Below are 57,671 nucleotides of genomic sequence, written 5' to 3'. Positions count from 1 at the left end.
AGTGGCCCACCCTGCTGGGCGCCGGGCGGATGGGCAACTTCGAGGGCTGGACCGGCAAGACCGACTGGCACGCCTTCCACACCATCATCTGGACCGACGCACTGCCCGCCAAGTACCTCCAGGCGTACCCGATCCGGACCTGGGGCGCGCACGAGATCACCTTCGAAGGGCCCACCGCCACCTCCGTCAGCGACGCGGACGGCACCCGGAAGATCACCACCGACGGCCGGCTGGTCTACGACGCCGGCACCTACCTGCTGCCCTGGGAACCCCGCCGCGCCACCGACCCGGACCGGCTCTACCACTACAACCCCCGTGGCGGCACCACCAGTTGGTCACTGCCGCGCGGCTGGTCCGGCGCCGGCACCGTCCACGCCTACCGGCTCACCGACCAGGGCCGCACCGACCGGACCCGCGTCCCCGTCCGCGGCGGCCGGATCACCCTCACCGCGCAGGCCGGTGTGGCGTACGTCGTCCACCGGCGCCCGGCCCCCGCCCAGGGCGACCCCGGCTGGGGCGAGGGCACCGGCCTGACCGACCCCGGCTTCCACTCCGGCACCCTGGACGGCTGGCAGACCCACGGCCCGGCCGCGGTCCGCCGCAGCGCGCTGGGCGACTACGAACTGGTCATCGGCGCGGGCGGCGCCGCCACCGTCGGCCAGCGGCTCGCCCGGCTGGCCCCCGGCAGCTACGCCGCGTCGGTACAGGTCGAGGTCGGCGCGACGGCGGGCGAACGGCGCCGGGCGGGGCTGACGGTGCGCACCGCCGACGGCATCACCGCCGTCAACTGGACCGAGACCTCGACGGCCGGCAACTACATCGCCGCCGACCGCAAGTCCGGCACCCGCTTCCAGCGGCTGTTCACCCGCTTCACCGTCCCCGAGGGCGGCGGCCCGGTCACCCTCACCCTGACCGCGGCGGCCGGCCGGGCCCAGGTCAGGTTCGACAACGTACGCGTCGTCCGCACCGCGCCGGTGGCCCGGACGGACGCGCTCGCGTACGAGGACTTCGAGGACGTCCCGCAGGGCTGGGGCGTCTTCGTCAAGGGCGACGCCGGGGGAGTCACCGACCCGCGCACCCATATCGCCCAGCGCCACGCGCCCTACACCCAGCGCGGCTGGAACGGCAAGGCCATCGACGACGTCATCGACGGCGGCCAGTCGCTCAAGTCGCGCGGCGAGCGGAGCGGACTGGTCTACCGCACGGTGCCGCACACCGTCCGCTTCACCGCGGGCCGCCGCTACCGGGTCACCTTCCGCTACGAGAACGAGAAGGCCGGCCAGTACGCCTGGGTCACCGCCGTCGACGAGCCCGCCGCCCGCGAACTGACCCGCAGCCCGCTGCCGGCCGCCACCCAGCCGGCCACCCACACCTACGAGTTCACCGCGCCGGCCCGCGGCGAGGCATGGGTGGGACTGCGCAAGGCGGGGGACGACGACACCGCGGAGTTCGCCCTGGACGCCTTCGAGGTCCGGGAACTGTAGCCGCGCACCCGGCGGGGGCCGTGCCGGGCCCCCGCCGGGCCGCGTCAGCGCGGCGCGCAGGGATACAGACCGGGTGCCCCGGCCCCTTCTCCTTCCCCCAGGAGGGGCGGGGCACCCTCCAGCTCCAGCAGCAGCAGTTCGTTGTCCCCGGCGCGCAGTACGGGCCCCGGCACGAACAGGGTCCGCTGCGGGCCGACGGCCCAGTAGCGGCCCAGACAGAAGCCGTTGACCCAGGCGAAACCGCGGGTCCAGCCCGGCAGCGCGAGATCCGCGTCCCCGGGGCGGCCGGTCACCGTCAGCGTGCCCCGGTAGAGACCGGCGGCCGGCTCCGCACCGGCCTCGCCGACCGCCCGGAACGGCACCTTCGCCAGCGCCCCGGCCTCCTCCAGGGCGTCCAGCCGCAGTCCGCGCGCCCGTACGCCGTGCAGATACTGCCGCTCGTGCAGCAGTCCGCCGGTGATCCCCTTCGGCTCGGCCAGCCGCGGCCCGTAGTTGACCCGCCCCAGGGACTCCACCCACAGCTCCACCGACGCGGGCCCCGCCACCTCCCCGAGCACCGCGTCCTCCGTGTCCAGCACCGGCCCGCGCACCCCGTCGACGGACACCACCGCCCGGTCCCGCAGCCCGGTCACCCGCAGCGGATACGGGCGGCGCGGCCCCGGCACCGCCACCCGGTAGCGGACCACCCCCCGGTCCACGCCCAGCTCCTCGAACGTCACCGGACCGCCCGCCTCGACCTCGGCGCCGCCCAGCGCCGTCAGGACGTCCTCGGCCGGCGCCCACGCGTCCACCACCGCCCGCACCGGGGACGGGAGCACCGGCTCCGGCTCCGGCAGCTCCGGCAACGGACCGTCCGCCCACTCGGCCAGCACCTCACGGAAGCGCCAGAACTTCTCCGTCGGACGGCCCCGTTCATCGACCGGCGCCCCGTAGTCGTACGAGGTGACCGTCGGCTGCAACGCCCCGTCGTGCAGCTCACCGGCGCGGTTGGCGCCCGCCCAGCCGCCGAAACTGGTGCCGCCGTGCGCCATGTAGATGTTCACCGAGCCGCCGCACTCCAGGATCTCGCGCAGCTCCGCCGCGGCCTCCTCGGGCGGGCGCGGCACCCCCGCCCGCCCCCAGTGCGCGAACCAGCCGCACCAGAACTCCATACACATCAGCGGCCCGTCCGCCCGGTGGCGGCGCAGCTCCGCGAACGCCTCCCGCGCACCGGACCCGAAGTTGGCGGTGGCCAGCACCCCCGGCAGGGAACCACCGGTCAGCATGTGGTCCTCGGGCCCGTCCGAGGTGAACAGCGGCACCCGCACCCCCCGCGCGCGCAGCAGCTCCGCGATCCGCGCCAGATACACCGCGTCGCTGCCGTACGAGCCGTACTCGTTCTCCGCCTGCACCATGATCACCGGCCCGCCGGTGTCGCACTGCCGCGCCACGACCTGCGGCAGCAGCCGCGCGAACCAGGCGTCCACCGCCCGCAGGTATTCCGCGTCCCGGGTCCGCACCCGCCGCCCCAGCGGCCCCGTCAGCCACTCCGGCAGCCCGCCGTTCTCCCACTCCGCGCAGATGTACGGCCCCGGCCGCACGATCGCCCACAGCCCCGCCGCCCGCACCGCGTCCAGGAACCGGCCCAGCGCCTCGGGATCCCGGAACTCCCCGGGCCGCGGCTCGTGCAGATTCCACGGCACGTACGTCTCCACGCAGTTCAGGCCCATCGCCCGGAGCATCGCCAGCCGGTGGCCCCACTGCGCCTCGTGCACCCGGAAGTAGTGCAGCGCCCCGGACAGCAGCCGCACCGGCCGCCCGTCCAGCATGAAGTCCCGCTCGCCCACCACGAACTGAGCCACTTTCCCGTCCTGTCTGTCAAAGGTGCGCCCGCCGGACCACCGCCGGCCGGGCCGCGACGCGGAGTACCGCGCCCGTCGATCATGCTCACCGGTCACCTTCGCCCTCTGGCGGTGCGGCGGTCCATGGACAAAGATCGGCGTTGTTTGGACGGAGCGGCGCACTTCGCGGCCCTGGACACCGGCGGGCCGCGGGCACGGCGGGAGCGCACGGCGACGGGAGGCCGGTCATGTACCACACCTGGATGCGCTACTTCACGCCGAGCCCGGTCCACCACCGGCTCGGCCTGGTGTGCCTGGGCGTCGGCCTCCAGCACGGCACACTGCCGACGGTCGGCCCACGCACCCTCGGCCACCACGTCGCCATCGTCGTCAGCGCCGGCCGCGGCTGGTTCATTGGCCCCGACGGACGCCGCCGGACCGTCACCGCCCCCGCCCTGCTGTGGCTCACCCCCGGTGTGCCGCACCACTACGGAGCCGACCCGGAGACCGGCTGGGACGAGAGCTTCGTCGACTTCACCGGAGCCGCCGCCGACACCTACACGGAACTGGGCTACATCACACCCGACGACCCGGTCGTACCGCTCGCCGACACCGGCCCGGCCCGCGCCGCCGTCGGCCGGATCGCCCGCGCCGCACGCCGCGGCAACCCGCTGCTGGAGGTCGAGACCTCGGCCGCCGTGCACGAACTCCTCGTCGTCCTGCGGCGCGCACGGGCCGACGCGGACGCCGACGGCGACCCCGTCCTCCAGGCCCTGGCCCGCGACGCGTTCCTGCCGCTGTCGGTCGCCGAACACGCCGCCCGGCACGGTATGACCCCCGCCGGACTGCGCACCGCCGTACGGCGCGGCGCCGGCTGCAGCCCCAAGGACTACCTCCTGGGCATCCGCCTCGGCCGCGCCAAGGAACTCCTCGCGGGCACCGAACTCCCGGTCGCCGCGGTCGCCCGCCGGGTCGGCTACGACGACCCGGCGTACTTCAGCAGACTCTTCACCCGCCGCGTCGGCACCGCCCCGGTACGCTTCCGCGACCGGCAGGGCCGCAGCGTCCCGGGCGGCTGGTCCACCCAGATCCCCGACCCCGACAACCCCCCGCTGGTCGGCGGCCGCAACGGCTGACCGGCGGCGCACCACCCGCCCGCCCCACACGTACAAACACGTGTGCGCACGCACTGGGCCGTACGGCAGCATGACCCCATGCCAGCACTCCAGCGCGACGAGGCGCAGAACCGAGCCCGACTCATCGACGTCCACCGCTACGAGGTCGACCTGGACTTCACCCGCGGACCGGACCACTTCGGCTCCCGCACGGTCATCCACTTCACCGCACGGATCGCCGGCGACACCTTCGCCGAGATCAAACCCGCCGAGCTGCACCGCGTCACCCTCGACGGCGCACCCCTCGACCCGGCCGCCCTCGCCGACAACCGCCTCCCGCTGACCGGCCTGGCCCCCGGCGCCCACGAACTGCGCCTCGACGCCACCATGCGCTACTCCCGCACCGGCGAAGGCATGCACCGCTTCACCGACCCCGCCGACGGCGAGACCTACGTCTACACCCAGCTCTTCATGGAAGACGTCCAGCGTGTCTTCGGCGCCTTCGACCAGCCCGACCTCAAGGCCACCTTCACCCTCACCGTCACCGCCCCCGACGACTGGACCGTCCTCGGCAACGGCATCGCCACCGCGGGCGCACCCGGCCGCTGGACCCTCGCCACCACGCCCCTCATCAGCACCTACCTCGTCGCCGTCGCCGCCGGCCCCTGGCACTCCGTGCGCACCGAACACGCCGGACTGCCCTTCGGCATCCACTGCCGCCGCTCCCTCGCCCCCCACCTCGACACCGACGCCGACGAGATCCACGACATCACCCGCCGCTGCTTCGACCGCTACCACCAGATGTTCGACGAGCCGTACCCCTTCGACTCCTACGACCAGGCGTTCGTCCCCGAATTCAACGCCGGCGCCATGGAGAACCCCGGACTCGTCACCTTCCGCGACGAATTCATCTACCGCTCCGCCGTCACCGACACCGAACGCCAGACCCGCGGCATGGTCATCGCCCACGAAATGGCCCATATGTGGTTCGGCGACCTCGTCACCCTCCGCTGGTGGGACGACATCTGGCTCAACGAGTCCTTCGCCGAGTACATGGGCTTCCAGGTCCTGGCCGAAGCCACCCGCTTCACCGAAACCTGGACCGACTTCGCCATCGCCCGCAAGGGCTGGGGCTACGACGCCGACCAGCGCCCCTCCACCCACCCCGTCGCCCCCGCCCCCGAAGACGTCCCCGACACCGCCTCCGCCCTCCTCAACTTCGACGGCATCTCCTACGCCAAGGGCGCCTCCGCCCTGCGCCAGCTCGTCGCCTGGATGGGCGAGCAGGACTTCCTCGCCGGTATCAACGACCACTTCGCCCGGCACCGCTTCGGCAACGCCACGCTCGCCGACTTCATCGACTCCCTCGCCCGCCACACCGACCGCGACGTCCACGCCTGGGCCGCGAACTGGCTGCGCACCACCGGAGTCGACACCCTCACCCCCACCGTCGAGACCGGGCCCGACGGATGGCGGCTGGACGTCGCGCACACCGGCGGCCGGCCGCACCGCATCGCCGTCGGCCTCTACGACCAGGACCCCGCCGACACCCGGCGCCTGACCCTGCGCGACCGCTTCGACCTGGACCTCCCCGGAGACACCGGCGACACCCACGGCATCTTCCTCACACCCGCCCCCGACCTCGTCCTCCTCAACGACGGCGACCTCACCTACACCAAGATCCGCTTCGACCCCGCGTCCTGGCAGACCCTCACCACCACCCTCGCCACCCTCCCCGACTCCCTCTCCCGCGCCGTCGCCTGGAACGCCGCCCGCGACCTGGTCCGCGACGGCGAACTGCCGCCCGCCGCCTACCTGGACCTCGCCCGCACCCACCTCCCCCGCGAATCCGACCTCGCCATCGTCCAGGGCGTCCTCACCTTCGCCCGCACCCAGATCGCCGACCGCTACCTCCCCCACACCGAACGCCACACCGCCCTCACCACCCTCCACGCCATCAGCCGCGACATCCTGCGCCACACCGAAGGCCCCGCCCACGGCACCCACGCCGGCCTGCGGCTGACCGCCGTACGCGCCTTCATCGACAGCGCCACCCGCCACGAACCCCTCCAGGAATGGCTCGACGACGGCAGCGTCCCCGGCGGCCCCGCCCTCGACCCCGAACTGCGCTGGCGCATCCTCGGCCGGCTCGCCGTCCTCGGCGCCACCCCCCTCGACGGCCTCCGCGCCACCATCGACGCCGAACTCGTCCGCGACCCCAGCGCCATTGGCCGCCAGGGCGCCGCCCGCTGCCACGCCGCCCTCCCCGACCCGGCCGCCAAACAAGCCGCCTGGGACGCCCTGTTCACCACCGACGACGGCGAAGCCCTCTCCAACTACCTCTTCACCGCCACCGCCACCGGCTTCTGGAACCCCGAACAGCACGACCTGCTCCGCCCCTACGCCGCCCGCTACTTCACCGAAGTACCCGCCCTCGCCGCCCACCGCGGCCCCGCCCTCGCCGAAGCCGCCGGCCGCTACGCCTTCCCCGCCACCCTCGTCGAGGACACCACCCTCACCCTCGGCGAGACCTGCCTGGCCGACGGCGACCCGACCCCCGCGCTGCGCCGCAAACTCACCGACCAGCTCGACGACCTGCGGCGCGCCCTCGGCATCCGCGCCGCGCACGGCACACCGCCGGCGGTCTGACGGCGCGGCGCCGGTCCACGGACCAGGCCGTACGACACGGGTGCCGCAGGCCGCCGGGGGAGCGGCCGGCGGCACCCGAACACGTGCGGCAGCCACGTCCCACGAACGGGTGGAACCACCGGGACCGGTGGCCGGGCACCATACGGGGAAAGTAACTTAGGGCGGCCTAAGGTCCGGAGCCGGACCGCCACTTGAACTCCCCGCTCAGAAGGGCACGTTCATGCCCGTGCCGCCCGCCGGCACCGCCCTCGCCGGCGGCACCAACGGACCCCGCGCACTGCGCCCGCTCCTCGACACGGTCCTCGACGCCCTCACCACCGGCGCCGAGGACCGCGCGGGCCCCCTGCCGCCCGGCGGCCCCGAAGCCGTCGCCCGCTCCGTACGCGACGCCTGCGCCCCCCTGCTCCCCGAACACGGCAGCGGCCCGCACACCGCCCTGCGCACCCTCGTCCACACCCTCGCCGCCGGCGCCGCCGACCCCGCCGACCCGCACTGCGCCGCCCATCTGCACTGCCCGCCGCTCGCCCTGGCCACCGCCGCCGACCTCGCCGCGAGCGCCCTCAACCCCTCCATGGACTCCTGGGACCAGGCCCCCGCCGCCTCCGCCCTCGAAGCCCTCACCTGCCGCGAACTGGCCGCCCTCGTCCACCCGACGGCCCCCGCCCCCGACGCGCTGGTCACCACCGGCGGCACCGAATCCAACCAGCTCGCCCTCCTGCTCGCCCGCGAAGCCACCCACAGCGACCAGGGCCGGAGCCGGACCGCGGCACACCACGGCAACGCCACCGCCCCCCTCCAGATCGTCTGCGGGGCCAATGCCCACCACAGCATCCACCGCGCCGCCTGGCTCCTCGGCCTCCCCGGACCGATCACCCTCCCCACCCCCGACGGCGTCCTCGACCCCCACGCCCTCGACGCCGCCCTGCACACCCTGCACAGCCCCCTGCTGATCACCGCCACCGCCGGGACCACCGACTCCGGCGCCATCGACCCGCTCCCCGCCATCGCCGACCTCGCCGACCGGCACGGCGCCCGCCTCCACATCGACGCCTCCTACGGCGGCCCGCTCCTCTTCAGCGACACCCACCGCACCGCCCTGGACGGCCTCGCCCGCGCCCACACCGTCACCCTCGACCTGCACAAACTCGGCTGGCAACCGGTCGCGGCCGGCCTCCTCACCGTCCCCGACCCCGCCACCCTCGCCCCGCTCGCGCACCGCGCCGACTACCTCAACGCCGACGACGACACCGAAGCCGGCCTGCCCGACCTCCTCGGCCGCTCACTGCGCACCACCCGCCGCCCCGACATCCTCAAGATCGCCGTCACCCTCAAGGCCCTCGGCCGCCGCGGCCTCGGCGACCTCGTCGACCGCACCCTCGACGCCGCCCGCACCCTCGCCGACCTCATCGAGGACCACCCCCACTACGAACTCCACTCCCGCCCCACCCTCAGCACCGTCCTCTTCCGCCCCATCGGCGCCGACGACACCACCCTCGCCGGCATCCGCCGCACCCTCCTCACCGACGGACACGCCGTCCTCGGCCGCACCGTCACCCCCACCGGCCTCTGGCTCAAAGCCACCCTCCTCAACCCCCACACCCAGTCCGGTGACCTCACAACGCTGCTGAAACTCGTGGAAGGCCACACGCCCCGATGAGCACCACCCCCCACTTCGGCACCACCCACGCGCTCGCCACCACCGACACCAAGCCCTCCGAAACCCCGGACCCCGCCCGGATCCTCGACCTCGCCGGCATCGGCATCGGCCCCTTCAACCTCTCCCTCGCCGCCCTCGCCCAGCCCCTCACCCACCTGCGCACCGCCTTCTACGACCAGCGCCCCGCCTTCCACTGGCACCCCGGCCTCCTCATCGACGGCGCCACCCTCCAAGTCCCCTTCCTCGCCGACCTGGTGACCCTCGCCGACCCCACCAGCCCCTGGTCCTTCCTCAGCTACCTCAGAACCCGCGAACGCCTCTACCCCTTCTACTTCGCCGAGCGCTTCCACATCCACCGCGCCGAATACGACGCCTACTGCCGCTGGGTCAGCGAATCCCTCACCGGACTCCACTTCAGCCACCAGATCGAAGCCCTGCGCTGGAACACCGAACACCACCTCTTCGAAGTCGACTTCACCCAGCTCGGCACCGAAGGCGGAGCCGAAGCCCTCGGCCGCGTCCACGCCCGCAACCTCGTCCTCGGCATCGGCACCGCCCCCTACATCCCCGAAGCCCTGCGCCCCCTCGTCGAGGCCCCCACCGTCCCCGTCATCCACTCCGCCGACTACCTCGACCACCGCGAACAGCTCCTCACCGCCGAGCACATCACCGTCATCGGCGCGGGCCAGTCGGGCGCCGAGATCTTCCTCGACCTGCTGCGCGCCCGCCCCTTCGGCCGCGAACAACTCCACTGGCTCGCCCGCACCCCGGCCTTCGCGCCCATGGAGTACAGCAAACTCGGCCTCGAACACTTCACCCCCGACTACACCCGCTACTTCCACGCCCTCCCCGAAACCGTCCGCGACGACCTCGTCCCCGGACAGTGGCAGCTCTACAAAGGCATCGACCACGACACCCTCGCCGCCATCCACGACGAGCTCTACCGCCGCACCCTGCACGGCGGCTGGCCCGACGCCACCCTCACCCCGGGCGTCTCCGTACGCACCGCCGGACGCATCGGCCCCGGAAAGATCGAACTCCACCTCGACCACACCCAGCAGGCCACCCGCTCCCGCCTCACCACCGCCGCCGTCATCCTCGCCACCGGCTACCGCGAACGCCGCGTCGACACCCTCCTCGCCGCCCTGGAGCCCTACCTCTGCCGCGACACCGCCGGCCGCCCGCGCATCGACGAACAGCACCGCCTCGTCCTCGACCCCGCCGTCACCGGCTCCCTCTACGTCCAGAACGCCGAACGCCACAGCCACGGCGTCGGCACCCCCGACCTCAGCCTCGCCGCCTGGCGCAGCGCCACCATCCTCAACTCCCTCAGCAGCACCCCTCCCTACCCCCTCCCCACCCGCACCGCCTTCACCACCTTCGGCCTCCACCAACCCGCAACCCGCCCCACCACCCCCATCCCCAGGCCGACCACCACCCTCGTCCCCCGCCCCTGACCCAACCCCGCACGGGGGAAACGGACGTACGGGAAACCGGCCCTGGGGGAGAGGGGCGACCCCAAGCCGCCCGAAGCGCCGCTCGCACCGGCTCAGGGCCAACCCGCAGCGCCCCGGAGCACGTCGTCCCCGCCCCTCCCCGGAATGGGGGTGGCGGGACGACGCGGCCGGCAGACCGGGTGTCACTCGCCGGAGTCGACGGACCGCTCCCGCAGCCGCACCTCGGCGGTGTTCTGCTCGTAGGACCGCTCGGAAACCTGGACCATGACCGCCTCCTCGTGGAACCGCTGCAGCGTGGTCGCACCGCAGCTGATCATGGTGGCGGTCAGCTTCGACCTGGTCAGCTCCACGTTGTCGTACAGGCCGCCCGCATAGGGCACGAAGCCGTCCACGCCCTCCTCGAAAGCGATCCCGTCGCTCTGCCCGTAGCGGGCCGCGTTCCGGGCCCGCCTCGATCCCTCACCCCAGTACTCCTTGTAGTACTGGCCGTCCACACGGACCTTGCGCGAGGGCGACTCGTCGAAGCGGGCGAAGTACCGGCGACCACGAAGGCGCCCCCACCCGCATCCGACGCCACGGCCTCACCGCCGACAGCGGCCCGCCGCGCCCCGGCAGCCACCGGGCCCCGGCCGGCACCCCCCCACAGCGGGTGACCGGACCACCACCCACCCCACCCGGCACACGGCAAATCCGCTCATCGGAGCGCCTTCACGCGCATTCCACAACTTGTCAAGAGCCCTTCACCGAGCGGTCGTTGGGCAGTCACTTCCCCACACCTCTCTACCAGTCGGTAAGTCATAGAGTCGGAGACATGCGCCGAGCAAAGATCGTCTGCACCCTGGGACCCGCCACCGACACGTACGAGCAGATCAAGGCACTCGTCGACGCCGGAATGGACGTGGCCCGCTTCAACCTCAGCCACGGCACCTACGCCGATCACGAGGCGCGATTCGACCGGGTCCGCAAGGCAGCCGAGGAGACCGGCCGCAGCGTCGGCATCCTCGCCGACCTACAAGGCCCGAAGATCCGCCTCGGCCGATTCCGCGAAGGACCCGTACTTCTCGAACGCGACGACGAGTTCACCATCACCGTCGAACCGTCCGTCGAAGGCGACCGCCAGCTCTGCGGCACCACCTACGACGGCCTCGCCGCCGACGTCACCCCCGGCGAACGCATCCTCGTCGACGACGGCAAGGTCACCCTCGAAGTCACCGGTGTCGACGGACCCCGCGTCCACACCAAGGTCATCGAGGGCGGCATGGTCTCCGACCACAAGGGCCTCAACCTCCCCGGCGTCGCCGTATCCGTCCCCGCCCTCTCCGACAAGGACCAGGACGACCTCCGCTGGGCCCTGCGCACCGGCGCCGACGTCATCGCCCTCTCCTTCGTCCGCAGCGGCCGCGACATCGAAGACGTCCACCGCATCATGCGCGAGGAAGACCGCTTCCTCCCCGTCATCGCCAAGGTCGAAAAGCCACAGGCCGTCGAGAACATCGACGACATCGTCGCCGCCTTCGACGGCATCATGGTCGCCCGAGGCGACCTCGGCGTCGAAATGCCGCTGGAGACCGTGCCGATCGTCCAGAAGCGCGCCATCAAACTGGCCAAACGCAACGCCAAGCCGGTCATCGTCGCGACCCAGATGCTCGACTCGATGATCGACAACTCCCGCCCCACCCGCGCCGAAGCCTCCGACGTCGCCAACGCCGTCATCGACGGCACCGACGCCGTGATGCTCTCCGGCGAGACCAGCGTCGGGAAATACCCCACCGAGACGGTCCGCACCATGAGCCGCATCGTCGAGGCCGCCGAGGAGGACATCCTCGCCAAGGGCCTGCCGCCGCTCACCGAACGCAGCAAGCCCCGCACCCAGGGCGGCGCGGTCGCCCGCGCGGCCGCCGAGATGGGCGACTTCCTCGGCGCCAAGTTCCTCGTCGCCTTCACCCAGTCCGGCGACACCGTCCGCCGCCTCTCCCGCTACCGCTCGCCCATCCCGCTCCTCGCCTTCACCCCCGACACGGCCACCCGCGCCCAGCTCAACCTCACCTGGGGCGTCGAGACCTTCCTCGGCCCGACCGTCGACTCCACCGACGAGATGGTCGCCCAGGTCGACGAGGAACTCCTGCGGATCGGCCGCTGCCGCCCCGGCGACGTCGTCATCATCACCGCCGGCTCCCCGCCCGGCGTCCCGGGCTCCACCAACCTCGTCCGCGTCCACCGCATCGGCGCCGACGACACCGCCGAGTAGCCACCCGCACCCGCGCGTGGGGCCGCGGTTCCGACCGCCGGCCCCGTCAGTGCTTCGGCCCGATGTGACGGTCCATGAGGGCCACGGACGCGCGCCGGGCGACGGAGACGGACTGCGCCCGGCGGGACTGGCGCGAGGGCCGCCACTCCACACCGACCTTGTCGAGGGTGTCGGTACAGAGCCGCAGGATGTCGGTGGACGTGTTGGTGAAGAAATACCGCGGGTACTCGTAGCGCCTGCGCTCCCCGCCGGCCGTGCGCGTCGTCCAGTTGGTGATCCGGCAGCCGTCGGAGTGGATGAGCCCGCGGAGGAACTCCCAGGGATACGCGTCCACGATCTGCCGCTGCCAGGCTTCGAGGACGATCGGCCGCTCGTGTTTCCTGCCGGGGCCGTGCTGGGGGAACAGGCAGGGCCAGTGGCGGCTGTAGCTGGTGACCATGACGCAGCCCTGACACGCGATCACGCAGACGCTGTTCATCGGGCGGACGTCCCGCATCGCGTCGCGGCAGGCGGTGATCAGGCCGGGCCAGGCATCCGCGCAGGCGATGCGCAGGGCGTACCCGCCTCGCTGCGGCTGTGCGCTGATGCAGCCGTCGCCGAGGTAGAGGCCGAGTAAATAGGCGTAAGCGACGGTGTTCTCGGGTGGCCGTGGCACGCGTTCGCACCGCGGGCATTCCGTCGCACGCGACACCGGCTCGATGCGGGTCTGCCAGGAGCGGATCGCGTACCGGGATATCCCGGTTTGCTTGCTCACCGAGTTGAGGCTGCGGCCTTGGGAGAGGAGAGCGAGGGTGCGCTCTCGGGTTTCCATGTCATACACGGACGCGAGCTTGAACGATGCCGCGCGGTCACGGAGCGAATCGAAGAGATGTTCACTGAAGTGAGTGAAAACAACCCAACGGTTGTGAGCCTTGGAAACGAAGGTAAAGTGCCCCGGGTGGGACTCGAACCCACACTGAATGCCTTTTGAGGGCATCGTCTCTGCCGATTGGACTACCGGAGCCCCTGCAATCCGAAGGATAGCTTAGCCCCTCCGTGCCTCAAACATACAGGAGCTAGGTAGGCTCATGGGGCACCACCTGCCTTTACCGAGGAGTCCCGTGAGCGCCGCCGAGCCCGAGCAGCACGTCGCCGATGACGATCAGTCGCACGTCCCGCCGCTGACCACGCGCGTTGTGATCGCCGAGGACGAGGCCCTCATCCGTCTCGATCTCAAAGAGATGCTGGAGGAGGAGGGCTACACCGTCGTCGGCGAGGCCGGGGACGGTCAGACGGCCGTCGAGCTGGCCCGGGAGCACCGCCCCGACCTGGTGATCCTGGACGTGAAGATGCCGGTCCTGGACGGTATCTCGGCCGCCGAGAAGATCGCCGAGGAGAGCATCGCGCCGGTCCTGATGCTGACCGCGTTCTCGCAGCGTGAGCTGGTGGAGCGGGCGCGTGACGCGGGTGCGATGGCGTATCTCGTGAAGCCGTTCTCCAAGAGCGACGTGGTCCCGGCGATCGAGATGGCCGTGAGCCGTTTCACCGAGCTGAAGACGCTGGAGAAGGAGGTCGCGGACCTCACCCAGCGGCTGGAGACGCGCAAGCTCGTGGACCGGGCGAAGAGCGTTCTGCAGACCCAGTACGGGCTGACCGAGCCGGCCGCGTTCCGCTGGATCCAGAAGACGTCGATGGACCGCAGGCTCTCGATGCAGCAGGTCGCCGAGGCGGTCATCGAGGACGCCGCGGAGAAGAAGCAGAAGGACAGGGAACAGAAGGAACAGCGGGAGCAGAAGGACGCGTAGCGACGCGCGCCGAGCGTGTGCGGCCCCGTACCGGTGATCGACCGGTGCGGGGCCGTCGTCGTCGTGGTGCGGGCGGCCGGAGCCGGCGGGTCAGTCCTCGCCGAGGTACGCCTTGCGGACGGATTCGTCGTGGAGGAGTTGCGGGCCGGTGCCGGAGAGGACGATGCGGCCGGTTTCCATGACGTGGCCGTGGTCGGCGAGGGAGAGCGCGGCGCGGGCGTTCTGTTCGACGAGCAGGATGGTGGTGCCCTGGGTGCGGAGTTCGCGGATGGTGTCCATGATCTTTCGCATCATGATCGGGGACAGGCCCATGGAGGGTTCGTCGAGCATCAGGAGTTTGGGGCGGGACATCAGCGCGCGGCCCATGGCGAGCATTTGCTGTTCGCCGCCGGAGAGGGTGCCGGAGGCTTGTTTTCTGCGTTCGCCGAGGACGGGGAAGAGTGCGTAGACGCGTTGTATGTCGTGTGCGACGGCGTTGGTGTCCTTGCGGAGGAACGCGCCGAGCTGGAGGTTCTCGGCGATGGTGAGGCGGGGGAAGAGGCGGCGGCCTTCGGGGGAGTGGGCCAGTCCGCGGGCGACGATTTCGTGGGCGGGCAGGGCGCCGAGCGGTTCGCCGTCGAAGGTGATCCGGCCGGCGAGGGGGGCGCGGAGGCCGGAGAGGGTGCGCAGGGTGGTGGTCTTGCCGGCGCCGTTGGTGCCGATGAGGGTGACGACCTGGCCGGCTTCGACGGAGAAGCTGATGCCTTTGACGGCTTCGATCTTGCCGTAGGCGATCCGGAGGTCCTCGACCTGGAGCAGGGCGGTCATCGGCGGTCTCCTGGTGGCGGCGGGGTCGCGGGGTCGGCCGGGTGGGCCGGGGGTGTGGTGTCTTCTTCGGTGGGGGTGCCGAGGTAGGCGGCGATCACGCGTTCGTCGGCCTGGACGGTTTCCGCGGTGCCTTCGATGAGTTTGTGGCCCTGGACGAGGACGGCGACGCGGTCGCAGAGGTTGAAGATGAAGCGCATGTCGTGCTCGATGACGAGGACGGCGGTGCCTTGGTCGCGGATGGCGAGGACGAGGTCCTGGGTGGCGCGGGTTTCGTGGGGGTTCATGCCGGCGGTGGGTTCGTCCAGGAGGAGCAGACCGGGTTCGCTGGCGAGGGCGCGGGCGATTTCGAGCTTGCGTTGTTCGCCGTAGGGGAGGTTGCGGGCGAGGTGGTCGCGTCGGGCGGTGAGGCCGGTGAATTCGAGGAGTTCCATGGCGCGTTCTTCCGAGGTGCGTTCGGCTTTTTTGAAGCCGGGGCCTCGTAGGAGGGCGGACCAGAGTCCTTCTTTGGTGCGGGTGTGGCGGCCGACGAGGGTGTTTTCCAGGACGGTCATGTTGGCGAAGAGGCGGATGTTCTGGAAGGTGCGGGCGATGCCGGCCTGGGTGACGAGGTGGGGTTTGGGGGAGAGGCGGGTGCCGTTGAAGCGGACGGTGCCTTCGGTGGGGACGTAGAGGCCGGTGAGGCAGTTGAAGAAGGTGGTTTTTCCGGCGCCGTTGGGGCCGATGAGGCCGACGATCTCTCCGGTGTTGACGGTGAGGTCGACGCCGCGTACGGCGGTGAGTCCGCCGAAGCGCATGGTGACGCCGGAGGCTTCCAGGATGGTCCCGGCACGGGGTGGGGTGGTGGGTGTGGTCATGGTGTCCTCAGCCCTTCGCCGGAGTGGAGCCGGGTGTCGCGCCGGGGCCGGGGAGGGGCGGGCCGGGCCGGTTGTCCTCGTGGAATTCGAGCTGCTTTCTGCGGTCGGGGATGAGCCCTTCGGGCCGTAGGCGCATCAGCAGGACGAGGGCGATGCCGAAGAGGAGCAGCTGGTAGTCCTGGAGGAAGTCGAGTTTGGCGGGGATGAGGAAGAGCAGGGCGGCGCCGACGAGGGGGCCGCTGAGGGTGCCCATCCCGCCGAGGATGACGGCGGCGAGGAGGAAGGCGGAGTTGGGCGGCTGGGGCCCGGCGAACTGGAACTGTTCGGGGGTGGCGGTGGTGACGACATGGGCGTGGACGGTGCCGGCGAGTCCGGCGAGGGCGGCGCCGAGGGCGAAGGCCAGGAGGCGCAGGCGGAAGCTGTTGATGCCCATGGCGATGGCGGCGGTTTCGTCTTCGCGGATGGCGATCCAGGCGCGGCCGATGCGGGAGTCGGCGGCGCGGCGGAAGACCAGGACGACGAAGGCGGTCACGAAGATCATGAGCAGGTAGTAGTTGCCGTAGGTGGCGAGGGGGATGCCGAGGATGTGGTGGGGTTCGCCGAAGTTGAAGCCGAATATTTCGAGGTTGGGGATGTTGGGGATGCCCATGGCGCCGTTGGTGATGTCGGGGCCGGTGGTGCCGTTGAGGTTGAGCATGGCGATGCGGAAGATCTCGCCGAAGCCGAGGGTGACGATGGCGAGATAGTCGCCGCGCAGTCGGAGGGTGGGCGCGCCGATGAGGACGCCGAAGACGAGTGAGGCGGCGGCTCCGGTGAGGAGGGCCGCCCAGAAGGGGAAGTGGAGGCCGAGGGTGGATTCGGGGGAGCCGGAGACGAGGGCGGCCGCGTAGGCGCCGACGCCGAGGAAGGCGACGTAGCCGAGGTCGAGGAGTCCGGCGAGGCCGACGACGACGTTGAGGCCCAGGGCGACGGTGGCGAAGATCAGGATGTTGGCGCCGATGATCGTGTACTGGTCGGTGTCCTGGGTGAAGGGGAAGCCGGCGGCGGCGGCGAAGGCCGCGCCGAGTGCCACGCCCCGGTGTCGGTGGGTGAGTTCGGTGAGCCGTGCGAGGAGTCCGGCCCGGTGGAGGGCGGGGACGGCGAGCACCATGAACAGGAGGTAGCCGACGAAGGGCGGGCCGTCGTCGGTGTCGATGCCGTAGGTGAAGGCGGCGAGTCCGGCGGCGAACGCGGCGGCGATGAGCAGGATCTCGGCCCAGGGCGGGAGGGACAGGGTGCGGCGTCGTACGGGGGTGGCGGCGAGGGCGCCGGTGAAGCGCTGCCAGGTGGTGGTGGGAGGTGGGGTGGTGGTGCGGTCGGCGGGCAGGCCGAGGGCACCGATGAGGGTGGTGAGGGAGGTGATGCCGGCGAGGAAGCCGCCGGGTTCGAGGTTGACGAGGCCGCCGAGGTCGACGGCGATGGCGATGAGGGTGAACCAGGTGGTGGCGAACGTGGCGAGGGCGGCGAGGAGTACGGAGGCGTTGCGGCCGCCGGGGGTGAGCCGGCGCAGACCGGGGACGCCGAGTCCGGCGGTGGCGAGGAGGAGGGTGAGGAGGCCGCCGGCGAGGGTGACGGTTTGCAGGCCGGCGGGGGATCCGTAGTAGGTGAGGTCGCCGGGGAAGGCGCTGCTCCAGGTCCAGGCGAGGGCGGTGGTGGCGGCGGTGGTGAGGGCGGCCGTGGCGGTGGTGATGCGGGCGGCGCGTTCGGGGAGGGGGAGGACGCCGGGGTGGGTGTGTGGTGTCGTGGCAGCGGATTTGGTGGTGTCAGTGGTGCCAGGGGTGTCGGTGTTCATCGGTATCACGCCCGATCCGCGACGCGTTCGCCCAGGAGGCCCTGAGGTCTCAGGAGGAGTACGAGGATGAGGAGGACGAAGGCCCAGACGTCCTTCCAGGCTCCGCCGCCGAATTGCTGCATGCCGGGGATTTCTTCGACGTAGGCGGTGGCGAGCGCTTCGGCGACGCCGAGGACGAGGCCGCCGAGCATGGCGCCGTAGACGTTGCCGATGCCGCCGAGGACGGCGGCGGTGAAGGCTTTGAGGCCCATGATGAAGCCCATGCGGAACTGCACCTCGCCGGTGCGCAGGCCGTAGGCGACGGCGGCGACGCCGGCGAAGGCGGCGCCGATGGCGAAGGCGAGGACGATGATGCGGTCGGTGTTGATGCCCATGAGCCTGGCGGTGTCGGGGTCCTGGGCGGTGGCCTGCATGGCGCGGCCGCTGCGGGTTCTGCCGACGAACAGGCCGAGGGCGATCATGCAGACGGGGGCGGCGACGATGACGAAGAGGTCGCCGCGCTGGACGGTGGCGCCCAGGATGTCGAGGGCGCCGCCCTTGAACTGGGGGAAGACGCGGGCCTGTTTGCCGTCGGGGTACCAGCGCCAGACGGCCTGCTGGAGGGCGAGGGAGAGCCCGATGGCGGTGATGAGCGGGGCCAGTCGGGGCGCGCCGCGCAGCGGCCGGTAGGCGAACCGTTCCGCCGCGACGCCGACGAGGACGGATACGGCGATGCCGCCGAGGAGCATGGCGGGCAGCGCGAGGGCGAGCGGGGTGGCGGCGGGGAGTGCGAGGTGGACGCTGAGCGCGCCGAAGCCGCCGACCATGAAGATCTCGCCGTGGGCGAAGTTGATGAGCTGGACGATGCCGTAGACCATCGTGTAGCCGATCGCGATGAGTCCGTACATCGCGCCGAGGATGAGTCCGTTGGCCAGCTGTTGCGGCAGTTCGCTCACCGCTGGGCCTCCGAGGGGTGGGAAGTGACGGGGAGTTCCGGGTGCCGGTGTGCCGCGGGCCGCGCCAGGGGCGTGGGGCGTCCTGGTGCGGCCCGGGGTCACCGGCCGGTGTGGTGCGGGCCGGTCAGCTCTTGTCGAACTTCTTGAATTCCGCGCTGAAGCGGGAGACCCAGGTGCCCTTGTCGACCTGGTAGGCGGTGATCATGGTGTTGGTGGTGTCGCCGTAGGCGTCGTAGGAGATGGGGCCGGTGACGCCGTCGAAGGAGACCTTGTTCATCGCGGTGACGACTTTTTTGCGGGCGTCGGCGGGGAGTGTGCCGCCGTTGTCGGCGACGACTTTCTTGACGGCCTGGACGAGGGACCAGGCGGCGTCGTAGGCGGAGCCGCCGTATGTCTCGTATGCCTCCTTGAAGTGGGCGGCCTTGTAGTCGGCGATGAACTTCTTGGCGGAGGGGAGCTGTTCGACGGGTTTGCCGATGGAGGAGGCGTAGTCGCCCTGCGCCTTCTTGTTGAGCTTGATGTAGTCGGCGCTGTACATGCCGTCGCCGCCCATGAGGGGGACGCTGAGGCCGCCGTCCTTGAGCTGCTGGCTGAGGGGGCCGGAGGCGGGGTATTCGCCGCCGTAGAAGACCAGATCGGGCCGGGCGGCGACGGCCTTGGAGACGACGGCCTTGAAGTCGCGGTCGTCGGGGCTGATGTGTTCGCTGCCGGCGATGGTGCCGCCGAGCTTGCGGAACTGGTCCTTGAAGGATGAGGCCAGGCCGACGCCGTAGGTCTTCTGGTCGTCGATGACGTAGGCCGTCTTGGCCTTGAGTTTCTCCCAGGCGAACTGGCCGTCGAAGGCGCCCTGGATCTCGTCGGTGGTGGCGGTGCGGAAATAGGTGGTGAACTGGCGGACGCGTCTGTTCTGTTTCCAGTCCTTGCCCTGGGTCAGGTCGGGCGTGGTGTTCGCCGGGGAGATCAGGGTGAGGCCGTTCTGCTGGGAGATCTGCTGCATCGACTGGGCGACGCCGGAGTTGATCGGGCCGACGAGGCCCAGGACGTCCTTGTCGCCGGCGAGTTTGGTGGCGTTCTGCTGGCCGACGTTGGGCAGGGCCTTGTCGTCGAGGGCTTCGAGCCGGAAGGTGACGCCTTTGACCTCGGAGGTCTTGTTGGCGGTGTCGATGGCGAGCTGGACGGAGTTGCGCATGCCCAGGCCCAGTGCGGAGAGCTCGCCGGTGATGGGGGCGTCGACGCCGATGACGACGGTGGCCGCGGATCCGCCGCCGCTCTTCTTGTCGTCGCTCCGGGAGCCGCACGCGGAGAGCGTGAGGGCGCCTGCGGTGACCGCGGTGGTGAGTATGAGCAGAGAACGGTGACGCACGATCAGTCCTTTCCCTGGCGCGGCCATTGCGTGTCGCACGGCCGTTTCGCGCACCGGGCGGTACGGCGTGGTACAGGGGTCCGTGCTTGCAGCGCGCCCGGCGGCGTCGGTGACTGGCGGTGACTCTAGAGGGGTGTTCGATTTCCCGGGAGTGGCGCTGTGAAGGATGTGACGCTCTTGTTATGTCATGCGATGAGCGTTATGCCGTCATGGTCCTTACCGCGGGTGCGAGCGCTGAGCGGAAGGTGAACTCGCACTTCCACAAGGGGATTTGGCGCACGGTGACGGAGGTGCGTCCGGTTATCGGAAGCGGTGCGCGCGGTGCGGACGGGGCGGGTGAGAAGCCCTGGATACGGGGGTGGCGCGGCATCGCACGGGTGTTACGAAGCGTTACGGAAAGGGGGCGCGGGGCCGCCCTGACGGGAGCGTGGGAATGCGTACGGCCCCGCTCCGGAGGTGCCGGGCGGGGCCGTAACGGGTGGGGCGGCCGATGCGGGTGGCGTCAGCCGTGGTGGGCGGTGGGGTCCGCGTCCCGCAGCAGGCAGGTCAGCCGGGCGGTGCAGACCCGCTTGTCGTGCTCGTCGGTGACGGCGATCTCGTACGTGGCGGTGGTGCGGCCCCGGTGGACGGGGAGGGCGACGCCGGTGACCAGGCCGGAGCGGGCGCCCCGGTGGTGGGTGCAGTTGAGGTCGACGCCGACCGCGATCTTGGCGGGGCCGCCGTGCAGCATGGCGCCGACGGAGCCGAGGGTTTCGGCGAGGACGGCGGAGGCGCCGCCGTGCAGCAGTCCGTAGGGCTGGGTGTTGCCCTCGACGGGCATGGTGCCGACGACGCGGTCGGGGGCGGCCTCCAGCACCTGCACGCCCATCCGGCGGCCGAGGTCCCCGGCGGAGAAGAGGGTGGACAGGTCGAGGCCGAGGTCGGCCCACCGGTCGAGGACCTCCTGCGGGAACTTCGTGGATCTCTGCTCGCCCATGCCCTGCCGCTCCGTTCGCTCGCACATGATCGCTGTCGGTCTGTGGATGTTCTTATCAGGCCACTGAGCGGGCGCTCGGCGCGGGGTTGCGGTCCCGCCGTACGGCGGCGGGCGGTCAGTCCAGGTGCGGCTGTTCCAGGCGGATCACCACGGACTTGGCGGCGGGGGTGTTGCTGGTGTCGGCGGTGTGGTCGAGCGGGATGAGGACATTGGTCTCGGGGTAGTAGGCGGCGACGCAGCCGCGGGCCGTCGGGTAGTGGACGACGCGGAAACCGGGCGCGCGCCGCTCGCTGCCGTCCGTCCATTCGCTGACCAGGTCGGTGTACGCGCCGTCGGCCAGGCCCCGTTCGCGGGCGTCCTCGGGGTGCACGAGCACCACGCGGCGGCCGTTCTTGATGCCGCGGTAGCGGTCGTTGAGGCCGTAGATGGTGGTGTTGTACTGGTCGTGGGAGCGCAGCGTCTGGAGCAGCAGCCGCCCTTCGGGGACGGCCGGGTACTCCACGGGTGCGGTGGTGAAGTTGGCCTTCCCGGTGGCGGTGGGGAAGCGGCGGCTGTCCCGGGGGGCGTGCGGGAGGGTGAAGCCGCCGGGGCGGGCGGCCTTGGCGTTGAAGTCGTCGAAGCCGGGGATGACGTTGGCGATGCGGTCGCGGATCGTCGCGTAGTCCTTCTCGAACTCCGCCCAGGGGGTGCGGCTGGTCTCGCCCAGGACGCGGCGGGCCAGGCGGGTGACGATGGCGGTTTCGGAGAGCAGCTGGGGGCTCGCGGGCTCCAGGCGGCCCCGGGAGGCGTGCACCATGCCCATGGAGTCCTCGACGGTCACGAACTGTTCGCCGCCGCTCTGGACGTCGCGTTCGGTGCGGCCGAGGGTCGGCAGGATCAGGGCGCGGGCGCCGGTGACGACGTGCGAGCGGTTGAGCTTGGTGGAGACGTGGACGGTGAGGCGGGCGCGGCGTACGGCGGCCTCGGTGACGTCGGTGTCAGGGGTGGCGGAGACGAAGTTGCCACCCATGGCGAGGAAGACCTTGGCCTGTCCGTCGCGCAGTGCGCGGATGGCACGGACGACGTCGAGGCCGTGCTCGCGCGGCGGGGCGAAGCCGAATTCCTTCTCCAGGGCGTCGAGGAAACCGGGCTCGGGCCGCTCGAAGATGCCCATGGTGCGGTCGCCCTGGACGTTGCTGTGCCCGCGTACGGGGCAGACACCGGCACCGGGGCGGCCGATGTTGCCGCGCAGCAGGAGGAAGTTGACGATCTCCTGGATGGAGGGGACGGAGTGCTTGTGCTGGGTCAGGCCCATCGCCCAGCACACGATGGTGCGCCGGGAGGCGAGGACCATGCGCAGCGCGCTCTCGATCTTCTCGCGGGTCAGGCCGGTGGCGCGCAGCGTCGCGTCCCAGTCGTCGTCGGCGCGGGCGGCCGCGGCGAACTCCTCGTAGCCGTGCGTGTGTTCGCGGATGAACTCCGTGTCGACGGCGCCTGGGTCGTCCGCCGCCGCTTCCAGGATGAGGCGGTTGAGGGCGCGGAAGAGGGCCTGGTCGCCGCCGAGGCGCACTTGCAGGAAGAGGTCGGTGAGGGCGGTGCCGCCGCCGGCCAGGCCGCGCGGGGTCTGCGGGTTCTTGAAGCGCTCCAGGCCGGCTTCGGGCAGCGGGTTGATCGAGATGATCTTTGTGCCGCCGGCCTTGGCCTTCTCCAGGGCGGTGAGCATGCGCGGGTGGTTGGTGCCCGGGTTCTGCCCGGCGATGATGATCAGGTCGGCCTGGTAGAGGTCCTCCAGCAGGACGCTGCCCTTGCCGACGCCGATGGTCTCGCTGAGTGCGGAGCCGGACGACTCATGGCACATGTTGGAGCAGTCGGGGAGGTTGTTGGTGCCGAATTCGCGGGCGAAGAGCTGGTAGAGGAAGGCGGCTTCGTTGCTGGTGCGGCCGGAGGTGTAGAAGACCGCTTCGTCGGGGGAGTCGAGTGCGGTGAGCTCCTCGCCGATGATGTCGAAGGCCCGCTCCCAGGTGACGGGGGTGTAGTGGCCGGCCCCCTCGGCCAGGTACATGGGGTGGGTGAGCCGGCCCTGCTGGCCGAGCCAGTAGCCGCTGCGGTCGGCGAGGTCGGCGACGGAGTGGTCGGCGAAGAAGGCGGGGGTCACGCGGCGCAGGGTGGCCTCTTCGGCGACGGCCTTGGCGCCGTTCTCGCAGAATTCGGCGGTGTGCCGGTGCTCGCCCTCGGGCCAGGCGCAGCCGGGGCAGTCGAAGCCTTCCTTCTGGTTGACCCGCAGGAGGGTGAGGGCGGTGCGGCGGACCCCCATCTGCTGCTGGGAGATGCGCAGGGCGTGGGTGATGGCCGGCAGGCCGACGGCGGAGTGCTGGGGTTCGCTGACCTCCGGCGCGTCCTGGACGGGGTCCGACGCGGGCGGCTTGCCTGCCATGGCGCTCTCCCTTGAGCCGAGTGATGGTGCGGTCTCCGCCGGGGCGCGGCGGATCGTTGCCGTACACACTCAATCCTGTCACGGAAGGGAGGGACGGTGTAGGGGCGGCGGCGGGGGAGCGGCCGTGCCTGGCGGGTCGGCGGGCGCGGGGCGGGGCGGGGCGCGGGCGGCCTGCGTGGCCGTCGCGGCGGGGATTGTCAGTGGGGCGTGGCAGGATCGGGGGCGTGGCAGCAAAGGCAGCGAAGAAGAGCGAAGCGACCGGCACCGAGGCGGCGGCGGGCGGTCGTCCCCGCCTGCTCCTGATGGACGGGCATTCCATGGCGTACCGGGCGTTCTTCGCCCTCCCGGTGGAGAATTTCACCACCGCCATGGGGCAGCCGACCAATGCGATCTACGGCTTCGCGTCGATGCTCGCGAACACTCTGCGCGATGAGGCGCCCACACATTTCGCGGTGGCGTTCGACGTCTCGCGCAAGACCTGGCGCTCCGAGGAGTTCCCGGAGTACAAGGCGAACCGCTCCAAGACGCCCGACGAGTTCAAGGGCCAGGTCGAGCTGATCGGCGAGCTGCTCGACGCGATGCACGTCAAGCGCTTCGCCGTCGAGGGGTACGAGGCGGACGACGTCATCGCCACGCTGGCCACCCAGGCGACGGCGGCGGGTTTCGAGGTCGCGATCGTCACGGGCGACCGCGACTCCTTCCAGCTCATCACCGACGATGTCACGGTCCTCTACCCCACCAAGGGTGTCTCGGAGCTGACGCGCTTCACCCCCGAGAAGGTCGAGGAGAAGTACGGCCTCACCCCGGCGCAGTATCCGGACTTCGCGGCGCTGCGCGGCGACCCGTCGGACAACCTCCCCGGCATCCCGGGCGTGGGGGAGAAGACCGCCACCAAGTGGATCCACCAGTTCGGTTCGTTCGCGGAGCTGGTGGCGCGGGCCGAGGAGGTCAAGGGCAAGGCGGGGCAGAATTTCCGTGACCACCTGGAGTCGGTCAAGCTCAACCGCCGGCTGACGGAGATGGTCCGCGACGTCGAGCTGCCCTGCGGCCCGCAGGAGCTGGCCCGCGAGGCGTACGACCGCCAGGCGCTCAAGGTCTTCCTGGACGCGCTGGAGATCCGCAACCAGGGCCTGCGGGACCGGCTGCACGCCGTGGACCCGGGCGCGGCGGAGACCGCCGACGAGGCCGCGCCGGCCGCCGGTGTCGAGGTGGACGGCACGGTCATCGGCGCGGGCGAGCTCGCCCCGTGGCTGGCCGAGCACGGCGCGGGTCCGCTGGGCGTGGCGACGGTCGACGTCTGGACGCTGGGCACCGGCAGCGTCGCCGAGGTGGCGCTGGCCGCGGCCGGCGGCCCGGCCGCCTGGTTCGACCCGGCCCAGCTCGACGAGGCGGATGAGCGGGCGTTCGCCGCCTGGAGCGCGGACGGTGCCCGGCCCAAGGTGATGCACAACGCCAAGGTCCTGATGCGGGTCTTCGGCGAGCACGGCTGGTCCGTCGACGGCGTCACGATGGACACCGCGCTGGCCGCCTATCTGGTCAAGCCCGGCCGCCGCTCCTTTGCGCTGGACGCCCTCTCCATCGAGTATCTGGGGCGCGATCTCGCCCCGGTGGCGGCCGACGGCCAGCTGGCCTTCGGCGCCGACGAGCAGGCCGAGGCGGACGCCCTGATGGGCCAGGCGCGGACGGTCCTGGACCTGGGCGCGGCGTTCGGGACCAAGCTGGCGGAGGTCGGCGCGGCCGAGCTGCTGCGCGAGGTGGAGCTGCCGACCAGCGTGCTGCTGGCCCGGATGGAGCGGGCCGGGATCGCCGCGGACCACGGCTGGCTGGAGCAGCTGGAGCAGCAGTTCGCGGGCGCCGTGCAGCAGGCCGTGCAGGAGGCGCACGCCGCCGCGGGGCACGAGTTCAACCTGGGTTCGCCCAAGCAGCTCCAGGAGGTCCTCTTCGGCGAGCTGGGCCTGCCCAAGACCAAGAAGACCAAGACGGGCTACACCACCGACGCCGACGCCCTCGCCTGGCTGGCCGCCCAGACCGAGAACGAACTCCCGGTGATCATGCTCAGGCACCGGGAGCAGGCCAAGCTGCGCACGACGGTCGAGGGCCTGATCAAGACCATCGCCGCCGACGGCCGGATCCACACCACCTTCAACCAGACGGTGGCCGCCACCGGCCGGCTCTCCTCGACCGACCCGAACCTCCAGAACATCCCGGTGCGGACGGACGAGGGCCGGGCGATCCGCCGCGGCTTCGTCGTCGGCGAGGGCTTCGAATCGCTGCTGACCGCCGACTACAGCCAGATCGAGCTGCGGGTGATGGCCCACCTCTCCGAGGACGAGGGCCTGCTGGCGGCGTTCACCTCCGGTGAGGACCTGCACACCACCGTCGCCTCCCATGTCTTCTCGGTCGGCAAGGACCAGGTCGATCCGGAGATGCGCCGCAAGATCAAGGCGATGTCCTACGGTCTGGCGTACGGTCTGTCGGCGTTCGGCCTCTCCCAGCAGCTGGGCATCCAGCCCGATGAGGCCCGCAAGCTGATGGACAACTTCTTCGAGCGGTTCGGCGGGGTGCGCGACTACCTCCAGCGCGTGGTGGAGGAGGCCCGCGCCACCGGCTACACGGAGACGATCCTCGGCCGCCGCCGCTACCTCCCGGACCTCAACAGCGACAACCGCCAGCGCCGCGAGATGGCCGAGCGGATGGCGCTGAACGCCCCGATCCAGGGCACCGCCGCCGATATCGTCAAGATCGCCATGCTGAAGGTCGACGCGGCGCTGCGCGAGGCGAAGCTGGCGTCCCGGATGCTGCTCCAGGTCCACGACGAAATCGTGGTCGAGGTGGCCCCCGGCGAGCGCGAGAAGGTCGAGGAACTGGTCCGCCGGGAAATGGCCGCCGCCGTCGAACTGAGCGCCCCGCTCGACGTCTCGGTCGGCTCCGGCACGGACTGGGAGTCGGCGGCGCACTGACCGCGGCCCGCCCCGGGGGCTCTGGCCCTGGCCCGGTCCGGTGCCCGGGGCGGGCCTCGGCCTCCTCCGGCGGGCCGGGGTTCCGGTGCGGGCCGCCTCCCGGCGCGGCAGGAGCCGGTCCCGACGCACCCGCACCGTGTGCCGCCCCGGCTCCGATGCGGCGGCCCCGCCAGCCGCTGAGCGGCCTGGTCCGTCAGGGCTCGGAAGCGCGTACCCGCCGACGGCGGTCGGGGCCCTCCGCATCCGCATCCGCCTCTTCGGCCGCGCCTCGCGGCTGTCACGTCCCGCCGCCGTCGTTGGCCGGCCGGGCCCGGCGCGTACGGCGGTGCCGGAGCCGTACGGCGACGGCGTAGAGCGGCAGGCCGAGGGCGAGGCCGGCACCGGCGCCGAAGAGGACGGACGGGACGTAGTCGAACCAGGTCGCCGCGTCCCCGTAGACGGCGTGCGCCCGCACCGTGCGGTGGACCGCGCCGACAAGTACGCACAGGACGACCGGGACGGCTGGCAGCAGCCGCCACCGAACGGTCAGCGCGGGGACGGCGGCGAGGGCCACCTCACCGGCCACCGCACCAGCACCACCCGCCGTCACATCGGCACCACCCGCCCCCGCAGCTGGTCCCGAAGCCCCGTCGGTTGACGTACCCGGGACCGCCCCCGCAGCGGGTCCCGATGCCCCACCGGCAGTCACCCCCGGCCCCGCGCCCCCGCCCCCGCCGCCGCCCTTCAGCGCGGACCGGAGGAACCAGCCGATCGCGCCCAGTGCGAGCGCAGACGTGCCGTACTGGAGGTACATCGTCAGCGGGCGGCCGCCCACGGTCCGGTCCAGGGCGGGGATCAGCCGGGTGCCCCAGAGGCCCGGGTGGGTGAAGGCGTCCCAGACGACATGGGTCGTGGAGCCGAGTACCGCCGAGAGGCAGAACCACCCGGCCGACGCGGCGAGTTGGCCCGGCCGGTGCGGGCGCCACGGGCGTCCGCGGACAAGCGCGTGGACCCGGCCTTGCCGAGCCCGGGGCAGCAGGGCCACCAGCGGTTCGCGCAGCAGCAGCCAGCCGCCGACCAGCGCGGCGGTGATCAGGACATCCACCGTCAGGACGCCCCGCAGGCTGTGGGTGAAGGCGCCGAACAGCATCGCGCCCGGAATCAGCGAGTCCGCGAAGTACGTCACATCCGGCGCGAAGGAGCCCGCGACGAGCGCGGAGGCGATCAGCGGGCCGCGCGCAGCCCCGGTCCGCCGGACGGCAGGCAGCACTGCCGCGGCATGGCTGAGCGTGAATGGCATGGATTGCTCCCGGTATGTCCTCTGAACAATGCGGATCGTTGTGCAGGCCGACCAGATCGTCGTGACGGCCGACAAGAATGCTGGCTGCCCGTCCTGAGGTGTCGTAGTCTCGCCTGAGTTGGAGCGCAGGGGAGCGCCGTGCCGCGTCATCCACGCGGCGGGGCAACGCGGAGGGGACGGACAGGTATGGCAGCCAGGTACGGACGGCGGCTCCGCAAAGGAGCGGCCTCGACGGCGGTGGCGGCAGCGGCACTCGCCGCGCTGACCGCCTCTCAGGCACCGGGCGTCGCGCAGAGCGTCGTCGCCAAGGAACAGCCCGCGCCCGCGCACCCGCCCGCGGACACCTCCGTCGACGGCGGCTCGGCGTACTACACCGATCTGCCGCCCCTCAACAGCCCGGTACCGCCCGGGGGTTCGGACGGTCCCGGCACCACCGCCGGCACCGGCATCGGAACCGGTGCCACCGAGGCCGGTATCCCCGCGACGGTGCTCGCCGCGTACAAGAAGGCCGAGGCGGCGATAGCCGAGTCCGATCCGGGATGCCGGCTGCCCTGGCAGCTGCTCGCCGCGATCGGCAAGGTGGAGTCCGGCCATGCGAACGGCGGCGCGGTCGACGTCGAGGGCACCACCCTCAAGCCGATCCTCGGCCCGCAGCTCAACGGCAACGGATTCGCGAGCATCCCCGACACCGACGGCGGCCGTTACGACGGCGATCCCCGGTACGACCACGCCGTGGGCCCGATGCAGTTCATCCCGTCCACCTGGTCCAAGGGCGGCCCCGACGGCAACGGCTGGGGCGCCGACGGCAACGGCGACGGCAAGAAAGACCCCAACAACGTCTTCGACGCGACGCTCGCCGCCGGCCACTACCTCTGCAACGGCGGCCGCGACCTGTCGGTACAGCGCGACCTGGAGCGCGCGATCCTCAGCTACAACTACTCCCAGGACTACCTCCACACGGTGCTGTCCTGGTACGCGTACTACCGCAAGGGCACCCACGAGGTGCCGGACGGCACGGGCGCCCTGCCGGTACACCACAGCGGCTCGGGTACCGGCAGCGGCGGCCCGGCCGGTGGCGCGCGTCCCGGCGCGGACGGCGCGGCGCGTCCCGGCGGCTCGGGCACGGGCGGCGCCAAGCCCGGCAAGACGACGCCGGACAAGCCGAAGGAGCCCGCCGGGCCCGGCGGTTCGCACGGCTCCGACGGCTCGCCCGGCGGCGGTGACAAGCCGACCCCGACGCCCACCCCCACCCCGCCCGCCAAGCCCGCGCCGCTCACCGCCCTCGAACGGGTCGGCGACAAGAGCCTGACCGCCACCGCGGGCACCGAGTTCGCCGCGCCGCCACGGGTGCGCGCCGAGGACGCCGCAGGCAAGCCCGTCGCGGGCGCCTCCGTCCGCTTCACGCTCGTGGGCTCCACGGACGCCCGCTTCCCCGGCGACGCGACCGCTGTCACCGTCACCACCGGCAAGGACGGCCTGGCCACCGCCCCGACGCTGCGCGCGGGTGACAAGGCCGGTGCCTTCACCGTCCGGGCGACCGCCGTCGGCCGCACCGTGCCCGCCGTCGACTTCGACGGGACCGTCAAGGCCAAGCCCGCGCCGAAGGCCGATGCGCTCGCGCGTACCTCCGACAAGGAGCTGACGACGACCGCGGGCGCGGCGTTCGCGGACGACGCGGTCGAGGTCAAGGCGACGTACCAGGGCAAGGCGGTGGCGGGCGTGCGGGTCACCGCGACCATGGTCACCGACGACCCGAAGAACCCGGTCGAGAACGGCGCAGGCCCCTACTTCAAGAACCCCGGGGCCACCGGCGCGGACAAGGACAAGCCGGTCCGCACCCTGACCACCCTCACCACGGACGCCAACGGTCTGCTGAAGCTCCCGAAGATCTACACCGATGCGCACACCGGGACGTTCCAGCTGAGGCTCACCACCGCCGACGGCGCCGTACTCACCGTCAAGCTGAACGTCCAGGCGCCGACGGGCGCGTAGCGGCCCGGCCCGGGGCCCCGCCCCACGGCCGCCCGCCCCGCCACATACCCCGCAGCCACCTCACGCACCGCCGTCCCGCCCGCATCCGGGGAGGGGCGGCGGTGCAACGTGTTCTCATCTGTGCCGCCCATTGCTACGGTGCCCCCGCCCTGACGCCGCATCAGCTCTCCGGGAGGCCGGCCATGCGCGCCCTCAAAGCAGCCGCGGTCGGACTGGCCGCCGCGCTCGCCCTCGTCTTCGCCGTCACGGCGATCGGCGGGCCCGCCGGCCGGACCTCGCCCGAACCGCTGCTGACCACCGTCCCCGCGCACCCCTGAGGGAGGGACACCGCCGCCATGCGCCGTACAGCCAGTCTGGTGCTCCTCGCCGTCGCCGTCTTCTGCACCGCCCTGTCCCCACTGCTGCGGTGGTACGCCTTCCCGCGGCTCGCCAAGATCCCGCCCGGCCAGTACCAGACCATGGTCCTGGAGGCATCGCCCGCCACCCTCGTCGACTACGGGACGATGAAGGCCAAGCAGGTGCCCAAGGTCACCATCGTGCAGACCCTCAAGGGCAATGTCGCCGAGTCCGCCCGGATCGCGCGGACCGCGGGCCGCGATGTCGTCGTCTGGGACACGCTGTCCTACGTCGCGGGGCCCGACGGCAAGATGGTCTCCGAGATCCCCGAGCGCTACATCTTCGACGCGCACTCCCAGGAACCCGTGCACGCCACCGGCGAGATGGTCGACGGCGACCCGGTCCGCCGCACCGGTATCGAGTACAAGTGGCCCTTCCTCACCGAGAAGCGCGACTACACCTACTTCGACGCCCAGACCCGTACCTCCGCCCCCATCCACTACAAGGGGACCCGCACCTTCCACGGGCTGGAGGTCTACTACTTCGAGCAGACCATCCCCTGGACCAAGGTCCCGCTCCCCAAGAAGATGCCCGTCCAGGGCATCACCCCGGAGTCCGTCGAGAAGCTGGGTACCACCCGCTGGTACACGACCAAGCGGATGTTCTGGGTGGACCCGGTCACCGGTGCGCCCGTCAACGGCCAGGAGATCCACCAGGAAGAGCTGCGCGGCGGCCAACTGCTGCCCGGCGGCGGTAAGGTCACCGCCTTCGCCGGCCATGTGAAGATGCGCGCCGACTACGTCGACGCCACCGTGGCCCTCGTGAAATCCCAGCGGACCCTGGTCCTGCTGCTCACCCGCTACCTCCCCTGGGGCTGTCTCGCCCTCGGCGCCGTGCTGCTCGCCTTCAGCCTGCACTTGGAAGCCCGCGGCCGCCGCCCCGGCCCCGGCACCGCCGGCGGAGACCGGCCCGAAACCGGAGCCGGTCCCGGCCCTGACCCCGGTCCTGACCTGGGCGGCCCCGTACCGCCGCCGTCCGCGCCCCGCACTGTCAGTGGCGGCCCGTAGGGTTGTCCGCATGACGCAGACGAACCGCCCGCCGCCCGCTGAAGTGGCACACCAGACACCGGAGTTGACCCGCCGTGCCCGAGGTGCCGGAGCCGCCGCGGCCGCACCGCCCCGGCGAGGCGGCGGCCCCTGGAGCCGCGCCACGGAAACGGTCTACGGATCCCGCCCGCACCCAGCCCGCGCGCCCGCCGCGCCCTCAGCCCCGCTTGAGCCGCGCCGTCGTGTGCCGGGTCGGCTCGGCCGTCGAAGGGTCCTCCGGCCAGGGGTGCTTGGGATAGCGACCGCGCAACTCCGCCCGCACGGAGCGGTACCCGCCCTGCCAGAACGAGGCGAGATCGGCCGTGACGGCGGCCGGACGCCCGGCGGGGGAGAGCAGATGCACGAGGACGGGCACCCGTCCGCCGGCCACCCGCGGTGACTCCTGGCGGCCGAACAGCTCTTGCAGCTTGACGGCCAGTACCGGCTGCTCACCGCCGTAGTCCACCCGTACCCGCGACCCGCTCGGCACCTCGATGCGCTCCGGCGCCAGCTCGTCGAACCGGGCCGCGTCGCCGGTCGCCCACGGCAGCAGCCGGGCCAGCGCCTGCCCCGCGTCGACCCGCGCCAGATCGGCACGCCGCCGTACCCGCCCCAGCTCCACCCCCAGCCACTCCTCGACGCGCGCCAGCAGCGCCGCGTCCGACACGTCGGGCCACGGCGCACCCAGCTCCCGGTGCAGGAACGCCATCCGCTGCCGCAGTGAGACCGCCCCCGGCGACCACCGCAGCAGCCCCGGCCCCTCCTGCCGCAGCCCCGACACCACCGCGTCCCGCAGCAGCCCGGGATCGGGCGAGGTCAGCGGCCGGGCGGTCAGCTCGATCGCCCCCAGCCGGGTCACCTTCCTGGCCACCACGTCCCCGTCCGACCAGCGGACCTCCTCGCCCGAGGAGTACAGCGCCCGCGCCGCGGCGCGGGCCGTCGCCTCGTCGATCACCGCCGCGAGCCGCACCCGTGCCGAGGCCGCCGCCACCGGCCGGTCCGCCACCGCCACCGCCAGCCACGCCGCATCACGCAGCCGCGACCCGTCCCCGGCCCGCGCCCCGGGGCCGGGCCCCGCCCCGGCCAGCTCGGCCCCGGTCCCCGACGCCATCAGATAGCTCCCCACACCCCGCATCCGGGCCACCCGCTCCGGAAACGCCAACGCGGCCACCAGCCCGGCAACGGCATCGTCCCCCGGCCCTGTCTCTGACCCTGTCTCCGACCCTGTCCCCTCACCCGTCCGCGGGCCCCCGGCGGCCTCCGTACCCCCGCCGGCACCGGAACTCCCGCCGGCCGCCGATACCAACCGCCGCGTCTCCTGCCGCCACCTGGCGGCGTACGCGTCACCGCCCCGGCGCGCCGTCCGCCACGCACCGGCCAGATCGTCGCCGTACGTCCGCGGCGGCTCCTCGCTCAGCAGGGCCACCACCTCCGCGGCCCGCCGCAGACCGACCTCCCCGGCGCCGTCCAGCAGCGCTCGGGCGAGCCGCGGCGGGAGCCCGAGCCGCCCCATCCGCACCCCCCGGTCCGTCGCCCGGCCGTCCGCGTCCACCGCGCCGATCGCCGTCAGCACCTCCCGGGCCGCGGCCAGCGCACCGGCCGGCGGGGCGTCCAGCAGGGCCAGGCCGGCCGCCGACGGATCGCCCCAGCAGGCCGCCTGCAACGCGAACGCCGTGAGGTCCGCGACCTTGATCTCCGGGTCGGGAAAGCGCGGCAGCCGCCCGTCCTCACCCTCCGACCAGCAGCGGTAGACCACGCCCGGCGCCTCGCGGCCGGCCCGCCCGGCGCGCTGCCGGGCCGCCGCCTGCGAGGCCCGTACGGTCGTCAGCGCACTGAGCCCGCGCGCGTGATCCGTCCGCGGCACCCGCGCCAGCCCGCTGTCCACCACCACCCGCACACCGGGCACGGTCAGGCTCGACTCCGCCACCGAGGTGGCCAGCACCACCCGCCGGACGCCGTCCCCGCCCGCCAGCACCGCGTCCTGCACCTCGGCCGGCGCCCGCCCGTGCACCTGCCACACCTCGGCGTCCACCCCGGCCAGCTGCCCCGCGACCCGCCCGATCTCCCCGACCCCGGGGAGGAAGCACAGCACATCCCCCGACTGCTCCCGCAGCGCCCGCCGGACCACCGCCGCGACATGCGTCAGCAGCGCCGGATCGACCCGCATCCCGTGCGCCGGCCGCACCGGCCGCTCCGGCGGCGCCCACACCACCGCCACCGGATGCGACACCCCCGCCGCCTCGACCACCGCGGCCGCGCCCCCGGGACCGCCCAGCAGCCGCGCCCACCCCTGCGCGTCCGTCGTCGCCGACGCCGCCACCAGCCGCAGCTCCGGCCGCAGCGTTTCGCGCACGTCCAGCAGGAAGGCCGCGGAGGTATCGGCGTCGAGATGCCGCTCATGGCACTCGTCGAGCACCACGACATCGACACCGGCCAGCTCCGGATCACGTTGCAGCCGCTGCAACAGCACCCCGGTGGTCACCACCTCCACGGCGGTACGGGGCCCGGCCCGGCGCTCGCCGCGCACCGTGAACCCGACCCGCTCGCCCACTTTCTCGCCCAGCAGCCAGGCCATCCGCCGGGCCGCGGCGCGCGCGGCGATCCGCCGGGGCTCGGCGACCAGCACCCGCCGCGCCGGCCCCGCACCGGTCAGGCCCGCGAGATCCAGCGGCACCAGGGTCGTCTTACCGGTGCCCGGCGGCGCGCAGAGCACCGCCGTACCGGCCCCGTCGAGGGCCTCGCGCAGCGCGGGCAGAGCGGTACGGACGGGCAACTGCGCAAGAGCGTCACGGCGGATCACCGCTCCAGTCTGCCGCCCCGGTGCCCCGCGGCCCCCGGCCGGGCCCCGGGCCCGTCCTCCGGAGCCGGGGTCATCCGCCTCCGGACGCCCTCACTCCGCCACGCAGACGAAGATCGCCGTCCCCGGGATCAGATGTCCGCGCAGTGGGGACCAGCCGCCCCATTCCTGCGCGTTCCATTCCGGCCACTCCGGTTCGACGAGATCCACCAGCCGGAACCCGCCGGCCACCACGTCCCGCACCCGGTCGCCCAGCGTCCGGTGGTGCTCGACGTACACCGCCCGGCCCGTCCCGTCCTGCTCGACGTACGGCGTGCGGTCGAAGTAGGAGGCGGCCACCGACAGCCCCTCGGGGCCGGGCTCGTCGGGGAAGGCCCAGCGGATGGGGTGCGTGACGGAGAAGACGAACCGGCCCCCGGGCCGCAGCACCCTGCGCACCTCGCGCAGCACCCGTACCGGATCGGCCACGAACGGCAGCGCGCCGTACGCGGAGCAGGCGAGATCGAAGGAGCCGTCGCGGAACGGCAGCGCCCCGGCGTCCGCCTCCACCAGATCGGTGCCTCCGGCCGCCTCCGTCGCCGCCCCGTCGGCGATCCGCAGCGCGTGCTGCAACTGCCGGTGCGAGAGGTCGAGCGCCACCGGCCGGGCGCCCTGCGCCGCCAGCCAGCGGGAACACTGCGCCGCGCCGGCCCCGATCTCCAGGATCCGCCGCCCCTTCAGCTCGGCGGCCGGCCCGAGCAGCGCGGCGTCCGCCTCGTCGAGCCCCTCGGGGCCCCAGACGAAGCGGTCGTCCCCGAGGAACGCGCCGTGCTCGCTCTGGTACTCGTCCGCGTTCCTGTCCCACCAGCCGCGACTGGCCCGGCTGCTCTCGGTGTCCGAGGCGCCACGTCGCGTCGCCTCCGGCTCTTGGTCTTGGTTCATCGCGCCCGTCGTCGTAGTCTTCGCTGAGCTTGTAGCAGCAGGGGACTGTGAGGCCGTACGACCTCGCGGAAACATTGCGTTCGCCAGATATAGGGCCTTCTGCCCTGGGTGTGCGCCTTCGCGCATTGACCGTGTCCGGCTGCCCCCGTATGCTACAAGTTGCGCTGCGGGCCTGCGCGCCTCAGACGGAGCAGGTCGCGCTCGCATCTGTATGTATGTCCCCTCGGTTTTCGAGGCGCTCCAGTCGCTCCAGTTCGTAAGGGGCTTCCGGAAAGTGCGCCTCTGACGCTGTCCGGCTTATGCAGAGGCGATACCGGCTCTCGGCGTAGCAGTACCTACGACTTCAATGTCCGTACCGGAGCCCTTTCCCACATGACGAGCAGCACCGAGACCACCGCCACCACCCCGCAGGTTGCGGTCAACGACATCGGTAACGAGGAAGCTTTCCTCGCCGCGATCGACGAGACGATCAAGTACTTCAACGACGGCGACATCGTCGACGGCGTCATCGTGAAGGTCGACCGGGACGAGGTCCTGCTCGACATCGGTTACAAGACCGAAGGCGTCATCCCCAGCCGCGAGCTGTCGATCAAGCACGACGTCGACCCCAACGAGGTCGTCGCCGTCGGTGACGAGATCGAGGCCCTGGTTCTCCAGAAGGAGGACAAGGAAGGCCGCCTCATCCTGTCCAAGAAGCGCGCTCAGTACGAGCGTGCCTGGGGCACGATCGAAAAGATCAAGGAAGAGGACGGGATCGTCACCGGTACGGTCATCGAGGTCGTCAAGGGTGGTCTCATCCTCGACATCGGCCTCCGTGGCTTCCTCCCGGCCTCCCTGGTCGAGATGCGCCGCGTGCGCGACCTCCAGCCCTACGTGGGCAAGGAGCTCGAGGCCAAGATCATCGAGCTGGACAAGAACCGCAACAACGTGGTCCTGTCCCGCCGTGCCTGGCTGGAGCAGACCCAGAGCGAGGTCCGTCAGACCTTCCTCACCACCCTCCAGAAGGGTCAGGTGCGCTCCGGCGTCGTCTCCTCCATCGTCAACTTCGGTGCCTTCGTGGACCTGGGTGGCGTGGACGGTCTGGTGCACGTCTCCGAGCTGTCCTGGAAGCACATCGACCACCCCTCCGAGGTCGTCGAGGTCGGCCAGGAGGTCACGGTCGAGGTCCTGGACGTCGACATGGACCGCGAGCGCGTCTCCCTGTCGCTCAAGGCGACGCAGGAAGACCCGTGGCAGCAGTTCGCCCGGACCCACCAGATCGGTCAGGTCGTCCCGGGTAAGGTCACCAAGCTCGTTCCCTTCGGTGCGTTCGTGCGCGTCGACGAGGGCATTGAGGGCCTGGTCCACATCTCCGAGCTGGCCGAGCGCCACGTGGAGATCCCGGAGCAGGTCGTCCAGGTCAACGACGAGATCTTCGTCAAGGTCATCGACATCGACCTCGAGCGCCGTCGCATCAGCCTCTCGCTGAAGCAGGCCAACGAGTCCTTCGGTGCCGACCCGTCCGCGGTCGAGTTCGACCCGACCCTGTACGGCATGGCCGCGTCCTACGACGACCAGGGCAACTACATCTACCCCGAGGGCTTCGACCCCGAGACCAACGACTGGCTCGAGGGCTACGAGACCCAGCGCGAGGCGTGGGAGAACCAGTACGCCGAGGCGCAGCAGCGCTTCGAGCAGCACCAGGCCCAGGTCATCAAGTCCCGCGAGGCCGACGAGCAGGCGGCGGCCGAGGGTGCTGCGGCGCCGGCGGCCGGCGGCGGCAGCGGCAACGCCGGTGGCGGCAACGTCTCCGGTGGCTCGTACTCCTCGGAGTCGGCGGACAACTCCGGCGCCCTGGCGTCGGACGAGGCCCTGGCCGCGCTCCGCGAGAAGCTGGCCGGCGGCCAGAGCTGATCGCTCACCGCTAGGCAGTAGCCGATAGGCGAAGGCCCGTTCCCTCAGGGGAGCGGGCCTTCGTCGTGTCCGGGGGCTCTGGCGGGGTCCGCGACCGGCCGGGCCGGTCAGCCCACCGGGACGCCCGGGTTGGCGATGCCGCGGCCGCCGGTGACGGTGTTGTCGAGGGCGATGGTGACCGGGCAGTCGGCCGCGTCGTAGTTGGTGATGTTGAAGGCGTAGCGGCCGGCGCCCGTCGCCCCGCTCAGGTCGGACTTGTTGCCGCGGAAGACCGTGCCGCAGCCCCAGCCCGGCTGCTGGGTGTGGGTCTCGTAGCCGTTGTTGGTGGTGTGGCGGCCGGTGTTGTTCTCGACGAGGACGTCGTTGCCCTTCACGTCGACCCAGGAGTCGTCGAAGTGGACGCCGGTCAGGCCGCTGCCGTCGAAGGTGTTGCCGATGATCTTCGTGCCGGTCGTGCCTTCCTTGACGTCGACGTTCTCGGCGCCGACGCCGGGGCCGATCGTGTTGTCGAGGATCTGCACGTTGTCGCTCTTGTCGTCGGTGCCGCCCGCACTGCCGACGTAGACCCCCTCACCCATCCCGCGGCCGTCCTTGCCGGTGTCGCGGATCGTGGAGTTCTTGATGATCCCGTTCTTGCTGGACTTGCGGAAGTGCACGCCCTCCATGTCGAGGTCGTGGATGCTGACGGAGTCGATGACGACGCCGTTCGCGCCGTCCGTCACTATCCCCTTCTGGCCACCGGTGACGCTGATCCCTTTGACGGTCCAGTACGAGGCGCCGTCCAGATGCAGTCCGTAGCCGCCGCTCGCGGAGAGCACGGCCTTCGACGAGCCGGTGAGGGTGATCCGGGACGCGGCGGCGCCGGCGACGGAGGTTTTGAAGTTGCCCCGGTACGTCCCGTCGGCGAGCTGGATGGTGTCGCCGGGGCGGGCGGCGTTGAGCGCGGCCTTGAGCTGGGCCGCGGTCGATACGCCGATGGCGCGGGCGGGGGAGTGCGAACGGGCGCCGGCGGAGGCGGGGTTGCCGACGGCCGCCGTTGTGACGGTCAGGACGGTGGCGACCGCCAGCAACGCGGCGGCCGAGAGGTGCAGGAGAGGTCCGGTGCGCATGCAACTGCCTTTCCATATCTGAACGTTGGGCGTGAGTGTGAATCGCGAGGGTGCCCGTGAAGCTAGAGGCGGGGCTGAAGAGGCGTCAAGGTTTCGCGGCGGATGTGCGCGCATGCCGGACACGATCAATCCGGTCGTCAACTCTGCTTTGCGGGACGGTAGTTCAGAGGTGTGAATTTTGGCGCCACGGTCGCCGACGGCGGGGCGGAACGTGGAGGTGGCGTGGCGCACTCCGGCATCGGACCGTGCGGGCAGGTGGCATCGTCCGTGGAGTGAACGTGGCGCGATCTCGTCGGTGCGGAAGCCGGATCGCCGGAGCGGCCGGTGCCGGTGGTGTGGCCGGTATCGGGCTGGGGGAGAGCGCGAAGGGGCCGGGAATGCGGGGCCGGTGTGGGACGTTCTTCCCCACGGATACGAGGAGGAGCGGTCACTGTGTTGGATCCCCAAGGGTTGTACGAATGGGAGCCGAGCGGGCTCGCGGCGGTTGAGGCGATCGCCGCCAGGGACTCCGCCGGTCTGGTGCTGCTGTATCACTTCGACGGCTATATCGACGCCGGCGAGGCGGGCGACCAGATCGTGGAGCGGCTGCTCGACGGGCTGACGCACCGAGTGGTCGCACGCTTCGACCACGACCGACTGGTCGACTACCGCGCCCGCCGTCCGCTGCTCACCTTCCAGAGCCACCGCTGGACCGCGTACGAGACCCCGAGCATCCAGTTGCGACTGGTCGAGGACACGACCGGCGCACCGTTCCTGCTGCTGTCCGGCCCCGAGCCGGATGTGGAGTGGGAGCGCTTCGCCGCGGCGGTGCGGCAGATCGTGGAGCGGCTCGGGGTACGGCTGTCGGTCAATTTCCACGGCATCCCGATGGGCGTGCCGCACACCCGCCCCGTTGGGATCACGCCGCACGGCAACCGCACGGACCTGATGCCGGGGCACGGCAGTTTTTTCGACGAGGCCCAGGTGCCCGGCAGCGCCGAGGCGCTGATCGAGTTCCGGCTCGCCGAGGCGGGGCACGACGTTCTGGGTGTGGCGGCGCACGTACCGCACTACGTCGCCCGCTCCGCGTATCCGGACGCCGCGCTCACGGCCCTGGAGGCGGTGACGGCCGCGACCGGTCTGGTACTGCCCACCGCGGCGCACTCGCTGCGCACGGAGGCGCTGCGGACCCAGGAGGAGATCGAACGGCAGATCTCCGAGGGGGACGAGGAACTGGTCGCGCTGGTCAGCGGGCTGGAGCATCAGTACGACGCGGTGGCCGGGGCCGAGACGCGCGGGAATCTGGTGGCCGAGCCGATGGAGCTGCCTTCGGCGGACGAGATCGGCAGGGAGTTCGAGCGCTTTCTCGCGGAGCGGGAGGGTGACGGAGGCGGGGCATGAACCCGGGCTGAGGCCGGCCTCGGTCTGCTGCCGACCCCGGCCTGAGCGTGACCCGGGTCCGAGGGGGCTGGAATCCGGGGCGGGGGAGCTGGGCGATGTGCTGCGCGGTGGGTGGCCGGTTGAGCGGTGGGCCGGCCTGCCCGTTGGGCCGGTCCGGCTGGTGTGGCGCGCGCCGTTCGGCCGGTGCGGTGCGCGCAGTGTGCGCACCGCGATGTGTGCGGCGTGGTGCGGTGTGTGCGGTGCCGGGGCCGCCGTTCCGTGGACCGTATAGCGTGGGCGCATGGTGAAGGTGGGGCTGACGGGCGGAATCGGTGCGGGTAAGAGCGAGGTCTCGCGGTTGCTGGCGTCCTATGGCGCGGTGATCGTGGACGCCGACAGAATCGCCCGCGAGGTTGTCGAGCCGGGGACGCCCGGACTGGCGGCGGTGGTCGAGGAGTTCGGGGCGGGTGTCCTCGCGCCCGACGGTACTCTCGACCGGCCGAAACTGGGCGGCATCGTCTTCGCCGACCCGGAGAGGCTGAAGGCGCTGAACGCGATCGTGCACCCGCTGGTGGGCGCCCGCTCGGCCGAACTCGAGGCGTCGGCGGGGCCGGACGCGGTGGTGGTGCACGATGTGCCGCTGCTGGCGGAGAACGGCCTGGCACCGCTGTACGACCTGGTGATCGTCATCGACGCCGCCCCGCAGACCCAGTTGGACCGGCTGGTGCGGCAGCGCGGTATGACGGAGGACGAGGCGAAGTCCCGGATGGCGGCGCAGGCGACCCGCGAGCAGCGTCTGGCGATCGCGGATCTCGTCATCGACAACGACGGACCGCTGGCGGAACTGGAACCGCAGGTCCGCGAGGTCTGGGAGCGCTTGCGGAGCCGGTGAGGCGGATGGGGCGGGGCTGATGGGCGGCGGGGCGGCGGGGCATACGGGCGGACGTGGCGGGAGCGCCTGCGGGTGGCGTTGGGGTGGGCGGTAGCCTCGCCGCCATGACTGCTACCGATCTTGACTCCGCGACCGTTGTTTCGGGCCCCGGCTCTGGCGCTGGCCCTGGCGCTGAAGCCGGCTCCGATGTCCCCGAGGTCTCCGCTGTGCCCGCCGCTTCGTTCGTCGTCAGTGTCCCCGGGTTCGCGGATGCCGATCTGGAGCCGGAGCCGCTGGACCCCGGTCAGATCGTCTCCGGGGAGCCGGTGGTGACCGGCAAGGTGCTGTGGGAGTCGCCGGACGGGCGGCAGATCCGGGGGGTCTGGCAGATCACGCCCGGCGTGGTGACGGACACCGAGGCCAATGAACTCTTCGTGGTCGTCAGCGGGCGCGCCACGATCGAGGTGGAGGACGGTCCGGTGCTCCAGGTGGGACCGGGCGACGCCTGCATACTGCGCGAAGGCGACCGCACGCGGTGGACCGTGCACGAGACGTTGCGCAAGGCGTACCACATCAGCCTGTAGGGGCGGGTCCATGGGGAAGGGGCGGAGCGGGGAGCGGGTGGGGCACGGGGAATTCGGTGGCTGACGGGATTGTTGTCGGGGCACGTAACGCCGTGCGGTGGGTGGCTGACGGGCTGCCCGGACGGCCCCGGAGAGGAGACGGCCGTGCCCGATCGCAGCCCCGAGACGCATGTCATCGACTTCCGCGCCGCGGAGCACCTGTTGGAGGCCCGCGATCCGCGCGGTGCGATCCGGCTGCTGGACTCTGTCATCTCCGCGCACCCCGAGAACACCGCGGCCCGACTGCTGCGTGCCCGCGCCTTCTTCCTCGCCGCTCAACTGCGTCCCGCCGAACTCGAGTTCCAGATCGTGCTGGAACGCGAGCCGGACAATGCCTTCGCCCACTTCGCGCTGGGCCGCACCCTGGAGCGCGCCAACCGGCCCGCGGAGGCGCTGCGTCACTTCCGCCTCGCGGCGGCCCTGGAACCGCGCCCGCAGTTCATCGAGGCGGCCCGCTTCGCGAGCGGTACGAATGACGACGGATGACGGTGACGGCGGCTCCGGTGCGGGCCGCCGCCGGGGTGGGGGCCAGCGGGCCGGGGCCGGACAGCAGCTCGCCGCGGACCTGCGGATCCGGGTGGCGTCCCGGCCCGGACGGACGATTCCGGTCCGGGGCATCGCTCCGGTCGGTGATGCAGGCCCACATGTTCACGTCCAGCATGTTCACTTCCAGGATCTCGGTGGGTGGCCGGACTCCGCGGCGTACGCCCGGAGTCCGCGGCGTACGCGCTGATTTGCCGACTTGGAGAAGGATCGCTCGGCCGGGCTCGGCCATCGTGGGTTCGCTGGGTGGGGACTCCGCTGGGGTGTGAAGACAGTTCGCCGGGTGGGAGGGCGATCGGCGCGACCCGCTGACGGGGACGTGAGGGTGGACGCGCGGGTGGGCGGAGAATCGGTGCTGCATCGTCGGGACTCTGCGGGTGGCGTACTTGCGGCGGGTCAGATGGGCCTGGCGGCCTTCGGATACCTCCTTGCCGGTCGTGGTTGGGAAACGGCGGAACGTGATCTGGCGGCGTCGGAGGTGGGGTGAATCGACGGCCTTGCCGGTCGTCGTACACGGTCGGCTGCCCGGGGCGAGGCCCGTCCGCCGGTCCGTCCGGCCGGCTGGTCCTGATGGAAGCCGTTCCGCGATGTGGGTACGGCACCCCGTGGCAGTTCCGGATTGACGGCGGCGCTTTACGGTCCGGCCTTGCGTCTGCGGCCGGCGGTATCCCGTCTGCCGAAGGTGTCATTCCGGCCGTGATCGGGCTCGTAGGGGGGTATGTCCTTGCCCGGCTGGTAGTGCGGTCCCTGTCGGATGTGCCGGATCACCAGTGACAGATCGACCGCCGCCACCGCCGCCACGGCGGCACACGCCGCCGCCCATTCCGGCCTGCCGGCCATGACGAAGGCAACTGTTCCGGCGATGGTCCACAGGAGTCCCCACAGCGCCAGCCCACAGCGCATTTTCAGTGGGCTGCGTGCCTGAAGGGGTTCGTTTCCCGTACGCATCGGCACCCATCTCCCACCTACAGGATCCTCCCGCCGGGCAAGCCCGTCACCTGCCCCGTGGTGGCGATTCGGGAAGCGCGTCAGGGGGTGGTGCGACGGCCGTTCCGCAGGTCTGGACGCGGGGCGTGGTGCTGCTACTGCCGTCCGTGTGGGGGTTGGTCCGGAGTTCTGTGCGCAGCGTCGTCGCCCCATGACGTCCTGTACGTGCCGGATGTCTGCTACCGCATCAGTGCTCCTCACTGTCCTTCCCTGCCCTTCGCGTTCCGTCTGCCGCATCACTGGCTGTCGCACCACCGCCTGCCGTCCCACGGGCCACGACGCCATGGCCGTGCTTCGGGCGAGGGTGGCCTCGTTGGCGTGGGGGTGGGACCCACGGCTCCCCGTCTTTCCGGGCGATATCGCGCTCCGTGCCGTCACCTCCGCGAACTCGTTCATTCGGTCCATGGGGGTCACGGGGCCCACACGGTCCATGTGATTCATGGAGTCCACGCGGTCCATCGGGTCTGTCGTATCGGTCCTCGGTTCCCGCTTCGCGGGGTCGTGGATCGCCCGCCGGATGACCGTTGAGCCAGGAGAGCCCGCCGATGTCGAGTTGTGAGCGGGCGCGGGTCACCGCGACGTAGGCCAGGCGCGCCTCGTCGATGTCGATCGGCCCGGGGAGCGGTGCGCCGTCCTCGCCGCGCTCGTCGAGGTCGCCAGGGGGCGTGAAATCGTCCGCGATACGCACGCTCGCCCACTCCCTGCCCTTGGCCCGATGTGCTGTGGACACCGTCACCTCGGCCGATTCCTCCGGCTGGAGCCGCTCCAAGGCGTGTAACAGGGCTGCGGTGCCGTGTTCGTCGACGAGCCCCACCAACGGCAGCAGATCCCGGCCCGCCGGGTCGTGCGCCGCGTATTCCCGCAGTTCCGCCCAGGACTCGAAGAGCATCAGCTCGGGATGGGACGTGCGGCGCCCCGCCTCCAGGTCGTGAGCGGCCCGCACCAGCGCGCTCAGCGCTTCGCCGCCACCGGCGAGCGCGACCCGGCGGTGTGCCTCCAGTTGCCTTATCACCTCCACCATCGCCCCGACGTTCGACCGGCACAGGATCGCCGCCGGATCGCGGACCGGGCCCAGCTCCGTATCCAGCCACGGGGATCCGGTGAGCCGGATCGGCGCGTCCACGATCGTCAGCCAGCGGTTGGCCTCCGCGGCCAGTGCAGGCCCGAAGCGGAACGAGCGGGAGAGCGTGAGCTGTCTGCCGTCGAATCCGGTCATCACATCGCGTGCGCCGCGCCAGCCGTAGACGGCCTGAGCGGAGTCCCCGACCAGCACCAGCTGTGCGTGGTCCCGCTGCGCCAGCAGGATCTGTTCGACCACGGGATTGGTGTCCTGTGCCTCGTCCAGGAGCAGGAAGTCCACCGGGATGACGGGCTCTCGCAGTGCCCACATCTTGAGGTAGTGGTCGTGCTCGAAGCGGACGACGCCGTGGTCGGGGCGCTGCAGGTCGCGCCATGCCTTGCGCGCGTAGGGCAGGACGATGCCGGTGAGCTGATGGTGCAGCGGCGCCGATTCCGCTCCGCGCAAGGGCGGTACATGGTGGCGCGTGATCTTCTCGTCGGCCGATTGGCAGAACCGGGTGACCGTGCGCAGAACCGTGTGGGAGAGGGCCTTGTGGTCGACCGTGCGCGCCCCGATGCGTACGGACAGGCCGACGTCGATGCCCAGTGCCGCGCCCGTTCTCCACCCCGCCTGCCGAGGGGCGTTCATCCGTGCCTGATAGGCCCTGCCCACCGCGGTGTACGCGAGGGCATGAGCGGTTCCGCAGGCCACGCTGGCGGGGAACTCCCGGGCGGCGTCGCGCGCGACGGCTCTGTTGAAGGCGATGTACCGGCCGAGTCGGCTCTCGCGCCGTGCTTCGCGCGCCAGCATCGTGAGGGTTGTCGTCTTGCCGGTGCCGGCACCGGCCTGGATCACGAGGTGGGTGCCGGCCCGAAACGCGTCGGCCGCGGCGGTCTGCTCGGGAGTGGGGGCATGCATGGGAACTCCTCGCCGACATGTAGCGATCACCGAGAGTGATTACGTCACTCACCGTAGCGGATTTTGGTGGGAGAGTGAGATGTGCTGTGCGGCCTGTGGATAACTCCGCGCGGTGGCCTCGGCGGGGCCCGAGTGAGACGTCGGCGACCGGCGTGGGAGGCGCGGCCGAGACGCATTGTCAGTGCCGTCTGCTTCCATCGACATCACGTTCCATCGACATCACGCACGGCGCGGCGGGACCGACGCCGGTGAGCAGCAGACGCGGGGGAGGGGCAGTGCGTACGACCGTAGACTCGCAGGTCGGGGCCGCGAGGGTGAGCCGGGCACGGCAGGCCCGGCCGTGGCCGCGACCGGCATCGGGCGAACAGGCACGAGGGGACGGCAGGGACGGTATGGCGAGGCGGTGGGAAGCGGCGGCAGAGACCGGTGGGCCGTCGGATGCCGCTCTGACGGCCGGTTCCGGGGCGAGCGGGGACACCGGCGGCCTCGCTGCCGCCGTGGCCCGGTGTGCCGTGGTCTTTCTGCCCGCCCGGCCACCGCGCGCCGGACACCTCGCCCTCTGGCGGCCCGATGGCGGCCCGCTCCCGGACATAGGGGCCGGGGAAGGGGCGGCGCAGGGCGCGGACGGAGTGGCCGGGCCGGCACAGCTGACGGTCGCCCGCCGCCACGGAAACGGCGCGCGCAGCCGCACCGTCCCCGCCGTACTGCTCCCGGTCGTCGACGCCGTTCCGCTGCTGGTCCGCGCCCGCCACGATCCGGCCGCCCACCCGGCCGCCGCCTGCTGGGGCGCGGCCACCCTGCACGCCCTCCACCTCGCCGCGCGCGGAAAAATGCTGCCGGGGCTGACCGCCGAGGACACCGACGCCTGGCGGGCCGGCCCGCTGGACCCCGACGACATCGCGCATCTGCGGGCCATCGCCGCCGCCATGCCCGCCGAGGCGTACGCCGTGCCGCTCCCCGGCAGCCGGCCGCTCCAGCTGCCCGACCCCGCAGCTCTGGTACGGCTCTTCGTGGACGCCGTCGCCGACACCCTGCCGCGCACCCCCGCCGCCGCCCTCGTGGCCGGCGCCCCGTTCGCCGCGAGTGCGCCGCAGCAGCTCCCGGGTGCCCGGGAATGGGCCGCGGAGGTCGCGGCCGGTGCCGACGCCGGAGTGCGGCTCTCCCTGCGCCTGGACCTGGCTCCGCACCGCCTCTTCGACACCGGGCGGCAGGACGCCGAGACCGACGCGGGCGGCGGTGCGGAAGGTGCCGGTGGCCCGGACGCCGCCGCTGTCGGCGGGCGCGACGGTGGCGGTGCCGAAGAGCGCGGGGCGGCGGCCGTCGTCCTCCAGGTCCACAGCCTCACCGACCCGACCCTGGTCGCCGACGCCCGCGACCTGTGGGAGGGCGACGGCCCCGACCACTTCGGCCCTCGCTCCCGCGTCGACACCCTCCTGGCACTGCGGCGCGCGGCCCGCGTCTGGCCTCCGCTCACCCGCTTCCTGGAGCGGCCGGTCCCCGACGTACTGCCACTCGGCGAGGACGAGCTGTACGAACTGCTGGGCGAGGCCACGCCGCGACTGGGCGCCGCCGGAGTGACCGTCCACTGGCCCAAAGAGCTGGCCCGCGGGCTGACCGCCGCGGCCGTGCTGCGCCCGGCTCCGGGCTCGGCCGCGGACGGCTTCGGCTTCTTCGACACCGATGAACTGCTGCAATTCCGCTGGCGGCTGGCGCTGGACGGCGCGCCGCTCAGCGAGGCGGAAATGGACACCCTCGCCGAGGCCCACCGCCCGATTGTCCGGCTGCGCGACCAATGGGTCCTGGTCGACGCCGCGCTCGTACGCAAGGCCCGCAAACGGGAACTGGGCTACCTGGACCCGGTCGACGCGCTCGCCGCGACGCTCCGCGGCACGACGGACGTGGACGGCGAAGAGGTCGAGGTGGTGCCCCTGGGCGCGCTCGCCGCGCTGCGCAGCCGCCTCACCGCCGACGCGCACCCCCTGCCCCAGCCACCCGGGCTGCGGGCGACCCTGCGCGACTACCAACTGCGCGGTATGGCCTGGCTCGACACCATGACCTCGACCGGCCTCGGCGGCTGCCTCGCCGACGACATGGGCCTCGGCAAGACCATCACCGTCATCGCCCTCCACCTCCACCGGCGGCCCACCGCACCCGTCCTCGTCGTCTGCCCCGCCTCCCTCCTCGGCAACTGGCAGCGCGAGATCGAGCGCTTCGCCCCCGGCACGCCCGTACGTCGCTTCCACGGCACCGGCCGCAGCCTCGACGGGCTGACCGGCGGTTTCGTCCTCACCACCTACGGGACGATGCGCAGCAGCGCTGCCCAACTGGCCGCCCACTCCTGGGGATGGGTCGTCGCCGACGAGGCCCAGCACGTCAAGAACCCGCGCTCCTCCACGGCCAAGGCGCTGCGTGGCATCAAGGCTCCGGCCCGGATCGCCCTCACCGGCACCCCCGTCGAGAACAACCTCTCCGAGCTGTGGGCCCTCCTCGACTGGACCACCCCTGGGCTGCTCGGCCCCCTCAAGACGTTCCGCGCGCTGCACGCCCGTGAGGTCGAAGGCGGCGAGGACCCGGAGGCGGCGCGGCGGCTGGCCCGGCTGGTGCGCCCGTTCATCCTGCGCCGCAAGAAGTCCGATCCCGGAATCGCGCCCGAACTCCCGCCCAAGACCGAGACGGACCACCCGGTGGCGCTGGGCCGCGAACAGGCCGCGCTCTACCAGGCCGTCGTCCGCGAGGCGCTCTCCCGGATCGAGGCCGCCGAGGGCATCGCGCGCCGCGGCCTGGTGATGAAGCTGCTCACCGCGCTCAAACAGATCTGCAACCACCCCGCGCAGTACCTCAAGGAGGCCGCGCCCGGTCTGGCCGCCCGTTCGGGAAAGCTCGAACTCCTCGACGAACTCCTCGGCACCATCCTCGCCGAGGGCGGCGCGACATTGGTCTTCACCCAGTACGTCGGCATGGCGCGGCTGCTCGAACGGCACCTCGACACCCATGGCATCGCGCACCAGTTCCTGCACGGCGGTACCCCCGTCGCCCAGCGGGAACAGATGGTCGATCGCTTCCAGTCCGGTCACACCCCCGTCTTCCTGCTGTCCCTGAAAGCGGCCGGTACGGGCCTCAACCTCACCCGCGCGGGACACGTGATCCACTACGACCGCTGGTGGAACCCGGCGGTGGAGGAGCAGGCCACCGACCGCGCCTACCGCATCGGCCAGACCCAGCCCGTCCAGGTCCACCGCCTGATCGCCGAGGGCACTGTCGAGGACAACATCGCCCAACTCCTCACCGCCAAAAGGGCCCTCGCCGATGCGGTGCTCTCCGGTGGCGAGGCCGCGCTCACCGAACTGTCCGACGCCGAGCTGGCCGACCTCGTCTCCCTGAGGAGGCCCGGGTGAACCCCCGTTCCGCAGTCGGCGGTTCCGGCTCCCACGGCTCCGGCGCGGGCCGGGCCGCGGCCATCGGCGGAACCACGGGCGCGGGCTTCCGGGGCCGGCCCGCCACCTCCGGGCGCGCCGCCGCGGCGGACCGGCTGGTCCGCGCTGACCGTTCGCGTACGTTCCCGCCGCTGCCGGCCCGTACCGGTACCGGAGGTCTGTCCGCCGAATCCTGGTGGGGGAGCGCATGGCTGGACGCGCTGGAGACCACCGCTCTCGACAGCGCCCGGCTCGCCCGCGGCCGGACGTACGCCCGCGACGGCCATGTGGACACCATCAACGTCACACCGGGCCGCATCGTCGCCACCGTACGCGGCAGCAGGCCCCGCCCCTACAGCGCCGAAATCCGCATCGGAACCCTCACCGACGAGGAGTGGTCCGGCCTCCTCGATGCGATCACCGCCGAGCCCGCCCAACTCGCCGCCCTCCTGGCCAAGAAGCTGCCCCGGGCACTGGCCGAGGAGGAGGCGCGCCTCCTGCCGGGGCCGGGTGACCTCGTGCCCCGCTGTTCGTGTCCGGACCACGGCCGGCCCTGCAAGCACGCCGCCGCGCTCTGCTTCCAGGTGGCCCGCCTCCTGGACGCCGACCCCTTCGTCCTGCTGCTGATGCGCGGCCGTGGCGAGCGCGAACTCCTCGACGAACTCTCCCGCCGCAACGCCGGCCACACCGCACGCGAAACCCGCGCACACCCCCTCGCGGCCCCCGTGCCGCCCGGCGGCAGAACCGTCCCCGGAGCCGCCGACGCCGCCACCGCACCCACCGTTTCCGGCGACCCCGGCCCGGTCCGAGAGACCCGCACCGCTGCCGGAACGGGATCCCCGGGAAGCCCCGCACCCCGCGGCGTCCTCGCCCGCGAGGCCCTCGGCGACCGCCCCCGGCCGCCGCTCCCGCCGCCCCTGCCGGTGCCACCGCACCCCGGCCGTCCGCCGGCCCTCCCGGACGCCGACGGCCTGCCCTTCGATCCGGCCGTCCTCGAATTCCTGGCCGCCGACGCCGCGGCCCGCGCCCACGCCTGCGTATCCGCCGCAGGTCCCCGCGGTCCGGGAGGGCCCGCCGTCCCCGGCCCGTACCCGGCGTTGCCCCCGTGGGAGGACGCCATCCGCCTGGCGGCCACCGCCCACCCCACCGCGGGCCTGACCTCCACCACCCGGGCGCTCTACCGTGACCTGGCGGCGGCCACCGGCCGTACCCCTACCGACGTGGCCCGCTCCGTCGCCGCCTGGCGCCAGGGCGGCGCCGAGGGGCTCTCCCTCCTCCACACCCCGTGGAACCCCCCGGCCGGTGACTTCGACCGCGCCCGCAGCGCCCTCCTCGCCGCGGACCTCCCGGCCCTGCGCCCGCACCACAACCACCTCACACACCCCCGCGGCGGCATCCAGCTCCGTTTCGGCCACGACAACCGCTGGTACCCGTACGAATCCGAGCCCGGCGCCGAGGACTGGTGGCCCACCGGGCCGGCGGACCCCGATCCCGTGGGCGCCCTCACCACCCTGCTCGCGCGATGACTAACCTCAAGGCCGTGGAAGGTCTCGACACACTCACCCGGTCCCTCGCGCAGCGCACCCCCGAGCAGCTCGCCGCACTCCTCAGCCGCCACGCCGAGCCGCTCGCCCGGAAGCCCGCACCCACCCAACTGCGCGGCCTGGCCGGTGCGTTGTGGTCGTACGAAACCCTCCACCACCTGGTGCTGCACCTCGACCACCCCCGGCTCCAGGTACTCGCCACCGCCGCCCGCATCAGCCAGGACCGCGCCGCGCGCGCCGCACCGGGCCCCGCCGCCCCCGCCCCGGGCGCCGATCACCAGTCCCTGATGGCGCACCGGCTGTCCTTCCCGCACCTGGCCACCGCACCCGTCCCGCCCGAGGACGTCTACGCCGCGCTCGGTGCCACACCGCCGGGCCCGGCGCGCACCGCCGCCGAGACCGCCCTTCGCTCCCTCTGCGACGACGGACTGGCCGCCCTGACGGAGGACGGCACCCTCGTCGTCCCGCCCCGCGTCCCGCAGCTCCTGGCCGCTCATGGCCTCGGCCCGTTCACCCCCGCCGCCCCGCGGCCCGCCTCCGGCGGCACTCCGCCGGCCACCGCCCGCCCCGGGATCCGTTCCGCCGTGGTCACCCCGGCCGCGCTCCACGACGAGTCCCGGGCCGCCGCAGCGACCCTCGCGGCCACCGTGGACCGCCTCCTGTCCTCGTTGGCGACGCAGCCCGCGGCGCTGCGCAAATCGGGCGGACTGGCCGTCCGCGAGATCAGGCGGCTGGCCGGAGCGGCCGGCGCCACCGAACCGCAGACCCGGCTCCTCCTCGACCTCACCCTCGCCGCCGGCCTGATCGCCCTGACCCGTACCCCCGCCGGCATCACCGCGCTCCCCACCGGCGCCTACGACGACTGGCTCACCCGTCCGCCCGGCGAGCGCCTCGCCCCCCTCCTGACCGCCTGGTCCGCCCTGTGGGCCGTCCCCACCCACGCCCCCTTCGGCGAGACCGCGACCGCGCTGGTCCGGGGAGAGGACCGGTACGCCCCCGCGCTCCGGTACGCCCTGCTGGCCGCCCTCGCCGCGGTCCCCCTCGCCGCGGTCCCCCTCGGCGCGGGCTCCCCCCTGCCACCCCAAACGCCCGGCCCGGAGGACGTCGCCGGCACCACCTTGCAGAGCCTCCTCCGTGCCGCAGCCTGGTACCGGCCCCTCGCCGTCACCGGGCAGCCGACGGACGCGGACCGCGCCGTCCACACCCTCCACGAAGCGGCTTACCTGGGCCTGACCGCCCATGGCACCCTCACACCGTTGGGCCATGCGCTCCGCACCGACCCGCAGACCCTCGACGAGCCGCTCCGCGACCTGCTCCCGCCGCTCCTCGAACAGGCCCACTTCCAGGCCGACCTGACCGCCGTCGTCCCCGGCCGCCCGGCCGCCGCCCTCGCCGGGCTGCTAGCCGCCGCGGCGGACCGCGAGTCCGAAGGCCACGCCGTCACCTGGCGGTTCACCCCCGCCTCCGTACGCCGCGCCCTGGACGCCGGCCACACCGCCCACAGCCTGCGCGACGACCTCACCGCAGCCTCCGCGACCGGCGCTCTGCCGCAGCCGCTCGACTACCTCATCCAGGACACCGCCCGCACCCACGGCCGGATGCGCGTCCTGCCCACCGCCTGCTGCATCCGCTCCGACGACACGGCCCTCATCGGTGAACTCGCCGCCCACCGCGCACTGCGCGACCTCGGCCTGCGTGCCATCGCCCCCACCGTCCTGGTGAGCGGCCGCCCGCCGGCCGCCACCCTGGAGGCGCTCCGCGCGGCGGGCTACGCACCCACCCTCGAATCCGACACCGGCACCACGACCGTCGAACGCCTCCCCACCCACCGCACCAAGACACCCGCCGCCCCCCGGGGCACCGGCGCTCCCCTCGCCCTCGCCCAACGCCTCCTGGGACTCCCCGCCGGGGCCCCGTACACGACGGGGGCCGGGGGCCCGTGATCCGCCGGCCCTCCGGTGTCGGCCCTGCGGCCCGCTTCCGGCGCCGACTCCGTGGGTGGGGCGCCATGCCGCGTACCGCCGAGGCCCGGCGGTCCAGGGGCCTCGCGCCCTGGCGGCTCGCATATCACCTGACGGGGCCCTGCCCCCCCGTCCGGCGGCGGTCCCTTGGGACGGCTCGCCGCGCAGCCGTAGCGCTGTGCCCCGGTGACCCACAGAACGGTCAACCCGGTTTGGCCACCGGCCACTGGCCCCCGCAGACGGGTCGCCCGCGCCCGCGCACGGATGGCGAGACCGACGGTCCGGCGGGCGTCCTCGGCCACGACGGCGGGGTACGGACCCGCCCGCGCAAGCTCCGGCCCACCGGCGTGCGGGTGCTCGTGAATCACTGGCCGCCCGACTGCGGCGTGTGAGGACGGGCGAGACACGGGCGTTGTCGCATATGACCGGACAGAGGCCGTCGAGGGCAGGAGCGGTCGGTGTGACAGGCGCGCGCGACGGCTATGACGACACATTCGCCGGGGAACGTCAGCCGGTGCTCGGGCTCGTCACCGACGGCCACGCGGAGCGGGGTGTGAACCCACGGCCGGCATCGCGGGCGGCGTCACCTGCGCAGCCGCAGCCGCAAGTACGGGCGCAAGCACAGGCGTCCGCAGTTCGCGGTCAGGCAGCCCTCAGCGCGCGTCACCGCCGGCCGCAACCCCCGGCGCCCGAGCGAAGCGGTCCATGGCGCTCCGCGGCACAGCAGGACTCGGGCGCGCCGGGCGGGCGGCGCGGATCCGGCGGAGCCCGCAGGCGGGAAGGTCCGGCGGGTGAGCCGTCGCGAGCCCCCTCCCCGTGAAGGGGGCTCGCGGACTGTGGGCCGCGGACCGGCCCGCGGTGCGGGCGGGTCAGCCCGCCGGCTTCCGCCTGCTGCACCGGCCGGTACGCCGCAGTGCCGTCGGCCCGAGGCTGAGCGGGCGGGGAAGACGCCGGGCGGGGCGCTCGGCAGCCGGGCGCGGCGGGACGGGCGGGACAGCCGCGGATGCGTCGGCCGACTCGGGGCGGGAGACGGCCTCCGGCCCGGCCACGGACGTGTACGGAGGAGCCGCGGGCGGTCCCTGTCCGGCCGGCGTGGCGGAGCGGGCCGCGGCAGCGGAGCCGGCGGGTGCCGCTGATACGCCGGGCGCGGCATCGGAAGCACCGGGCGGCGGCCCCGCGCCAGCCGGGCCCGCGATCCGTGGTGCCATCGGCGGCTGCGGACCGCCCGGCGGTTTCTCGTCGCGTGCTACGGCGGCCGGCGGCGGTCCGGCCGGGCCCGGACGCGCCGTACCGCGGGCCGAGCCGAGGGCGGAAGAGGCACTCGGGAAGCGGGCCGTGGGGACGGCGGGCGCGGCCACATCGACGTAGTCCGGGCAGACGGCGGACCGGGCGGCCGCGCCGGGCAGGGCGCGGTACACGGCGGCGCTCACCGCCCGGGAGCCCGCCGGGCGTCGCCGTACGGCGGGGGAGTGGACGCCCTGACCGGTGGCCTGGGCCCAGGACGCCTGGACGATACGCCCGATGCTCCGTTGCAGGCAGCGGGCGAGCGCCGGATCGTCGAGTCCGAGGTGGTGCACCGTGTCGCGGAGCGCGGCGGCACCGTGGGCGGCGAGGGACAGACCCTGGCCGTAGTCGGGGTGGCACGCGGCCACGGCACCGCCGAGGACGACGAACCCCGTGGGCCAGGAGGCCAGTTGTTCGTAACGACGCAGGTGGCTGGCCGTGTCGCGGGACAGCCGTACCTCGCTCAGCGGCTCGGCGCCGGCGATGAGGTCGCCGACGACAGGGTCCTCCATACTGCGGGCGAACGGCACGAACCGGTCGGCGTGCCCGGACGGTTGACCGCCCCGGCCGCCGGTGAGCGTGACCAGCCAGCGGCCACCCTCGATGGGGACCAGCGTCGCCGTCCGCTCGGGAACCCGGGGACCCGGGGGAACCGGGCTCCCGGGAACGGCACCGCCGCCTGCCGGTGGTGTCCCGGCCGCCGAACGGACGCTGATCACCGGGCAGTTCTCGGTGCCCGCCGGGGCCCGGAAGATCCGGGTGGCACAGACGATCCCCAAGTCCACGGCCTCTTCGCGCACGGCAGGCATCCCGAGCGCCGCCAGTCTGCCGGGGGTGGCGGAGTTGCGGCCGGTGGCATCGACGACGAGGTCGGCATCCAGGCGGTACGTCTCGCCGGTGACGGTATCCCGGACCCGCACCCCGGTGATGTGCTCCGCGGTGCCGGACAGCCCCTCGGCTTCCGTACCGTCGAGGACGGTGACCCCGGGAAGGGCCGCCGCCTGCTGCTGCGCGACCCGGTCGAGCAGATCGCGGGAACAGGCGATCAGGTAGGGCGACTGCGGCCGGTGCGGCGACCGGACCGGCAGGGACCGGCCGACGAGCCCGGCCGACAGCGGGACACGCCGGGCTCCCTCGGCCAGCCATCGCGCGAGGGTGCCGGGCAGCAGGTTCTCGACTCTCCGGGCGCCCGCCGCCGCCAGCAGATGGGCGTGCCGGGGCTGCGGAAGATCCGTACACGGCACCGGAGTCCACGGCAGCCGCTCCCGCTCGACCACCACGACATCCGCGTGCGCGGTCAGTGCCGAGGCGGCCAGCATCCCTGTGAAGCCGCCGCCGAGCACCACGGCGAGGTGCGGTCGTCTGAACTGGAGCGCGGTGCCGCCCGACCTGCCCGGCGCGTTCACGGACAGTGCCATTCCCGGCAGGGGCGCCCGGTTTCCGGGCGGGTGTGCGTCACGTCCGGAGAGGGCAGTGCCGCATAGGGAATGGGCCGGCGGCGCGCGGCGGCGAGGACAGCGCCGGTAGCGGCCGTGAGCGAGGCCGTCCACGTGGCCGGCAGGGAAGCGGACGCGGCCCGCAGGATGCGCAGGTGCGCCGGCAGCAGCGGCAGCGCCCGTTGCAGGTCCCGGCAGGCCGGCGCGCAGGCCCGTATACCGGTGTCCGATTTCCCCATATGACTCCCCCTCAGCCTGTGCACGCCCCGCCACACACACGGCCATGTGCTTTGCCGCACGTCACTCACCCGGGGCGGTGCGGACGGGTACCACCTCGTGAAACGAGCTCTGCCCCGGGGAACGCGGCCGCCACCCGATGCCGACGGTGGACACGACTCCGGATGGTAGGCGGCGGAGATTCCCTTCGGTACCTGCGCATGTCCCAGGGGCGCGTGGCAGCCACTCCGGGGATACCGATGGGTAGATCTGATGCAAAACGGCGTAATGGGTGGAAAGCGCTCCGTGTGTTTCTCGTGACGCGAGAAAGCCGGCCGGTATCGCTCATGGCGCGACGGATGCGGGCGCCTGAAGCCCCTTGTTGTTGGCGTGAAATGGTCGGGTGCCCGCGGGGTGACGGACGCCGTGCCTACCCTGTGCGGACACCGCAGGTGAGAACCCGAGGGAGAGTCGTGCGCGCGATCGTGATGCGAGAATTCGGCGGCCCGGACGTGCTGCGTCCGGAGGACGTCCCCGAGCCCGCGCCCCGTGGCGGCCACGTGCTGGTGGAGGTGGCCCTGGCCGGCGTCAACTACGCGGATGTGCATGTACGCGGCGACTCCTATCTCGCGCCCGTCGAGCTGCCGTACATCCCCGGCAACGAGGTCGTGGGGACCGTGGACGGCGCGCGGCGCGTCGTCGGGCTGTGCCGCGGCGGCGGATACGCGGAGCGGGCGCTGCTGCACCGCAAGGTCATCTGGGACGTCCCCGACGGCATCAGCGACGAACAGGCCGTCGCGCTGGCACTCCAGGGCAACAGCGCCTGGCACCTGCTGTTCACCTCGCTGCGCATCACTCCGGGCGAGACCGTCGTCATCCCGGCGGCGGCGGGCGGCCTCGGCTCGCTGGCCGTCCAGCTCGCCGCCCACGCCGGGGCGAAGGTCATCGGCCTCGCCGGTTCCCCGGAAAAGCGCAAGCTGGCCGAGGAACTGGGCGCCCACGCGGTGGTCGACTCGACCGCCGAGGACCTGACGGAGCGCATTGTCGAGGCGGCCGGCGGGCCGGTCCGGGCGGCGCTGGAGATGACCGGCGGCGTCACCTTCGAGCGGACCCTCGCCGCGGTCGCCCCGCGCGGCCGGCTCGCGGTGTACGGGTACGCGGGCGGCGAGTTGGCGAGTGTGCCGACCCGGGACCTGATGGAGCGCTCCCTGACCGTCTCGGGCTTCTGGCTGCCCCAGCTCTACGCGGACCGGACGGCGCTGCCGGCCTCCATGCAAGCCTTGTTCGACGCGGTCGCGGCCGGCTGGCTCAAGCCGCTGACCGGCGCCACCTACGCCCTCGATGAGGCGGCTCGGGCGCATCGCGATCTGGCCGCGCGCACCCCGACCGGGAAGCTCGCCCTGGACGTCGCGCGCCGGCACCCGGCGTAGCACCCGGCGCCGGACCGGTACGGCGGCCCGGGGCGTGATGTCCGGGGCCGTCCGCCCGGGGCCGCGGATCACCCGACGGACGACGGGTGCCCCGGCCCGCACCGCAAATGCCGTGCGCCCGCGGGCGCGGATCACTGTCAGGGGAGAGCACACACGATGGGCAACAGCACCAGAACTCCGGGCTCCACCGCGCCGGCCGCCACCGGTTCCGCTCCGGGCGCCGACACCACGGCGACGGGGACCCCGGGACGCACCAGGAGTACGCGCCGGACGGCATCCGGGCCCGCGGTGGCCGCGGTCGCCGCGGGCTCCCGGACGTCGGGATCCGGCCATGCCGAGCGCGTCTTCCTCGTCCAGACGGCCTTCGCCGAGCTCGGCGGCTCGGCCCATGGACCTGGGGAGATAGCCGAATTCACCGGCCTGGACGACTCCGTCGTCTACCGCATCCTCCAGTCCGGTATCTACCAGCGCATCTTCGAACGGGTGGACCGCGGCCTCTACCGGCTGCGGACCTCGGCGGCGCAGCTCGCCTTCACCGCACTCGACCACCGTCTCGACGGCGCGACCTCGCAGACCGTGCTGGGCAGGCTGCGGACGGCCACCGACGGTGGGCTGGCGTTCCTCTACATGGTGGCTCCGTTCTCCGGGGCGCACCGGCAGTGCGTCGATATGGCGGTCGGCGACTCCGACCTCGCGGAGCTGGGCATGACGCCCCGCGATGTGCTGTCCGTGACGCGCTCCCTGCGCACCGGCGCATCCGGCCGGACGATCCTCGCCTACCTGCCGGCAGTGCTCCAGCAGCGGGTGCTCGCCGAGCCCGTACCCGACCAGGCCGGACCCGGCGTCTACCGGGACAACGACGCCCTGCTGGCCTCCCTGGCCGAGGTCCGCGACCTGGGCCACGCGCTCGGCAACGAGGAGTGCATGGCCGGCTGGAACTCCTGTGCGGCACCCATCATGTGGGACGGCGCCATCATGGGCGCGGTCCTGCTGCTCAAGCTCAAGTCCGTGATGCCGGTGGCCCCCGACGGCGTGATCGAGGCGACGAAGGAGGCGGCGGCCGAGCTCAGCCGCTGCGGAGCCGCGGTGCCGGCTGCGGGCCAGGACTGAGCCGGGCCGCCCGGTGTCCGGCCTGGTCATGTCCCGGTCCGCCTCTCTACGCTGGCACCGGCAACCGGACACCGGACGCACCACACACAAAGGGGCCTCATGGAAGCGGAGTTGGCGACGCTCGCGATGGCGGGGGCGACGACGCTGGTACAGCAGATGGCGACGGGCGGCTGGGAGAGGGTCCGCCAGCGGGTGGCCTCCTTCCTCGCCCGGCGCCGCGGCATGGCGGACGAAGAGGCACTCGAAGGTGAACTGGAGGTCTCCCGCACCGATGTGATGACGGCCCGCGAGGAGGGCGACGAGGACGGCGTGCGGGGAGTGACCGCTGCCTGGCAGCTGCGGCTGCGGCGCCTGCTGCGCGAGGACCCGGCCGCCGCGGCAGAACTGCAGGCCCTGCTGGACGAGTTGGCGCCGGAGCGGGAGCAGGTCTCGGTGCGGGAGGTGCACAACAGCATCAGTGGCGGGGTGCAGCACGGCATGGTCATCCAGGCCGGGGTGGTCTCCGGTGACCTGATCAACAGGCCGTCGGGCGGACCGCACCCCGGCTGACCCGGTGCGCCGCGCGCCGCGGGGCCCGGCACAATGACGGGGTGCGGCTCGAAGCGATCACCTGGGAACGGCTGGCCGACGCGCTCGCCGAACGCATCGTCGCGATGCCGGCGCACGACGGGAGCCCGTGGCTGCGGGTGGCGGTCGACGGGGCTCCCGCCGCGTCCCCGGACGCCCTCGCGGCGCGGCTCGCCGAGGCGCTGCGGGTCCGCGGGCGGGCCGTCCGCCAGGTCGGCGCGTCCGGATTTCTGCGCCCCGCCTCGCTGCGGCTGGAGTACGGGCGGCAGGACCCGGACGCCTACCACGACGCATGGTTCGACCGGCAGGCTCTGTGGCGCGAGGTGTTCCGGCCGCTGGATCCCGGGGGCACCGGGCGGGTGCTCCCCGATCTGTGGGATCCGGTGGCGGACCGGGCGACGCGCAGTGCGTACGCCGAGCTGCCGCCCGGTGGTGTCCTGCTGCTGCACGGTCCTCTGCTGCTGGGTCACTGGTTCCCCTTCGATCTCTCCGTGCACCTGAAGCTGACACCGGCCGCGCTCGCCCGTCGTACACCGGAGGGCGAACGCTGGACACTGCCCGCGTTCGCGCGCTACGAGGCCGAG

The 57,671-nt window shown here is 72.6% G+C and carries 40 protein-coding genes, 1 tRNA gene and 1 pseudogene (2 of these 42 cut by a window edge); 23 read left to right on the top strand and 19 right to left on the bottom strand.

Annotated features, from left to right (window positions below):
* Positions 1-1,484: the 3' end of an endo-alpha-N-acetylgalactosaminidase family protein gene (locus IH09_RS06080; protein ID WP_052854786.1), read on the top strand. It extends 1,597 nt beyond the left edge of the window; the window shows 1,484 of its 3,081 coding nt (coding positions 1,598-3,081); its start codon lies off the left edge, out of view; its stop codon occupies positions 1,482-1,484.
* 44 nt (positions 1,485-1,528) lie between these two features.
* Here IH09_RS06080 and IH09_RS06075 read toward each other — a convergent pair whose 3' ends face one another.
* The gene (locus tag IH09_RS06075) at positions 1,529-3,325 is read right to left on the bottom strand and encodes a beta-galactosidase (RefSeq protein ID WP_052854784.1); all 1,797 of its coding nucleotides are present in this window, start codon (positions 3,323-3,325) and stop codon (positions 1,529-1,531) included.
* 227 nt (positions 3,326-3,552) lie between these two features.
* Between IH09_RS06075 and IH09_RS06070 the strand changes: the two genes are divergently transcribed.
* From IH09_RS06070 to IH09_RS06055, 4 genes are all read left to right on the top strand, one after another.
* Entirely contained in the window at positions 3,553-4,440 is an 888-nt protein-coding gene (locus IH09_RS06070) for a helix-turn-helix domain-containing protein (protein WP_052854781.1), read from the top strand.
* A gap of 78 nt (positions 4,441-4,518) precedes the next feature.
* Positions 4,519-7,068, top strand: coding sequence for an aminopeptidase N (gene pepN / locus IH09_RS06065; protein ID WP_052854779.1), 2,550 nt, complete (start codon positions 4,519-4,521; stop codon positions 7,066-7,068).
* A 220-nt stretch (positions 7,069-7,288) separates the two neighbouring features.
* Positions 7,289-8,725 (top strand): pyridoxal phosphate-dependent decarboxylase family protein, encoded by a 1,437-nt coding sequence (locus IH09_RS06060; protein ID WP_052854777.1) that lies wholly within the window; start codon positions 7,289-7,291, stop codon positions 8,723-8,725.
* Positions 8,722-10,182: a lysine N(6)-hydroxylase/L-ornithine N(5)-oxygenase family protein gene (locus IH09_RS06055; protein WP_110952094.1), complete on the top strand. Its 1,461-nt coding sequence runs from the start codon at positions 8,722-8,724 to the stop codon at positions 10,180-10,182. Before IH09_RS06060 ends, IH09_RS06055 begins: the two co-directional genes overlap by 4 nt.
* Positions 10,183-10,364: 182 nt before the next feature.
* Here IH09_RS06055 and IH09_RS06050 read toward each other — a convergent pair.
* A pseudogene (locus IH09_RS06050) lies at positions 10,365-10,709 on the bottom strand (IMP dehydrogenase); the annotation flags it as partial.
* A gap of 284 nt (positions 10,710-10,993) precedes the next feature.
* Between IH09_RS06050 and pyk the strand changes: the two are divergent.
* The gene (gene pyk / locus IH09_RS06045) at positions 10,994-12,430 is read left to right on the top strand and encodes a pyruvate kinase (RefSeq protein WP_052854771.1); all 1,437 of its coding nucleotides are present in this window, start codon (positions 10,994-10,996) and stop codon (positions 12,428-12,430) included.
* Between the two features lie 46 nt (positions 12,431-12,476).
* On the opposite strand, the gene IH09_RS06040 is transcribed toward pyk, so the two are convergent.
* Both IH09_RS06040 and IH09_RS06035 read right to left on the bottom strand, forming a co-directional pair.
* Entirely contained in the window at positions 12,477-13,250 is a 774-nt protein-coding gene (locus IH09_RS06040; RefSeq protein WP_052855112.1) for a hypothetical protein, read from the bottom strand.
* A gap of 109 nt (positions 13,251-13,359) precedes the next feature.
* Positions 13,360-13,433, bottom strand: a tRNA-Leu gene (locus IH09_RS06035).
* 97 nt (positions 13,434-13,530) lie between these two features.
* On the opposite strand from IH09_RS06035, the gene IH09_RS06030 reads away from it, so the two are divergent.
* On the top strand, positions 13,531-14,214 hold the full coding sequence (locus IH09_RS06030; RefSeq protein WP_052854769.1) for an ANTAR domain-containing response regulator: 684 nt from the start codon (positions 13,531-13,533) through the stop codon (positions 14,212-14,214).
* A 90-nt stretch (positions 14,215-14,304) separates the two neighbouring features.
* Here IH09_RS06030 and IH09_RS06025 read toward each other — a convergent pair whose 3' ends face one another.
* The 7 genes from IH09_RS06025 to IH09_RS05995 form a co-directional block, all read right to left on the bottom strand.
* Complete coding sequence (locus tag IH09_RS06025; RefSeq protein WP_052854766.1) at positions 14,305-15,021, bottom strand: ABC transporter ATP-binding protein; 717 nt, start codon at positions 15,019-15,021, stop codon at positions 14,305-14,307.
* Complete coding sequence (locus IH09_RS06020; RefSeq protein WP_052854764.1) at positions 15,018-15,875, bottom strand: ABC transporter ATP-binding protein; 858 nt, start codon at positions 15,873-15,875, stop codon at positions 15,018-15,020. Before IH09_RS06020 ends, IH09_RS06025 begins: the two co-directional genes overlap by 4 nt.
* Before the next feature lie 7 nt (positions 15,876-15,882).
* Positions 15,883-17,706 (bottom strand): branched-chain amino acid ABC transporter permease, encoded by a 1,824-nt coding sequence (locus IH09_RS06015; RefSeq protein WP_052855109.1) that lies wholly within the window; start codon positions 17,704-17,706, stop codon positions 15,883-15,885.
* A 5-nt stretch (positions 17,707-17,711) separates the two neighbouring features.
* Positions 17,712-18,641: a branched-chain amino acid ABC transporter permease gene (locus IH09_RS06010; protein WP_052854761.1), complete on the bottom strand. Its 930-nt coding sequence runs from the start codon at positions 18,639-18,641 to the stop codon at positions 17,712-17,714.
* Positions 18,642-18,765: 124 nt separating this feature from the next.
* Entirely contained in the window at positions 18,766-19,989 is a 1,224-nt protein-coding gene (locus IH09_RS06005) for a branched-chain amino acid ABC transporter substrate-binding protein (protein ID WP_052855107.1), read from the bottom strand.
* 517 nt (positions 19,990-20,506) lie between these two features.
* A complete protein-coding gene (locus IH09_RS06000; RefSeq protein ID WP_052854760.1) occupies positions 20,507-20,980 on the bottom strand; it encodes a PaaI family thioesterase in 474 nt (157 codons plus the stop codon).
* Between the two features lie 115 nt (positions 20,981-21,095).
* On the bottom strand, positions 21,096-23,393 hold the full coding sequence (locus tag IH09_RS05995; RefSeq protein ID WP_052854757.1) for an FdhF/YdeP family oxidoreductase: 2,298 nt from the start codon (positions 23,391-23,393) through the stop codon (positions 21,096-21,098).
* Positions 23,394-23,695: 302 nt separating this feature from the next.
* Here IH09_RS05995 and polA point away from each other — a divergent pair, with 302 nt between their 5' ends.
* Complete coding sequence (polA, locus tag IH09_RS05990; RefSeq protein ID WP_190233220.1) at positions 23,696-26,353, top strand: DNA polymerase I; 2,658 nt, start codon at positions 23,696-23,698, stop codon at positions 26,351-26,353.
* A 277-nt stretch (positions 26,354-26,630) separates the two neighbouring features.
* Here polA and IH09_RS05985 read toward each other — a convergent pair whose 3' ends face one another.
* Entirely contained in the window at positions 26,631-27,632 is a 1,002-nt protein-coding gene (locus IH09_RS05985) for a DUF4184 family protein (RefSeq protein WP_052854752.1), read from the bottom strand.
* Between the two features lie 186 nt (positions 27,633-27,818).
* Here IH09_RS05985 and IH09_RS05980 point away from each other — a divergent pair, with 186 nt between their 5' ends.
* The 3 genes from IH09_RS05980 to IH09_RS05975 all read left to right on the top strand — a co-directional run bounded on the left by IH09_RS05980 (position 27,819) and on the right by IH09_RS05975 (position 31,027).
* Positions 27,819-29,624, top strand: coding sequence for a lytic transglycosylase domain-containing protein (locus IH09_RS05980; RefSeq protein ID WP_052854750.1), 1,806 nt, complete (start codon positions 27,819-27,821; stop codon positions 29,622-29,624).
* A 182-nt stretch (positions 29,625-29,806) separates the two neighbouring features.
* The gene (locus tag IH09_RS36645) at positions 29,807-29,941 is read left to right on the top strand and encodes an SPW_0924 family protein (RefSeq protein WP_107436935.1); all 135 of its coding nucleotides are present in this window, start codon (positions 29,807-29,809) and stop codon (positions 29,939-29,941) included.
* 18 nt (positions 29,942-29,959) lie between these two features.
* The gene (locus tag IH09_RS05975) at positions 29,960-31,027 is read left to right on the top strand and encodes a DUF3068 domain-containing protein (RefSeq protein WP_094795439.1); all 1,068 of its coding nucleotides are present in this window, start codon (positions 29,960-29,962) and stop codon (positions 31,025-31,027) included.
* A 196-nt stretch (positions 31,028-31,223) separates the two neighbouring features.
* Here the strand turns inward: IH09_RS05975 and hrpB are convergent, their stop codons facing one another.
* Positions 31,224-33,845 (bottom strand): ATP-dependent helicase HrpB, encoded by a 2,622-nt coding sequence (gene hrpB, locus IH09_RS05970; protein WP_052854748.1) that lies wholly within the window; start codon positions 33,843-33,845, stop codon positions 31,224-31,226.
* Between the two features lie 90 nt (positions 33,846-33,935).
* Complete coding sequence (locus IH09_RS05965; protein ID WP_052854746.1) at positions 33,936-34,763, bottom strand: class I SAM-dependent methyltransferase; 828 nt, start codon at positions 34,761-34,763, stop codon at positions 33,936-33,938.
* 372 nt (positions 34,764-35,135) lie between these two features.
* Here IH09_RS05965 and rpsA point away from each other — a divergent pair, with 372 nt between their 5' ends.
* Positions 35,136-36,656: a 30S ribosomal protein S1 gene (gene rpsA / locus IH09_RS05960; RefSeq protein WP_052854745.1), complete on the top strand. Its 1,521-nt coding sequence runs from the start codon at positions 35,136-35,138 to the stop codon at positions 36,654-36,656.
* Between the two features lie 107 nt (positions 36,657-36,763).
* On the opposite strand, the gene IH09_RS05955 is transcribed toward rpsA, so the two are convergent.
* The gene (locus IH09_RS05955; protein WP_052854743.1) at positions 36,764-37,765 is read right to left on the bottom strand and encodes a right-handed parallel beta-helix repeat-containing protein; all 1,002 of its coding nucleotides are present in this window, start codon (positions 37,763-37,765) and stop codon (positions 36,764-36,766) included.
* A gap of 432 nt (positions 37,766-38,197) precedes the next feature.
* Between IH09_RS05955 and IH09_RS05950 the strand changes: the two genes are divergently transcribed.
* The 4 genes from IH09_RS05950 (at position 38,198) to IH09_RS05935 (ending at position 41,104) form a co-directional block, all read left to right on the top strand.
* Entirely contained in the window at positions 38,198-39,145 is a 948-nt protein-coding gene (locus IH09_RS05950) for a proteasome assembly chaperone family protein (protein WP_052854741.1), read from the top strand.
* Positions 39,146-39,425: 280 nt separating this feature from the next.
* A complete protein-coding gene (gene coaE / locus IH09_RS05945; protein ID WP_052854739.1) occupies positions 39,426-40,016 on the top strand; it encodes a dephospho-CoA kinase in 591 nt (196 codons plus the stop codon).
* A gap of 206 nt (positions 40,017-40,222) precedes the next feature.
* A complete protein-coding gene (locus IH09_RS05940; RefSeq protein ID WP_052854737.1) occupies positions 40,223-40,579 on the top strand; it encodes a cupin domain-containing protein in 357 nt (118 codons plus the stop codon).
* Positions 40,580-40,723: 144 nt separating this feature from the next.
* The gene (locus IH09_RS05935; protein ID WP_052854735.1) at positions 40,724-41,104 is read left to right on the top strand and encodes a tetratricopeptide repeat protein; all 381 of its coding nucleotides are present in this window, start codon (positions 40,724-40,726) and stop codon (positions 41,102-41,104) included.
* A 690-nt stretch (positions 41,105-41,794) separates the two neighbouring features.
* Here IH09_RS05935 and IH09_RS05930 read toward each other — a convergent pair.
* Both IH09_RS05930 and IH09_RS05925 read right to left on the bottom strand, forming a co-directional pair.
* Entirely contained in the window at positions 41,795-42,109 is a 315-nt protein-coding gene (locus IH09_RS05930; protein WP_052854733.1) for a DUF6343 family protein, read from the bottom strand.
* Positions 42,110-42,335: 226 nt separating this feature from the next.
* Positions 42,336-44,126 (bottom strand): UvrD-helicase domain-containing protein, encoded by a 1,791-nt coding sequence (locus tag IH09_RS05925; RefSeq protein ID WP_240151073.1) that lies wholly within the window; start codon positions 44,124-44,126, stop codon positions 42,336-42,338.
* Between the two features lie 392 nt (positions 44,127-44,518).
* On the opposite strand from IH09_RS05925, the gene IH09_RS05920 reads away from it, so the two are divergent.
* The 3 genes from IH09_RS05920 (at position 44,519) to IH09_RS05910 (ending at position 51,026) form a co-directional block, all read left to right on the top strand.
* A complete protein-coding gene (locus IH09_RS05920; RefSeq protein ID WP_110952092.1) occupies positions 44,519-47,521 on the top strand; it encodes a DEAD/DEAH box helicase in 3,003 nt (1,000 codons plus the stop codon).
* Between the two features lie 62 nt (positions 47,522-47,583).
* The gene (locus IH09_RS05915) at positions 47,584-49,065 is read left to right on the top strand and encodes an SWIM zinc finger family protein (RefSeq protein WP_110952103.1); all 1,482 of its coding nucleotides are present in this window, start codon (positions 47,584-47,586) and stop codon (positions 49,063-49,065) included.
* Positions 49,062-51,026, top strand: coding sequence for a helicase-associated domain-containing protein (locus IH09_RS05910; RefSeq protein ID WP_052854731.1), 1,965 nt, complete (start codon positions 49,062-49,064; stop codon positions 51,024-51,026). The genes IH09_RS05915 and IH09_RS05910 overlap by 4 nt, the downstream gene beginning before the upstream one ends.
* 887 nt (positions 51,027-51,913) lie before the next feature.
* On the opposite strand, the gene IH09_RS05900 is transcribed toward IH09_RS05910, so the two are convergent.
* Entirely contained in the window at positions 51,914-53,746 is a 1,833-nt protein-coding gene (locus IH09_RS05900; protein WP_110952090.1) for an FAD-dependent oxidoreductase, read from the bottom strand.
* Complete coding sequence (locus IH09_RS05895) at positions 53,731-54,003, bottom strand: hypothetical protein (protein ID WP_052854727.1); 273 nt, start codon at positions 54,001-54,003, stop codon at positions 53,731-53,733. Before IH09_RS05895 ends, IH09_RS05900 begins: the two co-directional genes overlap by 16 nt.
* A 450-nt stretch (positions 54,004-54,453) precedes the next feature.
* On the opposite strand from IH09_RS05895, the gene IH09_RS05890 reads away from it, so the two are divergent.
* The 4 genes from IH09_RS05890 to IH09_RS05875 all read left to right on the top strand — a co-directional run.
* Positions 54,454-55,410, top strand: coding sequence for a quinone oxidoreductase family protein (locus IH09_RS05890; RefSeq protein ID WP_052854725.1), 957 nt, complete (start codon positions 54,454-54,456; stop codon positions 55,408-55,410).
* A 156-nt stretch (positions 55,411-55,566) separates the two neighbouring features.
* Entirely contained in the window at positions 55,567-56,520 is a 954-nt protein-coding gene (locus IH09_RS05885) for an IclR family transcriptional regulator domain-containing protein (RefSeq protein WP_052854723.1), read from the top strand.
* A gap of 99 nt (positions 56,521-56,619) precedes the next feature.
* The gene (locus tag IH09_RS05880; protein ID WP_052854721.1) at positions 56,620-57,069 is read left to right on the top strand and encodes a hypothetical protein; all 450 of its coding nucleotides are present in this window, start codon (positions 56,620-56,622) and stop codon (positions 57,067-57,069) included.
* Positions 57,070-57,110: 41 nt separating this feature from the next.
* On the top strand, positions 57,111-57,671 hold the 5' portion of the coding sequence (locus IH09_RS05875) for a nucleoside/nucleotide kinase family protein (RefSeq protein WP_052854719.1). Its footprint extends 78 nt past the window's final position; the window shows 561 of its 639 coding nt (coding positions 1-561); it begins with the start codon at positions 57,111-57,113; its stop codon lies off the right edge, out of view.

This window comes from Streptomyces celluloflavus (genome assembly GCA_000720995.1).
Taxonomy (GTDB): Bacteria; Actinomycetota; Actinomycetes; order Streptomycetales; family Streptomycetaceae; genus Streptomyces; species Streptomyces celluloflavus.
This window is presented reverse-complemented; position numbering and strand designations above follow the sequence as displayed.

Bases quoted from the DNA above. Each gene is read 5' to 3' on its own strand.
- IH09_RS06070 (WP_052854781.1), top strand. From the start codon at position 3,553: ATGTACCACACCTGGATGCGCTACTTCACGCCGAGCCCGGTCCACCAC.
- pepN (WP_052854779.1), top strand. From the start codon at position 4,519: ATGCCAGCACTCCAGCGCGACGAGGCGCAGAACCGAGCCCGACTCATC.
- IH09_RS06060 (WP_052854777.1), top strand. From the start codon at position 7,289: ATGCCCGTGCCGCCCGCCGGCACCGCCCTCGCCGGCGGCACCAACGGA.
- IH09_RS06055 (WP_110952094.1), top strand. From the start codon at position 8,722: ATGAGCACCACCCCCCACTTCGGCACCACCCACGCGCTCGCCACCACC.
- pyk (WP_052854771.1), top strand. From the start codon at position 10,994: ATGCGCCGAGCAAAGATCGTCTGCACCCTGGGACCCGCCACCGACACG.
- IH09_RS06025 (WP_052854766.1), bottom strand. From the start codon at position 15,021: ATGACCGCCCTGCTCCAGGTCGAGGACCTCCGGATCGCCTACGGCAAG.
- IH09_RS06020 (WP_052854764.1), bottom strand. From the start codon at position 15,875: ATGACCACACCCACCACCCCACCCCGTGCCGGGACCATCCTGGAAGCC.
- IH09_RS06015 (WP_052855109.1), bottom strand. From the start codon at position 17,706: ATGAACACCGACACCCCTGGCACCACTGACACCACCAAATCCGCTGCC.
- IH09_RS06000 (WP_052854760.1), bottom strand. From the start codon at position 20,980: ATGGGCGAGCAGAGATCCACGAAGTTCCCGCAGGAGGTCCTCGACCGG.
- IH09_RS05995 (WP_052854757.1), bottom strand. From the start codon at position 23,393: ATGGCAGGCAAGCCGCCCGCGTCGGACCCCGTCCAGGACGCGCCGGAG.
- polA (WP_190233220.1), top strand. From the start codon at position 23,696: ATGGACGGGCATTCCATGGCGTACCGGGCGTTCTTCGCCCTCCCGGTG.
- IH09_RS05985 (WP_052854752.1), bottom strand. From the start codon at position 27,632: ATGCCATTCACGCTCAGCCATGCCGCGGCAGTGCTGCCTGCCGTCCGG.
- IH09_RS05980 (WP_052854750.1), top strand. From the start codon at position 27,819: ATGGCAGCCAGGTACGGACGGCGGCTCCGCAAAGGAGCGGCCTCGACG.
- IH09_RS36645 (WP_107436935.1), top strand. From the start codon at position 29,807: ATGCGCGCCCTCAAAGCAGCCGCGGTCGGACTGGCCGCCGCGCTCGCC.
- IH09_RS05975 (WP_094795439.1), top strand. From the start codon at position 29,960: ATGCGCCGTACAGCCAGTCTGGTGCTCCTCGCCGTCGCCGTCTTCTGC.
- IH09_RS05965 (WP_052854746.1), bottom strand. From the start codon at position 34,763: ATGAACCAAGACCAAGAGCCGGAGGCGACGCGACGTGGCGCCTCGGAC.
- rpsA (WP_052854745.1), top strand. From the start codon at position 35,136: ATGACGAGCAGCACCGAGACCACCGCCACCACCCCGCAGGTTGCGGTC.
- IH09_RS05955 (WP_052854743.1), bottom strand. From the start codon at position 37,765: ATGCGCACCGGACCTCTCCTGCACCTCTCGGCCGCCGCGTTGCTGGCG.
- coaE (WP_052854739.1), top strand. From the start codon at position 39,426: ATGGTGAAGGTGGGGCTGACGGGCGGAATCGGTGCGGGTAAGAGCGAG.
- IH09_RS05930 (WP_052854733.1), bottom strand. From the start codon at position 42,109: ATGCGTACGGGAAACGAACCCCTTCAGGCACGCAGCCCACTGAAAATG.
- IH09_RS05925 (WP_240151073.1), bottom strand. From the start codon at position 44,126: ATGCATGCCCCCACTCCCGAGCAGACCGCCGCGGCCGACGCGTTTCGG.
- IH09_RS05920 (WP_110952092.1), top strand. From the start codon at position 44,519: ATGGCGAGGCGGTGGGAAGCGGCGGCAGAGACCGGTGGGCCGTCGGAT.
- IH09_RS05910 (WP_052854731.1), top strand. From the start codon at position 49,062: ATGACTAACCTCAAGGCCGTGGAAGGTCTCGACACACTCACCCGGTCC.
- IH09_RS05900 (WP_110952090.1), bottom strand. From the start codon at position 53,746: ATGGCACTGTCCGTGAACGCGCCGGGCAGGTCGGGCGGCACCGCGCTC.
- IH09_RS05895 (WP_052854727.1), bottom strand. From the start codon at position 54,003: ATGGGGAAATCGGACACCGGTATACGGGCCTGCGCGCCGGCCTGCCGG.
- IH09_RS05885 (WP_052854723.1), top strand. From the start codon at position 55,567: ATGGGCAACAGCACCAGAACTCCGGGCTCCACCGCGCCGGCCGCCACC.
- IH09_RS05880 (WP_052854721.1), top strand. From the start codon at position 56,620: ATGGAAGCGGAGTTGGCGACGCTCGCGATGGCGGGGGCGACGACGCTG.